At 46.1% G+C, this 45,504-nt stretch carries 38 protein-coding genes and 1 pseudogene; 18 read left to right on the top strand and 21 right to left on the bottom strand.

Features of this window, described 5'->3' with window-relative positions:
- Window positions 1–143: 143 nt before the first annotated feature.
- Together QUB33_RS12325 and QUB33_RS12320 are read right to left on the bottom strand one after the other, a co-directional pair.
- A complete protein-coding gene (locus tag QUB33_RS12325) occupies window positions 144–1,226 on the bottom strand; it encodes a DUF262 domain-containing protein (protein WP_333350737.1) in 1,083 nt (360 codons plus the stop codon).
- A gap of 160 nt (window positions 1,227–1,386) precedes the next feature.
- On the bottom strand, window positions 1,387–1,620 hold the full coding sequence (locus QUB33_RS12320) for a hypothetical protein (protein ID WP_333350735.1): 234 nt from the start codon (window positions 1,618–1,620) through the stop codon (window positions 1,387–1,389).
- 203 nt (window positions 1,621–1,823) lie between these two features.
- On the opposite strand from QUB33_RS12320, the gene QUB33_RS12315 reads away from it, so the two are divergent.
- Both QUB33_RS12315 and QUB33_RS12310 read left to right on the top strand, forming a co-directional pair.
- A complete protein-coding gene (locus QUB33_RS12315) occupies window positions 1,824–2,000 on the top strand; it encodes a ribbon-helix-helix domain-containing protein (RefSeq protein ID WP_190662896.1) in 177 nt (58 codons plus the stop codon).
- A gap of 53 nt (window positions 2,001–2,053) precedes the next feature.
- Window positions 2,054–2,230 (top strand): ribbon-helix-helix domain-containing protein, encoded by a 177-nt coding sequence (locus QUB33_RS12310; protein ID WP_096829277.1) that lies wholly within the window; start codon window positions 2,054–2,056, stop codon window positions 2,228–2,230.
- 117 nt (window positions 2,231–2,347) lie between these two features.
- Here QUB33_RS12310 and clpB read toward each other — a convergent pair whose 3' ends face one another.
- Both clpB and QUB33_RS12300 read right to left on the bottom strand, forming a co-directional pair.
- Window positions 2,348–4,963: an ATP-dependent chaperone ClpB gene (clpB, locus tag QUB33_RS12305; protein WP_333350732.1), complete on the bottom strand. Its 2,616-nt coding sequence runs from the start codon at window positions 4,961–4,963 to the stop codon at window positions 2,348–2,350.
- 5 nt (window positions 4,964–4,968) lie between these two features.
- Window positions 4,969–5,169 (bottom strand): hypothetical protein, encoded by a 201-nt coding sequence (locus QUB33_RS12300; protein ID WP_333350730.1) that lies wholly within the window; start codon window positions 5,167–5,169, stop codon window positions 4,969–4,971.
- A gap of 201 nt (window positions 5,170–5,370) precedes the next feature.
- Between QUB33_RS12300 and QUB33_RS12295 the strand changes: the two genes are divergently transcribed.
- Window positions 5,371–6,063: a DUF2259 domain-containing protein gene (locus tag QUB33_RS12295; RefSeq protein ID WP_333350728.1), complete on the top strand. Its 693-nt coding sequence runs from the start codon at window positions 5,371–5,373 to the stop codon at window positions 6,061–6,063.
- Window positions 6,064–6,180: 117 nt separating this feature from the next.
- Here the strand turns inward: QUB33_RS12295 and QUB33_RS12290 are convergent, their stop codons facing one another.
- The 6 genes from QUB33_RS12290 to polA all read right to left on the bottom strand — a co-directional run bounded on the left by QUB33_RS12290 (window position 6,181) and on the right by polA (window position 16,643).
- The gene (locus QUB33_RS12290) at window positions 6,181–8,115 is read right to left on the bottom strand and encodes a calcium-binding protein (RefSeq protein WP_333350726.1); all 1,935 of its coding nucleotides are present in this window, start codon (window positions 8,113–8,115) and stop codon (window positions 6,181–6,183) included.
- Window positions 8,116–8,294: 179 nt separating this feature from the next.
- Window positions 8,295–10,010, bottom strand: a complete 1,716-nt coding sequence (locus tag QUB33_RS12285; RefSeq protein WP_333350724.1) for an ATP-binding protein — start codon at window positions 10,008–10,010, stop codon at window positions 8,295–8,297.
- Window positions 10,011–10,431: 421 nt separating this feature from the next.
- Complete coding sequence (locus QUB33_RS12280; RefSeq protein ID WP_333350721.1) at window positions 10,432–10,953, bottom strand: hypothetical protein; 522 nt, start codon at window positions 10,951–10,953, stop codon at window positions 10,432–10,434.
- Window positions 10,954–11,197: 244 nt separating this feature from the next.
- Window positions 11,198–12,421 carry a transposase gene (locus tag QUB33_RS12275; protein ID WP_333350719.1) on the bottom strand — a complete coding sequence of 408 codons (1,224 nt, stop codon included), beginning with the start codon at window positions 12,419–12,421 and terminating at the stop codon, window positions 11,198–11,200.
- A 596-nt stretch (window positions 12,422–13,017) separates the two neighbouring features.
- Window positions 13,018–13,590: a thermonuclease family protein gene (locus QUB33_RS12270; protein WP_333350717.1), complete on the bottom strand. Its 573-nt coding sequence runs from the start codon at window positions 13,588–13,590 to the stop codon at window positions 13,018–13,020.
- Between the two features lie 11 nt (window positions 13,591–13,601).
- Window positions 13,602–16,643: a DNA polymerase I gene (gene polA / locus QUB33_RS12265; RefSeq protein WP_333350715.1), complete on the bottom strand. Its 3,042-nt coding sequence runs from the start codon at window positions 16,641–16,643 to the stop codon at window positions 13,602–13,604.
- Between the two features lie 203 nt (window positions 16,644–16,846).
- On the opposite strand from polA, the gene QUB33_RS12260 reads away from it, so the two are divergent.
- Window positions 16,847–18,187 (top strand): J domain-containing protein, encoded by a 1,341-nt coding sequence (locus QUB33_RS12260; protein WP_333350713.1) that lies wholly within the window; start codon window positions 16,847–16,849, stop codon window positions 18,185–18,187.
- A 48-nt stretch (window positions 18,188–18,235) separates the two neighbouring features.
- On the opposite strand, the gene QUB33_RS12255 is transcribed toward QUB33_RS12260, so the two are convergent.
- The 3 genes from QUB33_RS12255 to QUB33_RS12245 all read right to left on the bottom strand — a co-directional run bounded on the left by QUB33_RS12255 (window position 18,236) and on the right by QUB33_RS12245 (window position 24,067).
- Window positions 18,236–19,987 (bottom strand): EAL domain-containing protein, encoded by a 1,752-nt coding sequence (locus QUB33_RS12255; RefSeq protein WP_333350711.1) that lies wholly within the window; start codon window positions 19,985–19,987, stop codon window positions 18,236–18,238.
- Window positions 19,980–22,358 carry a PAS domain S-box protein gene (locus QUB33_RS12250; RefSeq protein ID WP_333350709.1) on the bottom strand — a complete coding sequence of 793 codons (2,379 nt, stop codon included), beginning with the start codon at window positions 22,356–22,358 and terminating at the stop codon, window positions 19,980–19,982. The genes QUB33_RS12255 and QUB33_RS12250 overlap by 8 nt, the downstream gene beginning before the upstream one ends.
- A 518-nt stretch (window positions 22,359–22,876) precedes the next feature.
- The gene (locus QUB33_RS12245) at window positions 22,877–24,067 is read right to left on the bottom strand and encodes a WD40 repeat domain-containing protein (protein WP_333350707.1); all 1,191 of its coding nucleotides are present in this window, start codon (window positions 24,065–24,067) and stop codon (window positions 22,877–22,879) included.
- 259 nt (window positions 24,068–24,326) lie between these two features.
- On the opposite strand from QUB33_RS12245, the gene QUB33_RS12240 reads away from it, so the two are divergent.
- From QUB33_RS12240 to QUB33_RS12220, 5 genes are all read left to right on the top strand, one after another.
- On the top strand, window positions 24,327–24,701 hold the full coding sequence (locus QUB33_RS12240) for a DUF1257 domain-containing protein (RefSeq protein WP_333350705.1): 375 nt from the start codon (window positions 24,327–24,329) through the stop codon (window positions 24,699–24,701).
- A 46-nt stretch (window positions 24,702–24,747) separates the two neighbouring features.
- Window positions 24,748–25,206 carry a DUF6544 family protein gene (locus tag QUB33_RS12235; RefSeq protein WP_333350702.1) on the top strand — a complete coding sequence of 153 codons (459 nt, stop codon included), beginning with the start codon at window positions 24,748–24,750 and terminating at the stop codon, window positions 25,204–25,206.
- A 166-nt stretch (window positions 25,207–25,372) separates the two neighbouring features.
- Entirely contained in the window at window positions 25,373–25,528 is a 156-nt protein-coding gene (locus QUB33_RS12230; protein WP_333350700.1) for a hypothetical protein, read from the top strand.
- Between the two features lie 114 nt (window positions 25,529–25,642).
- Window positions 25,643–25,978, top strand: coding sequence for a DUF433 domain-containing protein (locus tag QUB33_RS12225; protein ID WP_333350698.1), 336 nt, complete (start codon window positions 25,643–25,645; stop codon window positions 25,976–25,978).
- Window positions 25,975–26,322, top strand: a complete 348-nt coding sequence (locus tag QUB33_RS12220) for a DUF5615 family PIN-like protein (protein WP_333350696.1) — start codon at window positions 25,975–25,977, stop codon at window positions 26,320–26,322. The genes QUB33_RS12225 and QUB33_RS12220 overlap by 4 nt, the downstream gene beginning before the upstream one ends.
- Window positions 26,323–26,410: 88 nt before the next feature.
- On the opposite strand, the gene ilvA is transcribed toward QUB33_RS12220, so the two are convergent.
- Window positions 26,411–27,943 carry a threonine ammonia-lyase, biosynthetic gene (gene ilvA / locus QUB33_RS12215; protein WP_333350741.1) on the bottom strand — a complete coding sequence of 511 codons (1,533 nt, stop codon included), beginning with the start codon at window positions 27,941–27,943 and terminating at the stop codon, window positions 26,411–26,413.
- A 206-nt stretch (window positions 27,944–28,149) separates the two neighbouring features.
- Here ilvA and QUB33_RS12210 point away from each other — a divergent pair, with 206 nt between their 5' ends.
- Window positions 28,150–28,704: a GNAT family N-acetyltransferase gene (locus QUB33_RS12210; protein ID WP_333350694.1), complete on the top strand. Its 555-nt coding sequence runs from the start codon at window positions 28,150–28,152 to the stop codon at window positions 28,702–28,704.
- A gap of 91 nt (window positions 28,705–28,795) precedes the next feature.
- Here the strand turns inward: QUB33_RS12210 and QUB33_RS12205 are convergent, their stop codons facing one another.
- The 5 genes from QUB33_RS12205 to QUB33_RS12185 form a co-directional block, all read right to left on the bottom strand.
- Window positions 28,796–29,365 (bottom strand): hypothetical protein, encoded by a 570-nt coding sequence (locus QUB33_RS12205; RefSeq protein ID WP_333350692.1) that lies wholly within the window; start codon window positions 29,363–29,365, stop codon window positions 28,796–28,798.
- A gap of 188 nt (window positions 29,366–29,553) precedes the next feature.
- Window positions 29,554–30,411, bottom strand: coding sequence for a bifunctional class I SAM-dependent methyltransferase/HIT family protein (locus QUB33_RS12200; protein WP_333350690.1), 858 nt, complete (start codon window positions 30,409–30,411; stop codon window positions 29,554–29,556).
- Window positions 30,412–30,520: 109 nt separating this feature from the next.
- A complete protein-coding gene (locus tag QUB33_RS12195) occupies window positions 30,521–32,152 on the bottom strand; it encodes an Hsp70 family protein (protein WP_333350688.1) in 1,632 nt (543 codons plus the stop codon).
- Between the two features lie 20 nt (window positions 32,153–32,172).
- Entirely contained in the window at window positions 32,173–32,955 is a 783-nt protein-coding gene (locus QUB33_RS12190; RefSeq protein WP_333350686.1) for an XRE family transcriptional regulator, read from the bottom strand.
- A gap of 11 nt (window positions 32,956–32,966) precedes the next feature.
- Window positions 32,967–33,179 (bottom strand): DUF2997 domain-containing protein, encoded by a 213-nt coding sequence (locus QUB33_RS12185; RefSeq protein ID WP_190662874.1) that lies wholly within the window; start codon window positions 33,177–33,179, stop codon window positions 32,967–32,969.
- 82 nt (window positions 33,180–33,261) lie between these two features.
- Between QUB33_RS12185 and QUB33_RS12180 the strand changes: the two genes are divergently transcribed.
- Window positions 33,262–34,314 (top strand): beta-eliminating lyase-related protein, encoded by a 1,053-nt coding sequence (locus QUB33_RS12180; RefSeq protein ID WP_333350684.1) that lies wholly within the window; start codon window positions 33,262–33,264, stop codon window positions 34,312–34,314.
- A gap of 168 nt (window positions 34,315–34,482) precedes the next feature.
- On the opposite strand, the gene QUB33_RS12175 is transcribed toward QUB33_RS12180, so the two are convergent.
- Window positions 34,483–34,881 carry a DUF4112 domain-containing protein gene (locus QUB33_RS12175; RefSeq protein WP_172187875.1) on the bottom strand — a complete coding sequence of 133 codons (399 nt, stop codon included), beginning with the start codon at window positions 34,879–34,881 and terminating at the stop codon, window positions 34,483–34,485.
- Window positions 34,882–34,951: 70 nt separating this feature from the next.
- Entirely contained in the window at window positions 34,952–35,290 is a 339-nt protein-coding gene (locus QUB33_RS12170) for a winged helix-turn-helix transcriptional regulator (protein ID WP_190737105.1), read from the bottom strand.
- 116 nt (window positions 35,291–35,406) lie between these two features.
- On the opposite strand from QUB33_RS12170, the gene QUB33_RS12165 reads away from it, so the two are divergent.
- From QUB33_RS12165 to QUB33_RS12135, 7 genes and pseudogenes are all read left to right on the top strand, one after another.
- Window positions 35,407–36,105 carry a pirin family protein gene (locus tag QUB33_RS12165; RefSeq protein ID WP_333350680.1) on the top strand — a complete coding sequence of 233 codons (699 nt, stop codon included), beginning with the start codon at window positions 35,407–35,409 and terminating at the stop codon, window positions 36,103–36,105.
- 168 nt (window positions 36,106–36,273) lie between these two features.
- On the top strand, window positions 36,274–36,480 hold the full coding sequence (locus QUB33_RS12160) for a hypothetical protein (protein ID WP_333065928.1): 207 nt from the start codon (window positions 36,274–36,276) through the stop codon (window positions 36,478–36,480).
- Between the two features lie 164 nt (window positions 36,481–36,644).
- Window positions 36,645–38,288, top strand: a complete 1,644-nt coding sequence (locus QUB33_RS12155) for a WD40 domain-containing protein (protein ID WP_333350678.1) — start codon at window positions 36,645–36,647, stop codon at window positions 38,286–38,288.
- 413 nt (window positions 38,289–38,701) lie between these two features.
- Window positions 38,702–39,757: pseudogene (locus QUB33_RS12150) on the top strand (ABC transporter ATP-binding protein); the annotation flags it as partial.
- A 2,338-nt stretch (window positions 39,758–42,095) separates the two neighbouring features.
- A complete protein-coding gene (locus tag QUB33_RS12145; RefSeq protein WP_333350675.1) occupies window positions 42,096–42,887 on the top strand; it encodes an ABC transporter permease in 792 nt (263 codons plus the stop codon).
- A 165-nt stretch (window positions 42,888–43,052) separates the two neighbouring features.
- Window positions 43,053–43,955, top strand: a complete 903-nt coding sequence (locus QUB33_RS12140) for an Rpn family recombination-promoting nuclease/putative transposase (protein ID WP_333350674.1) — start codon at window positions 43,053–43,055, stop codon at window positions 43,953–43,955.
- Window positions 43,956–43,999: 44 nt separating this feature from the next.
- On the top strand, window positions 44,000–45,504 hold a 1,505-nt coding region (locus QUB33_RS12135), incomplete at its 3' end, for a Gldg family protein (RefSeq protein WP_333350672.1).

Below are 45,504 nucleotides of genomic sequence, written 5' to 3'. Positions count from 1 at the left end.
CGTGATGCTATATCTGCCCATTCTTGTGGCTTTTTCATGCCTTCTCTTGTTCCCCAATCAAAGACCTGAATCCTTACAAAAGATGAAGTAATCATCTACCTCTTGAGCGCGTGTATTGAAATCTAAGAGTACAGTATTCATCTTTAGCCTAGCAGTCGATCGCGGACATAATCAATGCGTGAAACTACTTTATTTTTAGAACTGCTAGCATCAGATTTTGTGAGCTCCTTAAATTGTTGTGAATTGAGCAAGTCTGTTGACTTTGGCTCAAGATTGCTGTTCTTTCTCAAAGCAAGAGCAACACCGACAGCCAGAGACTCGAATTTAATCCGAGTTGTTGTTCTTGCGCCATTTTTACCTTGGCGAAATCCTTGAGGAAAATATTTTTCTACAAAATTTAGCATTGACTCGAATTCTGCCCGCATTTTTTCGCGATCGAATTTCGGATCTTTATTTACTTGCTTCAGATACTCATCAAGGAATATGTTTATCTTACTATTAAAATTCTTATAGTTATTTAAAAATGCAAAAAAACGCAACACAAATTCTTGCGGTTCGCGACTGCGAATAGCAGACTCAGAAAAAGCGCATAATTTGCGGAAGTTGTCATGTTTCGATAGTTCCTCAATCAGTTCGAGAAACTGGCCGGGCAGTATGCCTCTGCGCTTTTCCATCTCGTTTAGATCGACGCTACCTGTATTAATGCGTTCAAATAAATCTCTTCGCACTTCCTCATTTGCACTTTCAGTTAGTTGAATCATCCGAAGTGTAGTGCGGTTGAAGCGCCTCTGACGGGCTAGGGGCAAATCAGCAAACTTAAATCCATTTAAACTCTGTATTTTCTTTAAATCTGTCAAGGTTAATTCGTTATTTATAAATCTAGTTAGAGTCCGAATGCGTTGTGTACCATCTATTATTTCTAAACGGGCTTCATCGTTTTCGTCCTCATGGATGTCAGCAACAAAAATATAAGGTATTGGCAGACCCAAAATTATAGACTCAATAAACTTTGACTGCCTTGCGTCATCCCAAGCCATTTCACGTTGGTAGTCGGGGATGAACAACTCATTGGTATCATCATCCTTTCCTTCCATATATTTTTGAACGAGTATTTCGACTGGATACTCTTTGGTATCGTAATTAACTAGCTGCTGCTTGTCGCGGATTTCGGCTTCAGCAGCATCAACCTTTTTGTGTTGCTCGGTAATTTCTAGTTTCGATCGCATATTCTTAAATAATAATCGGAAATTGCGGAGTGAATAGACTTATCGGTACTATGATTTTACCATAAAAATTTGGGACTTACTTCGTAAAAGCGATCGCACTTATCAAAAAAAGTGCGATCGCCAATGTTTAGTTAACTGAAACCGCCGCGAAAATTACCATTTATAACGCGCTGGTGAAGGAAATGGAAGGGCTGCCCAACGCGGATAAACGGTGACTTTCCCCACTGCGATCGAACACAACCTCAAACTTAACGTGAGGTATAGTTTGTCGCAAAAACTGAAAATGCCCGTCTGCATCTGAACGACTGCGGAAGCGGGCAACAATAATCCATTGCTGAGTGGGTAACAGACGGGCGATCGCCCAACAACACAAGCGTTGTTTGTATGTCATCATAAAATTCGTCTCCATTGAATGTTGGAGCCAGAGCCAGCCCGGAACCTTCCACAGTAAGGGGCTGGCTTTTGACTTGTTAGGGCTTGAGCCTTATATACACTAAGTGCATAAGTTGATGTCATTGACATCAAATGACACAAAAAGAGATCAAAGGGTGTTGGAGTGTAAGATTGAAGACAATTGAAGTAAAACCATGCCTGCCAATGCCTTCACGAATGCGAGTCACAGTTACACTGCCAGAAGACGTTCATCAAGCCTTGTCCGAATGGGCCGAAGAAGAAGATAGAACGCTCGCAAACCTGCTTTCCCATGTGGCAGCTAAAGCAGTCAGAGAACGCCAAGAGCAGAAAAAAGATAAATCAGAAGGCGATCGCCCTTAAGCGATGACCACGGCGTAAGATGGAGTTTGTTGAAATGTTTTGCAGTACAACGAATGGCTTCACGGGGACGAGTTACCGCATACTTGCCAGAAGAGATTCAAAAAGCTCTCGAAGAATGGGCAGAAGAAGACAGCAGATCCGTTAGCAGTTTGGCAACGTACCTGCTAACTAAATCTGTTCGAGAGCGTCAAGAACAGAAAAAAGATAAATCAGAAAGCGATCGCCCTTAAGAACGATCGCCCGCAATCCCATCCGCGTCCATCCGCGTCCATCCGCCTACATCTGCGGTAAAAAAAAGAACCACCGCCTCAAAAAAATAAGGTGGGCCGCAGCCCACCCTACCCAAATTATTTCGCAGTCACCAACTGCGCCGGCAGCCGCTTAAAGGCCAACCTTTCATTCTCGATATCCACAAAAATGGTATCGCCATCAGCAAAATCTCCCCGCAAAATACCCTTCGCCATTTGCGTTTCCAACTCGCGCTGAATTCCGCGCTTCAAAGGCCGCGCACCGTAAACCGGATCGTAACCAATTTCTGCTAAGAAGTCGATCGCAGATTCCGACAATTTGAGAGACATTTTGCGATCGGCTAACCGTTTTTCCAAGCGCTTAACTTGCAACAGCACAATCTGCCGCAGTTCTGTCTTACTCAAACCGTGGAAGATAATCATCTCATCAATCCGGTTTAAGAATTCCGGGCGGAAAGTTCCCCGCATCGCTTCCATCACCCGACTCCGCATTTGTTCGTTATCTCCGGCCACATCTAAGATGTATTGAGAACCCACATTCGATGTCATAATAATCACAGAATTCTTAAAGTCTACCGTGTGACCTTGAGCATCGGTAACGCGGCCGTCATCCAGAATTTGCAGCATGATGTTGAATACATCCGGGTGCGCTTTCTCGATTTCATCGAATAGAATCACGGAGTAAGGACGGCGGCGCACAGCCTCCGTTAATTGTCCACCTTCATCGTAGCCGACGTATCCCGGAGGCGCACCAATTAACCGCGAAACCGCGTGTTTTTCCATGTATTCCGACATATCAATTCGCACGATCGCTTCTTCCGTGTCGAACAGATAAGAAGCTAATGCTTTGGCTAATTCGGTTTTACCAACACCCGTGGGGCCGAGGAAGATAAAACTCGCAACCGGACGATTGGGATCGGCTAAACCTGCGCGCGATCGCTGAATTGCATCTGCAACCGCCGTCACCGCTTCATCCTGTCCGATTACCCGCTTGTGCAGTTCATCTTCCAACTGCAGAAGTTTCTGCATTTCCGATTCAACCAACTTGCTGATCGGAATTCCCGTCCACTTAGAAATAATCTCGGCAATGTCGGATTCGGTGACTTCTTCCCGCAGTAGAGTTTGACCTGTGGTTTGAGTTGCTGTCAGTTGAGTTTCCGCTTCTTGCAGTTGCTTTTGCAACTGAGTTAACGTGCCGTATTTCAACTCCGCAGCGCGGTTCAGGTCATATTTTAACTCAGCTTGTTGAATTTCAATATTGACCTTATCAATCTGTTCTTTAATCTTTTGAATGCTGCCGATGACACCTTTTTCCGATTGCCACTGGGCATTCAAAGCGTTTTGCTGTTCCTTGAAGTTGGCTAAGTCTTTTTCCAGTCTTTCCAAGCGTTCTATCGAAGCAGAGTTACTTTCTTTTTGCAGCGACAGTCTCTCCATTTCTAGCTGCAAAATCCTGCGGTCGATTTCGTCGAGTTCTTCCGGCTTGGAGGTAATCTCCATTTTGAGTTTAGCGGCTGCTTCGTCCACTAAGTCAATGGCTTTGTCTGGAAGAAAGCGATCGCTAATATATCGAGTAGACAAAGTAGCCGCCGCCACTAGGGCGCTGTCAGAAATTTTAACGCCGTGGTGAACTTCGTACCGTTCTTTCAAGCCCCGCAAAATCGAGACAGTATCTTCAACTGTCGGTTGGTCAACATAAACTTGTTGAAAACGGCGTTCTAGTGCCGCATCTTTTTCGAGGTACTTGCGGTATTCGTCGAGAGTTGTAGCACCGATACAGCGCAATTCTCCCCTCGCTAACATGGGTTTAAGTAAGTTGCCGGCATCCATCGATCCTTGAGTTGCACCGGCACCGACAACGGTGTGAATTTCATCGATAAATAAGATGACTTTGCCGTTGCTGTCCATCACTTCTTTGAGCACCGCTTTCAAGCGTTCTTCAAATTCTCCCCGGAATTTTGCCCCGGCAATTAACGCGCCCATATCTAGGCTAATTAATTGTCTGTCTTTGAGAGATTGCGGCACATCTCCGGTGATAATTCGCTGGGCGAGTCCTTCGGCGATCGCAGTTTTGCCGACTCCCGGTTCCCCAATCAATACCGGATTATTTTTGGTGCGACGGCTCAAAATTTGAATCGTGCGGCGGATTTCGTCATCCCGTCCGATTACCGGATCGAGTTTGCCTTGACGCGCGGCTTCAGTCAAATCTCGGCCGTATTTTTCCAGCGCTTCGTATTTGCCTTCTGGATTTTGATCGGTCACTTTGTTCTTCCCCCGGACTTGGGTAATAATATCTTTGAGCTTGCCTTCATCTAGTTTAAATTCTTGTAGTAGATTTTTGCCAAAACGATCGTCCTTAACGTAACCTAGTATCAAATGCTCGATCGAAATAAATTCATCGCCGTAGTCTTTGCGATAAGTTTCGGCGCGATCGAGCAAAGTGTCGAGAGAACGACCTAGATAAACGTTGCCGCCGCTTCCTGAGATTTTCGGCTGACGACTGATAAACTCATCAGTGCGATCGCGCAACTTTGCTACAGAAACTCCCGCTTTGTTAAATAAGCTGCTAGCGAGCCCCGATTCTTGTTCCAGCAAAGCTTTCATCAAGTGTTCGCTTTCTAGCTGCTGCTGCTGGGCTGCTTTGACGATTTCGGGGGTGCGGGCGAGGGCTTCCCAGGCTTTTTCGGTAAATTGGTTTGGATTATTTGGTTGCATAAATTTTAATTCCCTGCATTAAAAATGATGGCTGCTGTAGGGGCAATTGCTCGATCGCCCGTACAATTGTCATTGTAGGGAGTTGCCGAGGGCGATCGGATCGGTGTTCCCCTATCTGTAGATAGGTATTTCCGTCCTTTATCGCAGTCTCTGGCCGCCAAAAGCAAACTGCGGCCCCTAAAAGTTGCACTCTTGGATAAAAGCAACTCTCACATTAAAAATGCTTTCTAATGCCACTTGAAAAAACTCCACATTCTTAAACAGTCTCCTGCGGAAAATGGAGAAACACTCATGTAAATGGGAGAGAGGACTTGACAATCGTCACAGTCCTATAGCTAAACCGAAAGCGTTATTGTTTTACGCATCAATAACAGCCGCTATAACTCTCAGAACAGGACTATATAGCTATGAAAATTTTACCTTTAATTTCGTTAGGTATTATAGCAAGTGCCGCGATCGCACTAGCCCCTGAAGCTTTGGCAAATACCTGGCGTGCCGCACACCGGATGTCTGGTTTTTCCGCCGACAGCAATTACTACTTGTATCTAGAAAGTTCCAGAGATACAGGAGCGGGAATTCCCAAAGCAAAATTGCAAATTGTCCAAGTTGCTGCAAATTCCTGCATCAAAAATGGGTGTATCCAAACTAAATATGGCGAACCCGACTCCAATAAAAGCACTAAAATGGCAGAAGATGACTTGCTTAAAAAAAGTTGGAATAGCAGGGAAACTTTGAAGTTAACTCCTCCTCAAGCTGGAACTAAACTGAACATTATTTCTCGTACTCCCGGAGCCAATGGAAGCGAGACAGTCGCCGTCAAAGTCAATACAGTAAAGCCTTTACAAATTCGCCTGGAACAGCGGCAAAAAAATGCTTCTGCTGGCAAAGAAAGCGCGGCCATGCGTCTTGTAATTAATCATAACGGTCGGCAGCGTGTCCTCGGATCGCTGAACAATTTTCAAGATTGGGTGTTCTCTTATTCAATCCGAGAAGTTCGTTTGTCTCCGAACGGGCGCAATGTCGTTGTCCTGGTGGACAAGACAGAACGTACTTTTGAAGGAGTCTTGAAAACTACTGTTGTACAAGGCTTTGTTCTTTAGGCTTGCTATATTCCCAGGTTTTGACCTGGGAATTATCAAAACTTACAAGGATTGTTTGCCAATTTTAATCATGTTCCCTGAGCAAAAGTGATTTCACAAATGACCACTTTACTATCTCTAGACCGAGATGAAATCTTCCGAACCGATGAGATTGGGAGCAACACCTATCAAAGAAGCTAAAACTTCACCGCTGCTAGCTACTGTAATTAATGTGCCGTCAGTTCCCGGCGAAATTGATAGCTGTCCGAAGGTCAAGCCCTTGATTAATTGCAGGGTATCTTGAGAGTTGGCGAAATCAGCGATGGTATCAACTCCCAACCCGGCACCTAAAACAAAGACATCGTTGCCCCCGCCGCCGATTAAAATATCGTTTCCCAAACCGCCGTTGAGGGTGTCAAAACCTTTGGCGCCATTCAGGATATCGCTGCCGTCGCCCCCGACAAGGATATCGTTGCCTCGCAAACCGGTAAGTACGTCGTTCCCTTCCACACCGTTGATAATATCGTTGCCGCTGGTGCCAGTCAGGTTGTCGTTGCCGGGAGTGCCGTTGATGTTGTTATCAGGAGGGTTATTGCCTGGAGTGTTGCCGGTGTCAGAAACAAAGACATCGCGGGTATTTTTAGTATCCCCCGGCACGAGGTTGGAGGCATCTGAATTAAACGCTACTCTCCGCCCATCTGCTGAGATGGAGGGGTAGAAGGAGCCATTGTTTCCCTGATTGCCTGCTGCATCTACTGACACACGGGTGGTGGTATTGGTGAGCGTGTGTCGCACGAAGATGTCGGAGGCATTGTTAGTATCCCCCGGCACAAGGTTGCTGGCACCTGAATAAAAGGCCACAAAGCGCCCGTTGGCCGAAATGGACGCGTTGGAAGAGTCGCCGTTCGCCTGATTGCCTGCTGAATCTACTGATACGCGGGTGGTGGTATTGGTGAGCGTGTCCCGCACGAAGATGTCGTAGGTTTCGTTAGTATCCCCCGGCACGAGGTTGGAGGCATCAGATCTAAACGCTACAAACCGCCCGTCGGCTGAAATAGAGGGATTGTAGGACTCCCCGTTCCCCTGATTGCCTGCTGAGTCTACTGATACGCGGGTGGTGGTATTGGTAAGCGTGTCCCGCACAAAGATGTCAGGGTTATAGTTAGTATCCCCCGGCACAAGGTTGGAGGAATATGATTGAAACGCCACAAACCTCCCGTCGGCTGAGATGGAGGAGTTTTTAGATCCGCTGCGTCTAAAGTCGTCGTAGCGTGTTAATGGGTCTACGGAGGTATTGTTCCCCTGATTTCCTGCTGAGTCTACAGAGACGCGGGTGGTGGTATTGGTGAGCGTGTCCCGCACGAAGATGTCGTAGGTTTCGTTAGTATCCCCCGGCACGAGATTGGAGTCCTTTGACTCAAATGCCACAAACCGTCCGTCGGCTGAGATGGAAGGGTTGATGGAGCCATAGTACGTCTGATCGTCCGCCTGATTGCCTTCTGAGTCTACAGAGACGCGGGTGGTCGTATTGGTAAGCGTGTCCCGCACGAAGATGTCAGGGTTATCGTTAGTATCCCCCGGCACGAGGTTGGTGGCATCTGAATGAAACGCCACAAACCTCCCGTCGGTTGAGATGGAGGGGCTGAAGGAGTCTGCATTCGCCTGATTGCCTGCTGAGTCTACAGAGACGCGGGTGATGGTATTGGTGAGCGTGTCCCGCACGAAGATGTCCCGGCTACGGTTAGTATCCCCCGGCACGAGATTGGTGGAATAAGACTCAAATGCCACAAACCGCCCGTCGGGCGAAATGGAAGGATAGGAGAAGGAGAATGGGCTTTGATTGCCCTGATTGCCTGCTGAGTCAACTGAGACGCGAGTAATATTCATAAGCCCTGAATATTTCAATAGTCTGGATGTTTTTATTTCGTAGTCTGAAACCCTCGATTTTCCCTTGCTAGCTCGATCGCCTTGAAGCCTTGAAACCCTTATTCTACGGTTGGTAATCAAAAATTGTCCGAAGTATTGATATTGAAGAGTACAACTTTGGAGATGGGTTTTGCGATCGCACGGCAATGGGGGCTATTTACACTTGATGCCCTAACCGCCTTGGCGGTTGCTATATCAATAGATTTTAAAATTTCCCTCTTCCTTCCTGGCTCTTTCTTTGTCCTTTAACGTCTGCCTCCTGACTATTGACTAATGCTCAATAATTAATCCGTGTATCCGTGTCAAAATCCATATTTTGCCTGACTTCATGCCTGCATTACCACCCGTTCCGGGAGACTGACAATAAAAGTTGAACCTTTACCGTCTTCGCTTTCAACGCTAATTTCGCCGCCGAGAATTTGACACAAACGCTGGCTAATTGTCAATCCCAAACCCGTGCCTCCGTACTTGCGGGTAGTCGAGGCATCAGCTTGAATAAAAGGTTTAAATATCTGCTCTAATTGCTCGTTGGTCATCCCAATGCCGGTGTCGCTGACTCTAAAAATTAACACTTGAGAACTGTAGTTTGAACCTGAGTAAAAATCATTATTTTTATTTTGTTTCGCAGGTCGGGATTTTTCAATTATAATTCTTTCGACGCCGATAGTAATGACGCCTTTTTCGGTAAATTTGGCAGCATTGCTGAGCAAATTGAGAAGAATTTGCCGCACTTTCGGTTGGTCGGCGTACATTGTGCCGAGTTCACCTTTGGTTTTCAGGGCTAAAGCATTGCCTTTTTTCTCTACTAGCGGTTGAGCCGTAGTCATCACTTCTTCAATCATGGTCGCCACGTCGAAGTTTTCTAAATAAAGGGTGACGTGACCTGCTTCTATTTTAGAAATGTCGAGGATGTCGCTAATCATATCCAGCAGGTGTTTGCCTGCGGTTTGAATTTTTTCTAAGTCGGGGAGAAAATCTTCGGAACCGGAATCTTGAGCATCTTCTTGCAGCATTTCGCTGTAGTTGATGATGGCATTGAGGGGAGTGCGGAGTTCGTGGCTCATGTTGGCGAGAAATGCACTTTTCGAGCGGTTGGCAGCTTCGGCTGCTACTTTTGCTTCGTGCAAGTCTTCTGTATATTCTGCTACCCGCTGAATGAGTTCGTTGAGAGACACTGCCAGCATTCCCACCTCGTCGGAAGTAGTGACGGGTACTTGCAAATCAAAGTTTGATTCTTCGGTAACTCGCTGGGCGATGAGGGTGGTGGCTTCTAAGGGGCGGGCGATCGCCCGGCTAGTGTATGCTGCAAGTAGGGCTGCGATACCGGCGGATACAGCTAGAGAGCAAACCAGAATCAGAGTTCCAAGTTTTTCTGCTTCCTGGTAGGTTCTAAATGCCTCATCTGCTTTCTCGCGAAAGTTGCCGGCCAGTTTGGCTGAATCCTCGGAAAACTCTTTGAGTTTCAAAGCAGTTTCGCCCGCCACAAAATTGTTCAAGTTCTGCCCCAATGCCTGCTGCTGCTTCGGATTCAAAGCAGATAATTTCGCAGTAGCCAACAATTTTTGTACTTGTTGAAAGTATGATTCTACGGTTTTGCCGTTGACTTGAGCGAACTGTTGAAGCTGTTGGTAGTCTTTGGCAATCTCGGGATTCTTCGTCTGCGACGGGGTTTGCAGTTGTTCGAGGATGCCGCTCATCTGAGCAACGCGAGTCAGGAATTCCGAGCGTTGGCGATCGAAAATTTGCGGTTTGGCCGTCAGACTCGCCAGCTCTTGCTGCTGAATTCTGACTTCCTGCACCGTGTTATTGAGGTTTGTCAGGATTTCCGCTTTATCTCGGTCGATCGCTAGTTTTTCTCTAACTTGCTGTTTGTGATAGGATTCTACTCCCCGTCCCGCCACAGCACCCAAAACGGCAATACCAAGGACCAAGGCGTATCCGCAGCCGATTTTCTGCCTGATACCTAAGCGGCCCAACAGACTTTTGACGCCTATTTGAGGACGGTTCTGCAGTTGATTTTTCAAAGCTAAGGTTAAAGACATGGGCAATGTACTCGTCACCTTTGAGAGGCACCATCTATATTCTAATTGATGCCTGCCTGAGGGTAAATAAAGTTCTGGCTTCAAGTCAGGTTTCGGCAGTTGTGGGGTCTTTGCAGGGTTCCACAGCTCGATCGGCTTGACACTTTGGAGGAGTTATGCGTAACAAGTTATAGCAGAAAAAATAAGGCTCTTCGACGGCCTTCGGCTCCCTTCCCTTCGGCGATACGAGCGGGCAAGTCGCTCCAAGTAAAAAAAGCAAGAAGGAAGAAGCAGTCAAAGACATGGTTTCAGTCATTAAGAACGTACTCACCGTCGGGCGTGGTTGCGATATAAGTCGCGAGTTATAAGTTGCAAGTTATGAGTTAGATTTCTGATTGAAAACTCTACTCTACTCGCAACCCACAACTCTCTCGCTGTTCCCCTACTGGCAAAGTCGAAATTGTGCTATTTCCGCAGGAATTCTTGAAGCATTAGGTACGTTGGCCGAGGCAGGAACGAAGATTCCTAGGCCGTAACTGCAACCCTCTGCAGTCGTGCATTCGCCAGGTTTAGCACTGATTTGATATTCGCCTTGGGATGGGGGAGTAAAAGAGATTGACGCCAGTTCGCCTGTTTTTTGACTGACAGCGATTTCCTGACCGCTTGCATCTTTGAGAGCTAGGTTTAAATCCTGGCAATTTCCGTCGCAAGTGCCAACAAAAACATACTCCACATTAGGATGCAACGTCGCTCTAAAAGGAGATGAAACTTGCTTGCGAACCTGGCCCAGCAACGGCACAAATACTAATTTTTGACCGTTGCCTTTCCGCTGGTCAACTTCTGTTTTCAAGCGACAAATAACCGTTTTTTGGTTGTCGGTCAGTTCTTGAGCAATCGCATTTCCTACAATTGCAGTACCGAGGATCAGCGCAAGACCGGAAATAACCAGATGTTTGAAATTCATTGATGTCCCTTAAAGTTAATTTTGGGTGATTGCAATAGACCGCTTTTGTCAGCAATCTATTAGTTTATCTGGAGCCTATCACATTTGTTGACTTTTCCGAAAAAACAGGTCGGAGAAAAGTGCGATCGAACTCATGTCTGGTTTGAGATGAATCTGGCGTCAGCTATCGCCGAAACTCCACAGATTGCACACCGTAGGAGCAGAACCTCGTCCTGATTGTATTGTAGTGACATACTCCCGACGCCTATCTGAGTACAGATAAGGCACGGGCTTCGCAACCAATCCGGCTATTGCTTAGGAGGCGTTGCGCTTTAAGGACTGGATGACCCTCAGCCCTGCTTCTGATGTTGATTGCTGCATTATGGTCGCGGTCGAGACTGCACCCACAGTGAGGACAGTCATGCCAACGAATATGCAGTTTTTTAGGTACTTTCTCACCACAGGTGGAGCAATCTTGTGAGGTGTTATGGGCACTTACTGGAACTACTAGCAAACCAGCATTTACGGCTTTGTTTGTCAGTATCAACAGGAAGCTTGACCACCCAGCATCCAACACAGATTTAGCCAACCTTGTACGAGCAAGTCCTTTTACGTTTAAATCTTCATGAGCCATTACGTCATATTTCGACAGCAAATGATTAGCGGTATTGAAATGGAAATCTTTTCGCTTGTCTGCAACTTTCTTGTGTTGCTTCCCAAGTTGTTTGACGGCTTTCTGTCTACGGTTGCGTCCCTTTTTACGACGCGATACTCGTTTTTGAAGAACCCGCAAGCGCTTTTGAGATTTCCGGTAGTGCTGAGGAATAGAAACCGTCTCACCGTCGGAAGTTGTCAAGAACTCATTTAAACCAACATCAATTCCGGTGATTTTATCCGGATTAAAGTCTGGTTTAATTTCAGGAACGGTTTTGTCTTCTAAGGAAATAGTCAAATAGTAACCATCAGCTTTCTTAGTGACAGATGCAGTTTTAATTTTGAATCCGCCAGGAATAGGACGATGCAAGACAACCTTAACTTTTCCGAACATCGGCAAGGCAATGTGATTACCTTGCAAACATCCTTCTTTTATCTGAGGATAGGTGAAAGTGCGATAACGATTACGCGCTTTAAACCGAGGCTTACCACTTCGTTTCCCGTTGCTATCACCCTTGAGAAATCTGTCAAACGTTACTTTGACTCGCTTGACTACATCTTGGAGGACTTGAGAATAAATCTCGCTGTACCAAGGATGGGTTTTTTTTAGGTGTGGTAGCGTCTTTTTTTGAGAGTAATAGTCTGGGTTTTCGCGCAGTTCTGGTAGATGGCAAACCAAAGGGCAAGCGTTAACAGGAGAACGGTTTTGCTCAAACCAATTACCTCTATCAGCCAACAAGTAATTGTACTGAGCGCACAACATTGACAACCACTTGTCAATTTCAATGACTTGCTGTTTTGTTGGACGTAATCGGTATTGGTAAGCGGTTCTCATGGTTGCCCTCCTTGAGTCCTATGTTAGCATTATTGTGTTCGCATTGACAACACAACATGAAAAACAAAAACCTTCATATTCCACAATCGGAGAAAAGGATTAATAAACTTATGGCTGTAGCTAGCGCTAGAGAAAAAACTATCACTCAGATGGTAGAAGAGTGGAGTGATCGTCTATCCAATACATCTATTGATTGACTTCGTACCTAGGTCAATCCGCCTATTTATCCCGACGCCAATTTGAGTACAAATATAGCGAGGGGCTTCCGGCGAAGAAAGCTAAATTAGGACGATCGCCATCAGTATCTAGAAACCCAGTTTCTGGGCGGATGCCTCGCAGCTCAACCTACGATTTATAGTAGAGACCGGGTTTAACAAGACCTGAATCTGTCCAAGACTGTAAATCTCTGATACAGGTTCCCAGATTCTCTGTCAACAACATAATACAAATTTAAAAAAGTCTTGCTACCATCCTCAATCTTATACCAATTATTAAAAGTCAAAGCTAACCGTAAGGACACGGCAATGCCGTGTCGCTACTCAAAATCCCTCCGTTAAATCCCTTCTACAATCCATTGCCTAACTTCCTTATTCCGATCATTTATCACTCTTCCGAAATTTCCACGCAGGAACAAACTTGGAATCTCCCCAAACGCCGCGGCGATTTTTCTTAGCTTCGGCTTCCGCTTGTTCCAGAACACTAGCACTGGGACAGTTTTTCAAGTAAGGACGGTAAACCATTGCTAATCCTTCGCGGGTCAAAACTTCTTGGGCAAATGTGCCGTTTGGCAAACGAACTTCGCTAACTTTGCGGCCGTAGCGGTCAGTATCGGTGACGGTCAAAACAACGCGACCGCCCCCTTTTTTGACTAGCTGCTGCATTCTTTGGTGCGCTAAATTGCCCCACTTAAATTGATTTTTTAGTGCTGATGCTTTGCTATTTTTCTCAGCATTTGTGTGCGCGACTTCCGGTGCATCTACACAGGCAAAACGCACTTTTATATCTTTCCCGGCGGCATCACTGGCGACAAGGGTGTCGCCGTCGCTGACTCGCTTGACAGCATAGTTGTTGGGCGCTAACTTTTGGGGGCACCCAAATAGTAGCAATAGCAGAGCAACTGCACTTAAGGTTTTTATTTTTGGGAAAAAGGGGATTTTTGTTTTGGTCATATTTCTCTGTTTTATTTAGTTTCCATCCAATTTTGCCCAGCGTGGATGTCAACTATCAGCGGTACGCTAAGTGGCAGAGCATTTTCCATCGCAGTTCTAATTTTCGGTTGCAATTCTTCCCATTCATCGGGAGGTACTTCAAAGATTAATTCATCGTGAACTTGCAGCAGCAGCCGCGCCTGATAGTTTTGCAAAATTTTGTGTACCTCAATCATGGCAAGTTTAATGATATCAGCACTAGAGCCTTGAATGGGAGCGTTGGCTGCGGCCCGCAAAGATTGGGCGTCATCTCTGCTGACAGATTTAAGTCTATCGGAGTGAATGTCTTGGGGATTGCGGCCTTTTAAGTCGAGGAGGCTTTCGCTCTCGAATTTTAAATAGCGGCGGCGGCCTAGAATTGTGGTAACGTATCCGAGGGCGATCGCCTCTTTTTTTACTTTCTCCAAATATTCAAAAACTTTACTGTAACGCTGGTTAAATCGTTCAATAAATTTTTTACCGTCTGCTGAAGTTTTGCCCATCGAACGACCAAACTTAATCGCCCCCATACCGTAAATTACCCCAAAATTAATCGTTTTGCCAAACCGTCTTTCGTCTGGGGTTACTTCCTCTTTTTCAAACAGCAGTTGAGCCGTTACGGTATGCACATCTCGGTTATTTTGATAAGCTTCAATTAACACAGGTTCTTGACTCAAGTGAGCCAAAATTCGCAGTTCAATTTGAGAATAGTCAGCCGACACCATCAGCCAACCTTCTTCTGGTAAAAAAGCTTTGCGAATTTGCCGTGAGAACTCGGTACGGATGGGAATATTTTGTAAATTTGGATTGGAAGAAGAAAGCCTTCCCGTACCAGTTGCAGTTTGGTTGAAATCTGTATGCACTCGCCCGGTTTCTGCACGCACTAACTGCGGCAAAGCATCGACATAAGTTGATTTCAACTTGGATAATGTTCGGTGTTCTAATAAATCGTCTACAATCGGGTGATCTCCTTGCAATTTATCCAAAACAGCGGCGTCTGTAGAGTATCCAGTCTTAGTTTTGCGAGACTTTTTCTGAAACTCATCCGGGATTTTTTCTAACAATATCTCGCTGAGTTGTTTTGGGGAACCTAAATTAAACTTTCTCCCCGCTGCTTGATAAGTCTTTTCTTCAATTTCTTTTAAGCTCTTTTCTAGCTGTTGCGATAGTTCTTGCAGGTAAGCTGAATCAATGCGAATTCCGCAGAATTCCATTTCAGCTAAAACTGGTTCTAGGGGCTGTTCTACTTCCAGCAGCAACTTGTGCAAAGATTTATCGGGAAAGTTATGTTCGTCAGCTTTATCTAATTCAGTTCTCAGTTTACCTACTAACTGAAATGTGGTGTGAACATCCATGCCGCAGTAGTCTGCTACTTCTCGAATGCTAATGTCAGCAATTGTTTTGTTTTTCGGCACTAATTCATTGTAACTTTTGGCAACAATTTTTAAGTAGTGCCTTGACAATTCGCTGAGGCTGTGGCTGGTTTCGGGATTGAGTACGTAACTGGCTAGCATGGTGTCGAAGACGACTCCGGCTAGTTTGATTCCCTGACAGCGCAGGATCGATCGATCGAACTTAGCATTTTGCAGCGCCTTGGGATAATTCTCGCTTTCCAAAATCGGACGCAAAGCATTTAAAACTGTGGCTTTATCCAAGTTTTTGCCCGTTTTATGTCCCGTGGGAATGTAAGCAACATCCTCTTCGCCTGTTCCCCAACAGCAGCCAATTCCGACTAATTCGGCGTCTCGCGGTTCGATGGCGGTGGTTTCGGTATCCCACGCCACGGGTGAGGCTTTGTCGGTGAAGGTTTGCAGCAGTTGGACTAATTCGTTTAACTGTTCGGTTGTTTGAATAATTCTGGGTTTAATTGGCAGTTTGTTTTCCTGCTGGGCGGCTAGAGTTTCTGCGGGACTAAAAAACCACAACGCATCGTCTTCTGAACTTTCAGAAGTTGCAGGTGACTTATCTATTGGGGGGTGGGCATCGGGTTCGCCCGCAGAAACAGGCAAGATGCCTGTTCCACTGTCCATTGAATTGATTGTGGGATGGGCATCGGGTTCGCCTTTTGCCAATGGTTCTTCTACACCACCAAAACGCTTTTGAATTTGTTTAACTTTGCTTAAAAATGTCTTAAATTCTAATTTTTCTAGCATCGGGATCAAGGCTGCTTCATCAAAACCTTTGAGCTGGCAATTTTCTAAGTCTACTTCCAAGGGCACGTCTTGGATTATTGTCGCCATGCGTTGAGAATGATAAGCAGCTTCTTTGCCTTCTTCTAGCTTTTTCTTAGTTGCTCCTTTAATCTCGTCGATGGCTGCATAAATGCCGTCGAGGGAATTGTAAGCTTCCAGCAATTGCAGGGCGGTTTTGTCGCCGATGCCCTTGACTCCGGGGATGTTGTCGGATTTGTCGCCGCACAAAGCTTTGTAATCTATTACTTGTTGGGGCAAAATACCGAGTTTGGCTTTGACTTCTTCCGGGCCGTATTCTTGGGATTTACCTTTGCCCGATCGCCTGAGCTCATCGGTACTCAAATATAATACGCTGATTTGTTTTTCGGTTTCTACTAATTGAAACAAATCTCGATCGCCCGTGAGGATTTTGACCTGATAACCCGCCGCGCTGGCTTTGTTTGCCAAAGTTCCCAAAACATCGTCCGCCTCGTAGCCCGGAGCAGTTATTGCAGGTAAATTCAAATAGGTGAGCAATTCTTGCAGGTTTTTGATATCCGGCTTAAAATCTTCCGGTGTTTCTGCTCGACCCGCTTTGTACGTGTCGTCTGCTTCGTGGCGAAATGTGGGTGTGGCGAGGTCAAAGGCGATCGCCATGTACTGGGGGTCGTGGGCCGCCATTACTTCCAGCAGCGACTTGAGAAAGCCAAAACAGACGCTGGTGGGAATGCCCGTCGTAGTTCGCAAACCCCCATCTCGACTTTTGGCAAAGGCGAAGTAGGAGCGAAAGGCCAGGGAGTGACCGTCAACTAAGATGAAGATGGGAGCTTGATTTGCCGACACAGACACAGTTACCGATCGCACGAAAGGATTTTCTCATTGTACTCAGTTGTCAGTCGGCATTGATCGACCGGAAGGATGGCCGAGAGACTTGAGAACGGTTGACAGTTGAGGGGGTCTCGGCTTACTGTGCAGCTTGGCTGAGAATAGTAGAAGATGTTAAGTGGGATTCCCTACCGGATAGCTTCGCTTCACGCGAATTTACAAACACCTGCAGATCGAAGCCTATGGCTGACATTAATCGATGCTACGAAATCCTCGAAATTGAGCCTGGAGCTTCCTTAGAAGAAATTAAGCGCGCTTACAGGGATTTAGCGTTTGTGTGGCATCCCGATCGGTTTGCCAACAATGAGCGCCTGCAACAAAAAGCTCACCAAAGATTAACAGAAATTAATGAAGCTTACCAGCAGTTGGTGTTGTTTCTGAGTCAGCCTGAATCATCGGGGTCGATCGAAAAACAGTTTCCGCAGCCACCGCCGCCTGCGCCGGAAAAGCCGCTGAGAAGGCCTTCTCGAAAATCAGCCGCTAGGCCTGGTTCCCAGCGCAGTCAAACCCGCCCAAAAACCGCCTCCAAAAAATTTCAAACTCAAAAGAACTCTTCAAGCAAGAAACGATTTACCACTTACAACCGTCAAGCGTGGCGGGGCAGAAAGCAACCAGGGCGAAGCGTTACGAGGGAAGCACGGCCATCTCAACACTATCGAAAGCTTACCTCGAAAAGGAAAAAAGAATTTTCAACTCAATACTCAAAACCGCGAAGCGCGCCGAGGGAAGTGCGGCCATCTCAACACTATTCAAGCTTCCCTTGGTGGCCGCTGGCAATCGCCGTGGCGAGTTACGCTTTGACCGGTTGGATTTTGACGGAATCAAGGGAATCAGTCGCCCGGCCGTGGATGTGGGCTTTAATTTGTGGTGCCGATTGGCTGTGGGCCGCGATTTTGCTGGCGGAGGGTTCGGCAACGCCTAGAGTGTGGCTGGCAGCGTTAGTTTTAGGTGGGGCGGTGGGGGGGTCGATCGCCGGTTTTCAGGCGGGAGGAATGGAAACAGGGGCTGCTTGGGGCGCCGTTGGGGCTGGTTTGGGAGCGATCGCCAGTTCCGAGGCCGAGTCGCGGGCTGTGGCTGCTGTTTTGGGTGTAGGGGGAGTGGTGACAGTGGTGGGATTGATGGCGGGAACAGATTCTGGGAATTGGGTTAAGGTGCTGGCGGCGGCCGTGTGTTGGGCGATTGTCGGCTTGACGTGCGGGCTGGCGGCGGAAGTAGGTGGGAATTCTGGCGGTCCCGTCGGGCTCGGAGGTGCGATCGGGCTGGGGATTGGGGCGTGGGCTGGGGTGTGGGCTGGGGCGGGTTCGGGGGTGATCGTCCAAGCTTTCGCTATCGCCGGGTCTAAGACTGTTTATGGGGCTTGGGCTGCGATCGGCATTATTGCTGGAGTTGTGGCGCGGATGGTCGCTGCAGAAAGGTTGAGCAACAACGGCAGCGGGCTTTATACGTTTATCCTGTTGGTGGCTACTTCCGGTTTCGGGCTGTGGCTGGGACGGTTGGTTGGGCGAGCAGATCTTTTGAATTAATCATTAGTCATCAGTAATTAGGGAAAATTACCCATTACCCATTACCCATTATCCTATTTTATAGCAACTGCCAAGACGATTAGGAGTTTCTTGTTTGCTGAAACCTGAGTTTAAAGTTGCTGCTTCCTTCTTCCTGCAGCATAACTCCCAGCACTTATCGCTTTTCAGCAGCGCTTCAAACTCAGCCCTTGGCAAAGGCTGGCTGAAAAAATAACCTTGAATTTCGTCGCACTCGCGATCGCACAAAAAATCTAGTTCCTGCTCATTTTCTACCCCCTCAGCAACCACCCTCATGTTCATGGAGTGTGCCATTTGAATAATAGCTACTGTAATCGCTGCATTTTGGCGATCGTCTGCAATATCCCGAATAAAACTCTTGTCAATTTTTATCGCATCAAATGGAAAGCGTTTTGGATAACTCAAAGAAGAATATCCCGTCCCAAAATCATCAATTGCTATCCTAATCCCCAGATCCCTCCACACCGTAAAAGCTTTAGCTGCTGCAATTTCGTCTTGCAAAACCAGACTTTCCGTCAGTTCTAATTCCAAATACTTGGGATCGAGACCAGTTTCTGTTAATATCTCCCTGACTCTTTCCGTGAAATTTTGGCGCTCGAATTGACGGGCTGACACGTTAACTGCCACTCGCAGGGGCGGCAAACCTGCTCTTTGCCATGTTTGAGCTTGCCTGCAAGCAGTCTCTAATACCCATTCGCCCAACGGTGCAATCAAGCCCATTTCTTCAGCCATTGGAATAAATTCCCCCGGGGAAACTCGCCCCCGTTTTGGATGATTCCACCGCACCAAAGCTTCAGCACCAATCATTTTACCTGTTTTAATTTCAATTTGCGGCTGATAGTATACTTCAAATTCTGAACTTTTTAAAGCATGGCGCAGGGAAGTTTCTTGAAGAAGTGTATTGATGAAATAACTTGCATTTTTTTCCGTGTAAAAATGATAATTATTACCGCCTTCTAGCTGAGATTGATACATTGCTATATAAGCATTTTTCAGCATTTCATCTCCGTCGATGCCGTCCCCTGGATACAAGCAGATCCCCATACTAGCAGTGACATACACTTCGCAATTTTTGACAATCATGCCTTGGGATACAATATCTAAAATGTTTTGAGCAATGTTAGCCACATCCTGTTTTTCTTCAACTGGTTTGAGAATCAGCGCAAATTCGGCTGCTTCCAAGCGAGCAACAATATCAATGTTTTCCATGCAGTTACTTAGCCGCTGGGCGATGGTACAAAGCACAGAGTCGCCGATATCGTGCCCCAAGGTACTGTTAATGCGGTTGATTTTATCTAAGCTAACCGTGACAAGCGGAACGACTCCTAAAAATTCTTTTTGACCATCTAATATTCGGCTTAACTTTTCTCGCAACAATGAACGATTCGGCAGATTGGTCAAGCTGTCATACTGATGTCGGTAGAGTGCTAGTTGAATAGTGGTGTGCAAGTTTTTTTCTTCAAATGGCTTGACAATATAGCCGAAGGGTTTTGTACTATTGACTCGTCGCAAAGTATTTTCATCGGCATAAGCTGTCAGATAAACTACTGGAATTTGAAATCGCGAACGAATTTCTTCTGCTGCCGTAATACCGTCTATTTCTCCTTGCAAGTTAACATCCATCAAAACTAAATCTGGTCGGAATTTGGCTGCCGATTCAATCGCTTCTTCTCCCGAATAGACCATACCAGTTATTCTATATCCTAGAGAGATTAAGCTGTCGGAAATGTCTTCCGCAACGATGCTCTCGTCTTCAACTATCAGAATTTTTTTGTTAGACACTAAATTCTCTCCTATGAGTGTATTTGGGTTGGGGAAAGGTTATTTTAAAAGTCGTACCAGCAGTGTCTAACAGTTCTATTTTGCCCCGGATCTGCTTGACTAAAGACCCGACCAGTCGCAAACCCAAAGTTCGGGCTTTTCGATAATCTAAGTCTTGAGGGAAACCAATTCCGCTGTCGCTCACGCTTAGGACGCAAAATCGGTTTTTATTTAAAGAAAAATCTATGTTGATTTTACCTTTTATTTGTCCTTTAAAAGCATATTTAAGGGCATTTGTCACGAGTTCGTTAATAATTAAGCCGCAAGGAACTGCCGTATCAATATTGAGAAAACACGGCATAATATTTGTTTCTAAATTAACGCATTCTGCATGAATTTCATAAGCTTGGAATAAATTGTTTGCGAGATTTTGGATATATTCAGCAAAGTCAATTTTTGACAAGTCTTTGGATTGATACAATTGTTCGTGAACCAGAGCCATTGAGCTGACTCGGTTTTGGCTTTCTTTTAACATTTCGCTAACGCGGCTGTCTTGGATGTAGCGGGACTGAAGTTTGAGCAAACTGGAAATAACTTGGAGGTTGTTTTTGACGCGGTGGTGAATTTCTTTGAGTAGAACTTCTTTTTCTGCAAGGGATGCTTTGATGCCATCCTCGTCGCGCTTGCGATCTGTAATGTCCCGCACTACTGCTTGAATTACTTTTTTCCCGTTAATTTCCATTGCATTTAACAGCACCTCAGCGGGAAATTCTGAACCGTCTAACCGTTTGTGTAACCAGTCAAAGCGACAGCTACCTGTTTTCATTGCTGTCGATATTCTCTGTGCTACTAGACTGGATGAGTCTTGTCCACTCGGCTGAAATTGCGGCGAAAATTGGCTTAATTTTTTACCGTAAAACTGTTCTTTATTACTGCACCCAAATAGGGTTAGGGTGGCGTGGTTGCAGTCAAAAACTTCGTCTTCTTCCAGTAGCATTACTGCGTCGCTGGTGGCTTCGTAAAGGCTGCGAAATTTGCGTTCCGACTCTTGCAAAGAAGCGATTAATTGGGTTTTTTGAGCTTCGGCGCGTTTGCGGTCGGTAATGTCTATCCCTACTGAAACTGCTGCATTTCCCTGATGATATTTCTGAGCTACTATCAAATAGTTGCGGACGTAACCGTTAATTTCTATTTCTATTTCTTGCCAGGTTTGCTGAGATGAACTGTTAAAAAAAATTCGGATCAGTTCTCCAAAAGTCGAACCTTTGTCGAGAAAGTTAATTTCTTGACCTACAAAGGTTTCAGGAGACAGGTTGAACGAGGTTGCTAAGTGCTGGTTGACTCCAATATACCGCAAATCTGAACTGATCCAAGAAATCAGTCCGGGCACGGCATCCAACACGGCCCGAAGTTGGTCTGTAGCTTCTTGGAGTGCTTCTTCCGATCGCTTGCGATCGCTAATATCTGTTGCCGTTCCGCACAAGCCTAAAATAGCGCCGTTTTCCGCTTGGTTGACGATGCTGTTGACGCGCAGGTGGACGGGAGTACCATCTTTGCGAATGTGTACTGTTTCGTAAGGAGAATTAGCGATTTGTGACTGAATTTTAGTTCTCGCTAAAAGTTGTGCACATATTTCTATTGGTCTAGTTTTTTGGTCGGGAACTAAAAAATCGGTGAAGCTGCGTCCGATCATTTCTGGCGGTTCGTAACCGTAGATGCGTTTGGCGGCGGAATTGACAAAAGTCAAGAAACCTTCAATATCGATCGACCAAATCAATTCTTCGGAAGTTTCGAGGAGGTTGCGGTACTTTTTTTCGCTTTCGGCAAGTGCTGCGTTGAAGACTGCCGTCTGCTGCTGAAGTCTCTCTTCTAATTCTTGATTTGCCGTTTCCAGAGTTGCGATCGACTGCTCGCGCTCGGTAATTTCTGTAGAAACACCCACTGCCCCAACCACTTCGCCGTTTCCATCTCGCAGCGCTGCCGATCGAATTTCGTGGATAAAATGCCTCTCTCGGACGTTCCAAGTACGATCGTTTCCTGCTAATACCTCGGCAATCTTTTCTAAGATATCTGGCTGGCTGCTGTAAACTTCAAAAATCGATAGCCCGACAGTTGCACCTGGTTTGAGTCCCAAATTTTCTAATCCTTTCCCTGTTGCAAGGGTTAACTTGCCTTCTCTGTCGGTTGCCCACAGGAAAATTGGGGCACAACTGACAGCGGCGTGAAGGGTTTCGTTGGCTTGTTTGAGCCGATCGATTTCTGCGTGAAGCAGATCCTGGGTGGTGTTTAATTCTACCGTTAGTCGATCGGCTTTTTGCTGCCAACTGGCAGCAGTATCGCACATTTCTGCGAGATTGCGGGAACGACAGATAGATTGGTTGCAGTGTGACATGGTTACTCTAGGGCGCACTGTATATTTAACCCCAGCCTATCTTTTAAGCATAAACTTTTTAAGTCAAATATTACAATTAGCAGGAATACTCATCCGACCAAGATGCCATATATTAAAGCTACTTTAAAGGATTCCGAAATAGCCCCTTGCTCAGGCTTTCTGACCACAGTTCACAAATTGATAATAACCTGAATAATGCCTGCCCGTCGGTATTTTTACGGTAACTATTTGTAGTATTGCAAAAAGAAGTTCCGCAATCTTCGGCTTGCACAAGAACTGAGATTGTAAATTTATTATATGGTTTTGCGTAGATTCACGCACCGAGGAAGAGGGAATCGGGAAAATTGAAATATAGGCAGCGCCTGAATGGTTAGGAGGTACTTAATTGGTGAAAATCATGAGGTCGATTCCCTCTTCTTTCTGCCTTCCGCCTTCTGCCCTATTCCCTATTCCCTATTCTCTATTCCCTATTTCTTCCATCCGCTACATCCGTTACAGAATCCGTTGCCGAACTTCCTTCAATTAACTCCCCAAGTTTTGACAGTTTTGTCTATACTGCCACTGATAATAGTTTCACCATCGCTGCTAAAAGTAAGACAAGTAACAGAGCTTTGATGTCCGCTGAGAGTGTAAAAATTTTCGCCCGTACTGGCATTCCAAAATTTGATATTACCATCGGCACTAGCACTGACAACAGTCAGTCCGTCGGGACTAAAGGCGATCGCATTTATCGAGTTAAAATGCCCTGCCAAAGTGATTGAACTATCTGGATTCGATAGCTGCCGCAGTTGAATGTTTCTGTCCCAGCCGCCAGTAGCCAAAGTCTGGCCGTCTGGACTCATAGCCAGACAATTCGCATAACCTTTAATTGTTTGAGAGCACTCTCTGCTGCGGAGATTCCACAGTTTAATTGTACCGTCAGAACTGCTGCTAGCGAGAGTTTGTGCGATCGGGCTAAAAGCCAGACTAACAATTCCTGCTTTATGAGCTCCCCAAGTTAAAAGACTACCAAAAGTACACATTAACTTTCCAGTCTCTAAATTCCATATTTTGATAGTCGTATCTGCCGAACCGCTGGCGATAACTTGACTGTCGGGACTGATGACAATTGCGGTAATTTCCCCTTCATGTCCGAGAGAAGTATGCCGCAATTCTCCTTCATGCCAAATTTCGATCGCACGATGTTTCGGAGTATTTCTGCTCCTCACAAACACTTCACTTTCTTGGCAAAGGACAAAAGTTTCTTGAGCGCGGGGATACTTCTCAAGAGTATAGAGTATTTCTCCTGTATCTACATCGCAAATTCTAATTATTTTGCCGTGTAAACTCGCCGTGCGATCACCTCCGGGACTAATCGCAACATTTGTCCCAGTTTTGACCGTGCGAATGCAGTCAAAAAGCTTGTAAGGCACGAAGTCTTTTAAAGCTTGGCGCACTAGAGGTTCTGTCCTCGATCGCAAAATTAAATAAGCAACTCGCTGCACTTCTGCTGCGGGGTCAAGCAGCGCCTCAATTGCTAAATTTAAACCAGCGCCTCCGTATTTAGGAGCATCTTTAACAGCGGCAATCCGAGCCTCGATACTAGGACTGTTGAAGCGCTGCTTGACCCCGGCAATGCCTCCCAAAACAGCGCCGGCGATCGGGATTTGACTATGACCGCCGAGGACGGCATCATATTCTCTGGGTTGGTTAGAATTGTCGGCCATCATACGATTTTAGATTCTAGATTTTAGATTTTAGATTTGAAGAATTGGAGGATTGAAGAAAGCGAACTCACGGATGAATCTGGGGAATTGTTATCGGCTACTATGTTTTTAATTTCTGCACAGATGAATCCGGGGGCTTGTAACCTGGCTGCTTTCGGGGGCGCTAAAACCGGGTTTAAGATCACAATTCCTAACTTATTGACTGTTGCTGTTTATGCTATTATAATCAAATCAGCGTTTTACACAAAAATCCGAAAGTGATATGTCACACTTCACAACTATCAAGGTTCAGATCAAGAACGGCGAACTGCTGCATCAAGTGTTGGAAGAGTTGGGTTATCAAGTAGAGTCCAATGTGCAGGTACGGGGTTATCAGGGTGACAAAACTAATGCGGAGTACGTGATTCGGCAATCCAATGGTTACGATTTGGGTTTTCGCCGCAACGGAGAGGATTACGAATTGGTAGCGGATTTTTGGGGCGCTCGAATTAATCAGAAGGATCTTGTCAATTCAATTAGTCAAAAATACGCGCGGAAAACTTTGATGGCGGCGGTGCAGTCAGAGGGTTTTCATGTTGAAGAAGAGGAAACTTTGGCAGATGGAACGCTGAGAGTTGTAGTGGGTAGATGGGTTTAAGATTCGCGCTTGATTAACTCGTTTTTAGGTATCAAGAGGAATCACCATGTGGCGATCGGCGATCGTACTAATTATCCTCGCGCTTGTAGTTGGCATTGTTAGCGCGATCGCCCTTGGAGCATACCGCTGGGATCTGGGTACCCAGGAACTGCGAGCAAATCTGGAAGCTGCACACTTACCCATTAAACCTCTCACATTTGATGCGCGGGAAATTGCCGATTTACCCCAGCCAGTGCAGCGCTACTTTCGCGCGGTGCTGAAGGATGGACAACCGCTAATTGTAGCAGCGCGGGCTTCCCACGAAGGCACGTTTAACATGAGCGAAACGGCAAAAAAGCGGATCTCCGCAGCACTCCAGAAGCTGCACAAGAGCAATTCCTCCAAACTAAGCTACAAACTGACCAATAGCGATCGGCTCAAGAAGTGCTGGAAGTTCCTTTGCGATTGTTGGATGAATACGATAAGGGCGATCGCGAGAGGAGCGATTTTGTACGAGTTAAGATAGATGCTGCTGTTGCTGTTTCCGAACATACTTCACCGATTGACGGCAAAACTTTTATCCCCGAGATTTTGGAGAATCCAAGTCCACCTGCTTAACCTGCTCTAAAGGTATATCTAGCGCTTCTGCAATTCGTTTTTCGCTCAAACCAAACTGCCGTAATTTATCAATTATGATTGAATTGCTCGATCGCGCGATCGCCCAATTGAAAACTTTATCAGCAGACGAACAAGATGCGATCGCGGTTCGCCTCCTTACCGAATTAGAAGATGAACGAGCATGGAAAGCTGAATTTGAAGCTACACAGATGCTCAGTGGGATAGTCTAGCGAGATGGTACGTCAAGAAATCGCTGCTGGCGATATTACCCCTCTAACTGACATTTTCCCTGAAAGTCATATCGCCTTTCTGATATAATTCAGACAGTAAGCGTTAAGGTTGCCATGACATTAGCAGTTGTAGCTGAACCAGCCCCCCTAAAGACCAATGCTGACGGTGTAGTGCGAGTCGGTAACACTCGCGTGACTTTAGATACCGTGATTGCAGTGTTTAAGCAGGGAACAACCGCAGAGGAAATCGTTTATCGTTATCCGTCGTTGAGATTAGCTGACGTGTATGCCACCATCGGTTTTTACCTCAATCATCAGCAGGAAGTCGAAACGTATTTGCAGCAAAGACAGCAACAAGCACAAGAGATTCGCAAAATGAATGAGGCAAGGTTTGATCCGCAGGGATTGCGTGACAGATTGCTGGCCCGCAAGGCAGAGAAATCAGCATGAAGTTTTTGGCTGACGAAAACTTTGATAATACCATTGTTAGAGGTTTGATACGTCGGAAACCTGACATAGATATTATTCGCGTCCAAGACGTTGGCTTATCCGGTGAAGGCGATCCAATAGTTCTGGAATGGGCTGCCGAAGAAGATCGGATATTACTAACCCATGATGTTGCTACGATTACCCGCTATGCCTATGAACGTATGGCGGCAGGTAAGTCAATGCCAGGAGTTTTTGAAATTACCTTCGATGCACCCATTGGTCGAGTTATTGAGGATATTCTAATCCTTCTGGAGTGCAGTCTTGAGGGAGAATTGGCAGGACAAATTCAGTATCTCCCTTTATGATGAGTTGCAACCGTTTAATTTAGCTTGGCCGCACTAAAAGCCCGATCGCCCTTTCCCCAAAAACCCACCCCAAAACCTACCCCAAAACCTACCTCAAAAACAACTTATACGCCGGATTCTGACTCTCATCTCCATACTGATAGCCCAGCGTATCCAAAAAAGCCTGCCACTCTTTCATCTCATCCGGCGGTACCTGAATTCCCACCACAATTCGCCCGTAATCTGCGCCGTTATTCCGATAGTGAAAAACGCTGATATTCCAGTTAGGACTCATCGAACTCACAAACTTCATCAACGCACCCGGACGTTCGGGAAATTCAAAGCGATAAAACAATTCGTGATGTGCCAGCATTGAACGCCCGCCCACCATATGCCGCACGTGCAATTTCGTTAATTCATCATCAGTTAAATCCAAAGTGTTGAAGCCACAATCTTCAAAACTTGCAGCTATCTTCACCGCATCGGCACGGTTTTGAATTTGTACACCGATAAAAATATGTGCCTCTTTCTCATCCGCAATTCGATAGCTAAATTCAGTTAAATTGCGTTTGCCCAGACATTCGCAAAACCTGCGGAGACTTCCCGGTTGTTCGGGAATGGTGACTGCAAAAATGGCTTCGCGGCGTTCACCAAACTCGGCTCTTTCTGCTACAAAACGCAGCCGATCGAAATTCATGTTCGCGCCGCAAGCTACAGCAATTAATGTTTCTCCTGCGATTTGTTCCCGTTCCACGTAAGCTTTCGCACCTGCGATCGCCAAAGCGCCAGCAGGTTCTAAGATCGATCGCGTATCTTCAAAAACATCCTTAATCGCCGCGCAAACATCATCCGTATCCACCAAAATAATCTCATCCACATACTCCTGACACAGCCGAAAAGTTTCCTCCCCCACTTCCCGCACAGCAACGCCGTCAGCAAATAAACCCACCTGCGACAAACGCACCCGTTTACCCGCTTTCAGCGATTGATTCATTGCATCGGAATCGATGGGTTCGACGCCAATAATCTTAATTTCCGGCCGCAACCGCTTGACATAGGCCGCAATTCCCGAAATCAATCCGCCGCCGCCAATTGCCACAAAAATCGCGTGAATTGGTTTTTGATGTTGCCGCAGAATTTCCATGCCGATCGTACCCTGTCCAGCAATTACGTAGGGGTCATCAAAAGGGTGAATAAAAGTCATACCTTTTTCCGCCTCTAATTGACGCGCAAAAGCGTAAGCATCATCGTAAGCATCCCCATGCAAAACTACCTCTCCACCACGGGCTATCACCGCATTTACCTTCACCTGCGGCGTCGTTACGGGCATGACTATGATCGCGCGAGTTCCCAGGTGGCGGGCGGCGAGGGCAACTCCTTGGGCGTGGTTGCCGGCGGAAGCTGCAATCACACCTTGTGCTAGCAAATCCGGCGACAGTTGCGCCATTTTGTTGTACGCACCCCGCAGCTTGAAGGAAAACACCGACTGCATATCCTCTCGCTTCAGCAAAAGTTTATTGTTGAGCCGTGCTGATAGATTCGGGGCTACTTCTAGGGCTGTTTCTTGAGCAACATCGTAGACGCGGGCGGTGAGGATTTGTACCAGGTAATCGCAAAGCATGGGGTTAGCAGGTTGGTTGATGCCAGATGGTGGGATAATTGTAGGGCACTTGTGTTAGTATTTTGCGGGGAATTGGCGATCGCAACTTTCCAATAATAACTTTTCCCTTTGGGAACATAAGGAGCCTGAAGACTATTAATAATATTTAGTTTTTGCCGTTTACCCCGGTTATAAAATCCGGTGTGTGAGCGTATTAGTCCGTAATCCTTGATTTAGTCTGTAAATTCATGAACGTACAAATTACAGATTTGCGTGCTGGCGACGAGCCAAAAATTCAACAGGTAGCTAGATTAATAGTTGAAGGTTTTAAAGAGCATTGGCCCGATGCTTGGCCCGATCTAAAATCTGCTTTGCAAGAAGTGCAAGAATCTTTCGGAGCCGATCGCATCAGTCGAATTGCTGTCGGCGACAGCAATCAAGTTTTGGGATGGATTGGCGGGATTAAACAGTATGACGGTAATGTTTGGGAACTTCACCCGCTGGTAGTGGGAACAGAATTTCGCGGACAAGGAATTGGTCGATCGCTCGTAGCTGATTTAGCAACCGAAGCTAAAAACCGGGGAGGGCTCGTGCTGTGGGTGGGCACCGACGACGAAGACAATCAAACAACTCTTTCAGGCATCGATCTTTATCCTAACGTTTGGGAACACGTCGCCAAAATTAGAAACTTGCGCGGTCATCCCTACGAATTTTATCAAAAAATGGGTTTTGCGATCGTGGGAGTGATGCCCGACGCGAACGGAATTGGCAAGCCAGATATTTACATGGCAAAGCGGTTGTAAAGTTTAATGTAGGTTCTAAATTTACTGACCGATGGCTTGCGAATCCAACACTTAGCAAAATTAGTTGTTGAAAGTTTCCCAGAAAATCGGTCTAGTCTGGACGTGCGAACCCCGTTCGAGGGTCGCTAATAAACAAACCCAGAACTAACGAATCCATCACCGTATCCCAGACAGGAGTCAAACGCTCTGCATCGTCAACCCAGTAATCAAAAGTAATCAAACACTGAACATTAGAACCCAATCCAATACAGATTCGCGAATAAGCTTCCCGCTGCTCTGGAGGGTCGATAAACTTAAATTCAGTCCAAACAACGCGGGCAGTTTGCCGCTTCAATTGGATAATTTCCCCAAAAGCGATCGGATTTCGCGTATCATCTTCAACTACCTTCTGTAATAGCGGCACCAACGGAAAATCTCCCCAGTTACCAGGTGGTAGCAAATTAAACGAAACCTCCAAACGACAATCATCATCCGGCGGCTTTTTATCCGTAAACCGGAACGAATTAGTATCCGGTTCAAAATGCCAATCTTCCGGGACATCAAAGCGGACTGCACCTCTTCCTGCTACAAAAATTCGATTTCCAGGCTTTGACTTCCAATTGTGGTCTTCTTTGAGCTCTAGAGTTTCCTTAAGCCATTCTTGCTTTTTGCGCTTAGACATAAACAGAACACCAAATTGCTGCTAATGTGTAGTTTTAGACCTTGCAAACACATTTTAACTCTATTTTGCTCGCCCTTTGCTCAAGTATAACAATCCTTACAAAAATTATGAATTCCTCTCTTCTCTATTCCTCTGTGTTCTCTGCGCCTCTGCGGTAAAAAAGAATTCTTTTCACAATAGGCTAACTTTTATTTTTCACTCTTCGGAATCACATACCTAATTCCGCCTTTATTCCCAGCCGCATCGCCCTTGTAACGGGGGATAACATGAATAGCCGCGTGACTGCGACTTTGACCAGCCTGTTTATTAATATTGATTCCCACATTAAAACCGTCTGGCTGAAACTCTTTACTTAACATTTCTTGCACCTTATTAGCCATAAACCAGCAAGCCGATTGCTCCCGAAACGGCAGTTCAAAATAATTGGCGACGTGACGCTTGGGGATGATTAAAACATGACCTTTGCTGGCGGGATAACCGTCAAACATCGCATAAGCGGTTGCTGATTCAGTTAGCAAAATTAGGTTTTTATACGGATTGCAGAATATGCAGTTATTAGTAGAATTTCTTTGATGGTTGTAATGCACGTATTTGTAAATTTCGCAATACTCATCTAGGTGAACTGGCTTAAATGGAAGTTGGACAATGCACTGATATGTAGGCTTTTTGTGGACATAATGTTCTCGAAAGCCTTCTTTTTTGATATCCCTTCTCACCGCAAAATACGCATTTCCTCCCGGTTTCAACAGGTGCGACACTTCCATCAGGACATTAGCTTGTTCTTCAGGAAACAAAACATTCAAAACATAAAAACAAATGATTGTGTCGAATTTATCTTCGGGAAATTGTGGGAAATAATAAGGGTCATAACCCGCAATATCTAAGCCTTTTTGCTGCAACAATCTAACATCGCTGCCGAAGCCGCACCCAAAATCTAAAACTTTGCCTTGCAGCAAGTTTTTATCTAATAAAAATCTTGCCGGAAATGACAAAGAAATTCTTTCGATGGCCGTCAGGTGGCTGAATTTATTTTGTTGCTTTTTCATGGCGGCATAAATTTGATTTAAATAAATATTCTTCCGTCCGCGCACCATTCGGACGAGAGTTTGTGTAGTATCTATGTCAATATCCGAATGTTATCTAAAAATTTTACCATTATTGCAGTTTGGCGATCGCCCCTTTTTCCACCAACACCTTACCAGTCACCAAATCCCGCACCGTCGCCAACAAAACCCGCCTCTCATCCACCTCAAAACTCACCGAAACCCTGTCAATTCCCAATACCCCGGGCGGATTCAAATGCGCTACGCAAACCTGCTGGTGATGGCTTTCCAGAGACCGAAAATCCGTTTTTTTGTTGAGCAAGCTGCTCGTCATTTGCCCTTTTTCGTTAAAAATAACCTCTGCTTGCGATACCTCCGCAACTTCCCCAATATCTAACCGAATTTCCCTTTGCCCTTCAATTGCCACTTGCAGCGTCAACTCTTCGGAACTTTGACAGGGATACTTCATTTCCTTGCTAAATATCGGCGAATAAGCATAAGCTTTAGCATAAGGTTCCCAGAGGCGAATTGCATAGCTGTGGCGCAAATAATCGTCAACACTCGCTAATTGTGTCAACGCTAAAGCACCGTGTGCCACCGCTTCAAACGGCTTGTCTCTTTGGACTTTTTGCCGCCCAAAATACGAAACCACTAAATTAGATACAGCCGGAATTAGAGAAGTTCCTCCTACCAGCAAAACCTCTTCTATATCTGCTTTGCCGATACCTTTTCCCAGTGCAATACTCAGCACTTCATCTAAACTTTCCCGCAACTGTTCTAACAACTGCCTAGATTCCAGAATTTCCTCAAGCTTGTCTCGGTTTAGCTGCAACTCGTAAGACATAAAATTTTCATCGTCAAACCAACTTTCCTTAGCCTCATTAACTTGAGAAAGTTGAATTTTTAATTTTTCCGCTATTTCTAATAAATTTTGCCAGCCAACTGGGCCGACTTCTGCCCGCGACGAACCAATTTGCCGCAAATAATCTTCGACAATCCAGATGTCAATATCTTCGCCGCCTACATAAGCATCAGATTTTGCCAACACTTCGGCACGGACTCCCCCCAGCTCCCCCTTGTCAAGGGGGGGAGGGAGATTTCTCCCGCCCTTGGTAAGGGGGGGTAAGGGGGAGGTTACAGCAGTACGAACTAAACTTAAATCTAAAGTTCCGCCGCCAAAATCAACTACTAAAACTAGAGATCCGGGGCGTTTTACTGCATATCCCAGGGCGGCGGCTGTGGATTCATCTATTACCTGAATTTCCGCAACTCCCAAACTTTCTCCTAAGTCGCGAAACCAATCTAGATATCGCTCAAATGCTCCAACGGGTACTGTAAAAATTATTTTTTCTGGCTGTATATTTTCTAAATATAATTGTTTCCAAATAGTTTTGATAAACTTTTCTGCTACTGCTTCGGCTGTGTAGGTTTCGCCCTCGATATTGCGGGGTGGCGGTTGAAAGTCAGCAGCTAAATTGCGTTTAAAAGCTTTGAAAAAACGGTCGGGCTGGGATTGTCCCAAACGCTGTGATCGCACTTTTTCTCCCAACACCAACTCTCCCGCCTTGTTCACAAAAACTAAAGTCGGCACTACAGATATTTCTCGAACATCTCCGCTCAAATCCTTCGTTTTAAAAATGCGGGACATCTCGCCCAATCTCAAAGTTTCTGGTGTTTGCGTATCCGGGTTTAGAATGCAGACAACCGTGTTGCTGGTGCCGAAGTCAATGGCAACTATAGTCATGTTGATTTAAAATTTAAAATTTAATTTTTCATTCCCGCTGGAAGGGTGCGACTAACTTTAGCAGGAGTAAGAATTCGCTCTCCCTCCCGATAGCCTACAAATCGAATATAAACTAATTCTCCTTCTCTTATATCCTCAACATCCGGCTGGTGCAACTGCGGATTGTAAGCAGTTTGTTCCCACGCAGAACCGATTGTTTGAAAATCCCAGCTTGATAACAGGTTTTCTAAGGGAGTAAACAAAGCTGAGAGATTTTTGGCGGGCATATCCGGCTTAGCTTCTGCCATTTTGCGGGCGGCGGGATAGTTGGTTAACAAAGTTTGCAACTGTTCAAAGGTAGCGCGGCGAAAATCGGCAGTTAATTGAGCTTTTTGCTGCTGTAATTCTGATCGCAGCCGGAAACACTGCTGCCTCAATTCTTCTATTTCGCTGGGATTAGTTGTGATTGTAGCCGATGTGGGCAGCGCGCTCAAAGTGCGATCGAACTCTTGAAAATTCAAATTCAGCACTGTTGCCAGCCGCCTCAGTTGGTTTACCGTGAGTTTTCCCACGTCTCCCTGCCGCACTAAACGCACCCCGTAGCGACTTAAGCCTGCTTTTTCGCCTAAATCTTGCCAATCGAGAATGTCTAGCTGATTCATGCGTTCCCGCAGAATTGTATCGTACTTAAACTCGATCGCATCTCCCGCCTCAGATGCAGCATAAAGGTAGACTAAAATTAGAAAAATGCCCCCGATAGCTAGCGCGAAGCTGAAGGCAGGCACTGTTGTTACATCAACTGTTGCACCGAGGATCTCAAACATCTTTAACTCTTCTAAACTTGTTTTAAAGTCTGCGTTTGTTCAACGGTCAAGTTTTCTTCGCCTTGATAGTATTCTGGCAGCAAGTCTTGAGATTCTACTTTTCCGAGGGCTTTTTCAATTCCGGCGGTGGTTTCGGTGCAACTAGAACCGGTGGCGTTGAGGACGGTTTCGGTAATTTTGCCGTCTTTGCCGATGCGGTATTCTATTTGGCGGTATTCTGCCATAATTCTTCCTCTTGGTTTAATGCTTGAGTGTTGACGGTTGAGTGTTGAGTTATATTATAGATTCTATTTACCAATTATTCTAATGAATTTTTGTAGCGACAATGCAACCGGGGTTTCGCCGGAGATTATGGCGGCGATTGTAGCGGCTAATTGCGGTGCTGTGATGTCTTACGGAGAGGATGAATATACACAGCGTTTGCAAGTTAAATTTTCGGATTTGTTCGAGACATCGGTGACTGTTTTTCCTGTAGCAACTGGTTCGGCTGCTAATGCTCTTGCCCTTGCGGTTGTTACTCCTCCTTACGGCGCTGTTTACTGTCACGCGGAATCTCATATTAATCTGGACGAATGCGGCGCGCCGGAGTTTTTTACAGGCGGTGCCAAGTTAGTTACAGTAACAGGAAATCATGGTAAAATAGAGGCAGAGACTTTAGGAAAAATACTCGATCGCGCTGGTGCAGGTGTCGTCCATCACGTACAGCCCGCAGCCGTCAGCATCACTCAAGCAACGGAAGCTGGCACAGTCTACAATCCAGCAGAAATTTCCCACATTTCGGAAGTAGTTCGCGCTCACAATTTGCACCTGCACATGGATGGAGCTCGCTTTGCCAATTCTGTCGCCAGTCTAGGCTGTTCTCCTGCGGATATCACTTGGCGCGCCGGTGTAGATATTCTCTCGTTTGGAGCGACAAAAAACGGGGCGATGGCTGCGGAAGCTGTGGTTTTTTTTAATCAAGAATTAGGAAATAGTTTCCCCTTTTACCGCAAGCGCAGCGGGCATCTTTTCTCGAAAATGCGGTTTTTGTCGGCGCAGTTGGAAGCGTATATAACGGATGATTTGTGGCTGAAGAATGCGGCTCATGCAAATAATATGGCAGCCCAATTAGCCAAAGGTTTGGCGGGAGTTGAGGGAGGGAAGTTTTGCCATCGAGTTGAAGCAAACGAGATTTTTATTCAACTTCCCGAATCGATAATTACAGCGGTTTTAGCTGAGGGCTTTCTGTTTTATCGGTGGGATGAATGTACTATTAGACTGGTAACGGCTTTTAATACTCTGGAAGCCGATGTTGTTGCTTTGGTGGAAGCAGTTAAACGACATCAGCGATTATTTCGTAAGGGCGTGTTGGACGAATAATATCTGACGAGTACCAACAATCTAGATAAACCCGCCACCACAACAGATAACCCACATCAACATTAAATTTGGCTCGAATGCGGAAAATCTACATTCGGATTTTTCGTTTGATGGGGCGGGCTTGAGAGATTGCTGGTTATTTACAATTATTGTTTGTGAAACCCGTACCTACAATTTAATAGATTGAGGAACAGGTTCGGCAACTGCGGCTAGTTCGGGTTCAACTTCTTCGAGATGTGCTTCTAAAAGCGCCAGATTTCTCATGTTTGATTTATAAAAAGCATCGAAGATATCTCCGACTAACGGTACTGAACCCACCACGGCTTCTAGACCGATGTTGTAAACCATTTTCCCTAGAGTTTTTTGGGGAATGTTGAATCGAGTTGCTAAATAAATTAGGTAGGCGGAAAACGCGGTATCTACGATATCCCCAGCACCCGGAACTAAACCGATAATGGGGTCTAAACCAATGCGAAATTTAGTGCCGGGGATGCCAATGGCGGTATCCATCAGGCGGCTGAGTTTGCGGATGCGGTTGAGGGTGGCGAGACGCTCTATGTTGTTCATATTATTATTGTTGAACTAGGTTGAAAATTTGAAATCTGTCGGAAGACGGAAAAAAACATCTAGAAACCCGTCATTCTCGATCTTCGCTAATATGCTGAATTCCCCATTCGTGCATGGCATTAATAATCGGTTTGAGACTTTCGCCCAAAGGGGTTAGGGAATATTCAACTTTTGGCGGCACTTGCAGGTAAATTTCCCGGTGCACGATCGCATCTGATTCCATTTCCCGCAGTTGCTGCGTCAGCATCTTCTGAGTAATGCCGTTGACAGCTCGTTGCAGCTCGTTAAAACGCTTCACTCCTTGAAACAACTCCCGCAGAATCAAGACTTTCCAGCGCCCGCCAATCACCTCTAGAGTTCGTTCTACCGGGCAATTTGCTCGATCGACTTTTACTTCTTGCACTTGCATAGTATCTTTTTGGTAAGTACCGCACTTTTAAGTGCGTACTATCCATAATAGCTTGACTCGGTTTAAAATAAAAACATCAAAGAAACACCCGATAAATTTCACTGAGGATTTAGAAAATGATTACCGTCAGAAAAAGTGAAGCAAGAGGACACGCAAATCACGGTTGGCTGGACAGTTACCACACATTTTCTTTTGCCGGCTATTACGATCCAAATTATATGAATTTTCGATCTTTGCGCGTAATTAATGAGGATTTCGTTAGCCCCGGCAAAGGTTTCGGCACTCACGGGCACAGTGACATGGAAATCATTACTTATGTATTAGAAGGATCATTAGAACACAAGGACAGTTTGGGTACCGGTGCAGTGATTAAACCCGGTGAAGTACAGCGGATGAGTGCAGGTACGGGAATCAAGCACAGTGAGTTCAATAGCTCGCAAACAGACCCGGTTCATTTGCTGCAAATCTGGCTGTTACCCGATACACAGGGTTTGCCTCCGAGTTACGAACAGCGGGAGTTTCCCCTAGCAGAAAGGCACGGAAAACTGCGTTTAGTGGCGGCACGAGATGCGAGAGATGGTGCTGTGAAAGTGCATCAAGATGTGGATTTGTATGCGGCTGTTTTGGATAAAGACTCGCGGGTTTCTCATGCTTTGCAGCCGAATCGCCACGCTTGGGTGCAAGTTGCTCGCGGCTCGCTTTTGGTCAACGGTTTGCCTTTGAAAAATGGCGACGCTGCGGCGGTTAGCGGCGAGTCTGAATTGGCGATTGAAGCTACAGCAGATGCTGAATTTTTGCTGTTTGATTTGGCATAGAATTACACAAGAAATCCCCGGCTTCTCCCAGAAGTCGGGGATTTTAGATCGTTCGGCGATTGAAATCGCTATAATGGGTTACTACTTAGGAAATAAGTAAATAGGAGGAAGAAACTAACTTTTATTTGTGGTATTTCTGGTAACGGTAAATGTTTAGGATAAATTTTTATGGAACAACAGCCGATCGCCAGAAAGCATCTTATTTGGAGCCTCATCACTGGTTTAGCAGTTGGCGCGATCGCAGGCGCACCCCTCGGCTGGATGGCTAATGGGTATTATTCCGAGCAGCGTTTGGCTCAAATTCTGATTTGCCGAGAAAAGAATAGAGATCAGCCAGTGGCTATTGTTGAGGCTAGGTGCGGTTCCCGATTCTAAATTTTTCTGCTAGCCAGAGGGCAGTGTCAAATATTTTTAGGCTTGTGCAAATGTCGAAAGTTCGATCGTCGCGCAGGTATATTGGCGTTCTCAACCGTCAATATGCCACAAACCGGAAAAGTTATCCGTCAGTTGATATGTGGGTATGTTAAATTGACACAATAATGAATTACAGCAGAACTATTCCGGCTATTTTGAGTGCTACGATCGCCCTGAGTTCGATCGCCCTCATCCCACTGACATCACCTCAAATTGCCCTCGCATTAACCGCCGACAAAGTTAAAACCGTCGCCCAACAAATTACTGTTCGCATCCAGGGGCCAAAAGGCGGTTCGGGAGTAATTTTAGAGAAACAAGACAGCACATACTATATTCTCACAAACTGGCACGTTATCGATAAAGCCGGCGATTACGAGGTTGTAACTCCTGACGGCAAAGCTCACTCTGTATACTATAGCCTCGTGCGGCGAGTGCCAGGAATGGATTTAGCCGTCGTGCCGTTCAGCAGCACTCAAAGCTACCCCCTGGCTCAATTAGCCAATTCCGCAGCAACTAAGGGAAACAAGGCTTATGTGGCCGGCTGGCCGATATCCGGCGGTTCTCTGAGACAGCCGATTTTCATCGCTACCGAAGGTCAGCTTACCGGCCGCCAAACTCCTTGGAACGGTTATACTTTGGTATACAATAACTTAGTGAGAGCGGGAATGAGCGGCGGGCCGGTACTCGATGACGCAGGCCGAGTTGTCGCAATTAACGGCATTGTCAGGTTAGAGGAAAACTCCGATAAAATCGTGGCTGCGGGAATAGAAATCAATACTTTCATGAAATGGCGATCGACTGTTTCGCTGCCAGTCGTTCCCCAATCTCCTACTGCCGGAAACCAGAAAACTCCGGCGAATAATGCGCCCCGCACGCCCGCAAGTGCGATCGCCTTTGCTGCTACAAATACCCTCAAAGGGCCTTCCGAAGTTGTCAGTTCCCTTGCCCTAGCTTCAGCTTATTTTACCACAGGAAATAGCAACGGCACTATCTCAGTTTGGAATTTTCCCAGCGGGCAATTAAAAACTACCCTGCAAGGACACACGGAAGCCGTAAACGCATTGGCATCGAGTGCGGATGGCAAGGTTTTAGCTAGCGGCAGCGACGACAAAACTGTGAAAATTTGGAATTTAGAAACTGGCGCGGTTGTACGCACTTTGAGCGGGCATTCCAATGCAGTTTCAAGCGTTGCCGTTAGTCCTGACGGTCAATTTGTAGCCAGCGGCAGTTGGGACAAAACGATTAAGATTTGGAACCCGAAAACAGGAGAGTTGCTGCGGACTTTGACCGGGCATTCTGGGTTGGTGAATGCTGTTGCAGTTAGTCCCGACAACAAAACTTTAGCTAGCGGCAGCAAAGACGGTTCAATTAGGTTGTGGAATTTAGCTAGCGGTCAAGCAATTCGCACGATTAGCGGCAAAAACTTGTCTGTTTTGTCGCTAGCTTTTACTCCCGACGGCAAAAGTTTAGCTGCGGGAAACAGCAATGGCACTGTTGGGTTGTGGAATGCCGGAAACGGGCAGTTAATTCGGCGTTTGAGCGGGCATACTGACGGGGTTTGGTCGGTGGCATTCAGTCGGGATGGCACTACGCTGGTTACTGGGAGTTGGGATAAGAGTGTGAGACTTTGGGATGTGCGATCGGGCGAATTGAGAGGTAATTTGAGCGGTCATGCTGGCTACGTTAGCGCTGTGGCGATTAGCAGCGACGGTAAGACTATTGTTAGTGCGGGTTGGTTGGGGGAAATTAAGATTTGGAAAAGGAGTTGAGATTTTTTTGAACGAACCGCCAAGGCGCGTTAGGCGGAGGGGCGGGTCAGCGCTACTCAACCTAGAAACAGCCCCGCCTCTGTAGCGAAGCCAGCTACTTGAGGGTTGGGGTAGGCACGGACTCTACTGGTAGGGTGCGTCAGTTCGTAGCGATTCGATGCACATGGGCTCATCATTTCCGGACTCCGCACCATACTACCTAGCATTTTGCTTCAAAGTACGCTCGACCCTTATGATAGATTTGGTTCTTGCCAGACTACACTGGAAGACAAAATCAAATTAAAAATTTCGCCATAAATTTCGATCGACCCGCCGATCGGGCGGGACTCTCAACTTGGTGGAACAGGCGTCCCGCCTGTGGTTGGCAAAGTAAATCTAAAATCTAAAATCTAAAATCGCGTGACTTCTGACAAATGATTGAAGTAGAACACTTAAGCAAAACTTACGGTTCGACCGCAGCGATCGCGGACGTGTCTTTTTCGGTCGAATCAGGAGAAATTCTCGGTTTTTTGGGGCCAAACGGCGCGGGCAAAACCACAACGATGCGGATTTTGTCGGGATATTTGCCGGCATCCAGCGGTACGGCCCGCATCGCAGGCATGGATGTTCACGAAGACTCGATGGCCGTCAGACAGCGCATCGGCTATCTGCCAGAAAACCCGCCACTGTATCCAGAAATGACTGTGGAAGGGTTTCTGTTTTTTGTCGCCCGGATTAAGCAAGTACCTGCGGGCGATCGCGCGCGACGAGTTACCTCCGCGATCGAACGCTGCGGCCTGGTTGATAAACGCAAAGTTTTAATCCGCAAGCTTTCTAAAGGATTTCGGCAGCGCGTCGGTATCGCGCAGGCGATCGTCCACGACCCCCCGGTCATTATCTTAGACGAACCAACCGTCGGCCTCGACCCCCGACAAATCATCGAAGTCCGCAATTTAATCAAAAGTCTGGGTGGCCAGCACACAATCATTCTTTCCACGCACATTCTGCCGGAAGTCAGCATGACTTGCAACCGCGTCACCATCATCAATCGCGGTAAAATCGTCGCTGCGGGTACTCCCGAAAATTTGATGGGAGAGTTGGCTGTCGGAGAGGGTTACGAACTCGAAGTTGAAGGCGAGGGGGATTTGGTAAACAATCTGCTGTTGCCTTCTTTGGAAAATTTGCCAGGAGTTCGATCAATCGAATTAATTCCCAACCAGCAATTTTTAGCGAGTCGTTACCGCCTGCGGGCCTTGTGCGAACCGGACATAGAACCCGGACGAGAAATTGCAGCAGCTATCCTCGCCTCTGGATTCGGACTGTGCGAAATGCGCCGCTCTCGCGCTACTCTCGAAGATGTGTTTTTAAGGCTGACAGCGGCTGAAAAGAAACCGGAAGAAAATCTGGTTCACAGCGAACCCGAAGTCGATCGAAATCTGCAAGAAGCTGCAGCAACTCAAGACTCGATCGCGGATGCTCATCAATCGGAATCACAACTGACGATCGCGAATTCTCATCAATCGGAATCACAACCGACGATCGCGGACAATCTGCCAGTTTTAGATAAACCAGAGTCTCTCTATGATTCTCATTCAGCATCGGAACCAGTTGCAGAAACCGTAGAGTTGATAGAACATCCTCGACCAGAATTAGAATCAGTTGCAGAAACCGTAGAGTTGAGTGAACATCCTCAACCAGAATTAGAACCAGTTGCAGAAAACGTAGAGTTGAGTGAACATCCTCAACCAGAATCAGAACCAGTTGCAGACCCCGTAGAGTTGAGTGAACATCCTCAACCAGAATCAGAACCAGTTGCAGACCCCGTAGAGTTGAGTGCACATCCTCAACCAGAATCAGAACCAGTTGCAGAAACCGTAGATTTGAGTGAAGGGAAGCATCTCAGTTTGGGTGTCACAGGAACCCGAGCCTCTTACTCGCTACAGATATCTCAACAAGCAAGCAGGATGCTCACTTTTGTAAAAAATGTTTTTTATAAAAGGGAGATACTCCCGATAGAACCTTCTCCACCCGAACCGATTGTTGAAAATGTAGAAGTTTCAGAAACCGTAGAGTCGATCGAGCATCGTGAACCAGAATCCGAACCAGTTGTCGAAAGACAAGAGTCGATCGAGCATCGTGAACCAGAACCGATTGTTGAAAATCTAGAAATTTCAGAAACCGTAGAGTCGATCGAGCATCGTGAACCAGAACCGATTGTTGAAAATCTAGAAATTTCAGAAACCGTAGAGTCGATCGAGCATCCTGAACCAGAACCGATTGTTGAAAATCTAGAAATTTCAGAAACCGTAGAGTCGATTGAACATCCTCAACCAGAACCGATTGTTGAAAATCTAGAAGTTTCACAAACCGTAGAGTCGATTGAACATCCTCAACCAGAACCGATTGTTGAAAGGCAAGAGTCGATCGACTATTCTCAACCAGAAGCCGAACCAATTACAGAAACACCAGAGGAAATAAGCGATTTAGAACCTGAAATGCAACCAGTGGCAGATTTTCTGGAAATTGTAGAAAGACAAGAGTCGATCGAGCATTCTCAGCCCGAACAGGTTGTCGAAAATCTAGAAGTTTCAGAAACGGTAGAGTCGATCGAGCATTCTCAGCCAGAACAGGTTGTCGAAAATTTGCTCATTGTAGAAACAGTAGAGTCGATCGAGCATTCTCAACCAGAACAGGTTGTCGAAAATCTAGAAGTTTCAGAAACGGTAGAGTCGATCGAACATTCTCAACTAGAACCGATTGTCGAAACAGTAGAGTCGATCGAGCATTCTCAACCAGAACAGATTGTCGAAAATCAGCCGGTTGTTTCAGAAAGGGTAGAATCGATCGAGCATTCTCAACCAGAACCGATAGTCGAAAATCAGCCGGTTGTTTCAAAAACGGTAGAGTCGATCGAACATCCTCAACTAGAACCGGTTGTCGAAAATCTGCTCATTGTTCAAATGGTAGAGCCGCTAGAACTTTCTCAACCAGAATCAGAACCGATTTTAGATGCGCCAAAGTCGATCGAACTTTCTCAACCAGAATCCGAATTGATTTTAGATTCACCAAAGTCGATCGAACATTCTCCACCAGAATCTGAACTGATTTTAGATGCGCCCAAGTCGATCGAGCATTCTCCACCAGAACCAGATCCCATTGTGGAAAATTTGCTCATTGTAGAAACAGTAGAATCGATCGAGCATTCTCCACTAGAACCAGAACCGATTGTAGATTCACCAAAGTCGATCGAGCATTCTCAGCCAGAACCGATAGTCGAAAATCTAGAAGTTTCAGAAACAGTAGAGTCGCTAGAATATCCTCAACCAGAACAGGTTGTCGAAAATCGACCCGTTGTTTCAGAAACAGTAGAGTCGCTAGAACATCCTCAACCAGAACCGGTGGTCGAAAATCTGCCCGTTGTTTTAGAAACGGTAGAGTCGCTAGAACATCCTCAACCAGAACCGATTTTAGATTCACCAAAGTCGATCGAGCATTCTCAGCCAGAACCGATTGTCGAAAATCTACAAGTTCCAGAAAAGGTAGAGTCGAGCGAGCGTTCTCAACCAGAATCCGAAGCGATTTTAGATACACCAAAGTCGATCGAACGTTCTCAACCAGAATCCGAACCAGTTGTAAAAAAACGGCCACTTAAAAAAAAGCCACAACCAACTAGCGATTCTCGACCAGAACAGCCACCTCTTACCAAAAAGCGACAAATAGAAAGAAAGCAACAGGATAGCGACGACAGCGAAAAACCACCCGCAGGCGACTCAGAATGAACCAATTACCAATGGCCAATTACCGATTCCCAATTCCTAAAGGTTAGTAATGATTAGTAATATTATCGCAATTTACCGCAAAGAACTACAAAGCTATTTTGCCTCGCCATTAGCCTATGCCATCGCAGCAGTCTTTTGGCTAATCACCGGCTACTTTTTAATAGCCATCCTCCTCGCCCCCGACGGGTTAATTCCCCAAATCGGCCAGCGAGACCAAATGGGAATTACCGAACCTCCCATCGACGTAGCCTACGAATTCCTGCAACTCTTCCTGCGAATAATGGGTTCCCTTTCCTTGTTCGTACTACCCGCACTCTCGATGGGACTTTACGCAGAAGAACGCAAACGCGGCACCTTAGAACTATTAGCCACATCGCCCTTAACAAACTGGGCAGTTGCTACCGGCAAACTCCTGGGGGTTTTAACATTTTATACCACAATGTTGCTGCCCCTGCTGTTCTGCGAGGCGATCGTCCTAAGTTCCTCAACCCCACCCGTACCCCCCGGAGTTCTTCTGCTAGGACACGGCGGCTTAATCTTACTAGCAGCAGGAGTATTGTCCCTCGGAATGTTTATTTCCTCCCTCACAGACAGCACAATTTTATCAGCCATCCTCACCTTCGCTCTAGTATTATTTCTGTGGGTGATCGATGCAGCCGCCGTCGCTATCGGTGGCCCTTTCGGAACAGCATTAGGACATTTGTCCCTCCTAACAAATTACACCAATCTTGTCAAGGGAGTTTTCGATACCAGCAGTTTAATTATGTTTGCCAGTTACATCATTTTAGGAGTATTTCTGACCGCCCAATCCATCGATGCGCTGCGATATCAGCGTTCCTAAAAGCATCAGGGAAGGCTTCGGGGAATAAAGAGGAAAGAGTGGGAAATTAGGAGATTTGAAGAGTTACACATTAAAGTAAACACCACCAATTCCCAATTCGCAATGCCCAATTCCCAATTCCCAATTCTCAATTAATGTTACTTATTCCACTAATTGCTTGAAATAATGAGATTTATCAATCCAAAAATCGACTTTGCGTTCAAAAAAATATTCGGTTCCAGCGACAGCAAAGACATCCTGATTAATTTTTTAAACGCCATCCTTTATGAAGCACAGCCGGTCATCGAAGACTTAGAAATAATCGACTCCCAACCAGAACCTCAAACTCTCCCAACCCAAGACACACACCTAGATGTCAAAGCCACAATTAACGGCGGCAGAATTGCCCTAGTTGAAATTCAACTGATCAACGTGCCTTCCTTTGGGAACAGAGTTTTGTACAACGCTGCCAAAAGCTACAGCCAGCAATTAACAGGAAAAGAACGCTACGAAACACTAAAAACCGTAATTTCTTTAAAAATTGCCGACTTTGAAATGTTTGAAAATCAGCCCGAATTTATGTCTAGGTTTGTTTTTCAAGAAAAAGAGCAACAGTTTGAGAGTCCAGATACTGAAATAGAATTAGTATTTATCGAACTGCCAAAATTTAGCAAGGAATTAGCAGAACTAGAAACAACCGCAGATCAATGGATTTACTTTCTCGAAAATACCAGCACTCTGGAGACAATACCAGAAACACTCAGTGCAGTTCCCGAAATTCAGAAAGCTTTTAGGATTGCCAGCGAGGAAAACTTCACTCAGCAAGAATTAAATGAATTGCACAAGCAAGAACTGTGGATTGAAGACCAGCAGATTGCCATAGAGATAGCAAGAGAACAGGTGACAAAAACCGCTCAACTCTCGTTAATATTGCGTCAGCTAGTGCGGCGTTTAGGCACAATACAACCGGAAACAGAAAACTGCATCCGTGAATTAGGCGTAGAGCAATTAGAAGAACTAGGAGATGCCGTGCTTGACTTCAACCATCAGTCAGATTTAACAGCATGGTTGCAGGCTAATGCGATATAGAATAACATCCTCGAAACGGAATTTTCTCACTCAATATTTACCTTATGAAAATTAGCAAAAAAAATTGGAAATATGTTTTTTTGCTGGGCCCCCTCCTCATCGCAGCGGGGGTAACAGCAGCACTTGTATCGGGAGTATGGGACCCCCTGACAGTCGGTTTAGTTATTGCCGGAGCAGTGACGATCGCACTTTGGCTGCTATATTTGAGTTACGAACAAAGCTTTTGGGGGCAGCGTTCCACTCAAGCCAGCACTAACGCCCTGATTGCTACCCTCGCCGTCTTTGTGATTCTCGGAGTAATTAACTTCATAGCCGTTCGCTATCCCGTCCGCATCGACTTAACCGAAAGCCAACAATTTACCCTCGCCCCGCAGACTCAACAAATACTGCGAAATTTGCAACAAACAGTCAAAGTTTGGGTGTTTGACCCCACCCAAAATCCCCAAATTAAAGAATTGCTGCAAAGCTACAAACGCGAGGGAGGCGAAAAGTTCCAATTTGAGTTTGTTGACCCGCTAGCCCAACCAGGAAAAGCGCGGGAATTTAGCATTACCAGCGTCGGAGAAGTTTACCTGCAATCCGGTGACAAAAAACAGGTACTGCAAAAAGGCGGCACTGCTTTTGGTAGCGACCCGAATCAAGGGCTTTCAGAGATAAAACTTACCAATGGCTTAGAAGAAATCCTCAGCACTCGCGTTGCTACAGTTTACTTTTTGCAAGGCAAAGGAGCCCGCCCGATAAAGGAAGGTCAAGGCGGAATTCAGCAAGCTGAAAAAGCTCTGAAAGATAAATACTACAACGCCCAAACGCTGAATTTGACGGAACGCAAAGAAGTGCCAGAAGATGCAGATGCTTTAATCGTTCCGGGGCAGGACAAACCTTTTTCCGATACAGAAATTAAAGCACTAACAGCTTATCTCGATCGCGGCGGCAGTTTATTGTTAATGGTAGACCCGGCAACTGATACGGGATTGGACAAGTTGCTGCAAGAATGGGGCGTAAAACTAGACACCCGCTTGGCCATCGATGCTTCGGGCACTGGTCAAAGATTTGGCCTGGGCCCCACGGTTCCCACAGTCAGGCGCTACGGCGAACATCCGATTACTCAAAGTTTTGGCACCGGCATTTCTTTCTATCCGTTTGCGCGTGCTTTGGAAACCTCGCCAGTAGAAGGGATAGAGGAAAAACCGCTGATTTGGACGAGTCAAGAAAGTTGGGCGGAAAGCGATTTGACGACGAGGAAATTGGAGTTCGATCAAAAGACCGATCGACAAGGCCCGCTACTATTAGGTGTAGCTTTAGTTCGATCGTCCACTGACAGCACTCCCTTAAAGCCCTCACCTTCACCAACACCAACTTCGCCCTCGCCTTTACCCCAAGCATCGCCGACAACTTCCCCATCTCCGACAGATTCACCGTCACCTACAACATCACCATCGCCGACAGATTCACCATCGCCGACAACATCACCATCACCTACAACATCACCATCGCCGACAGATTCACCATCGCCGACAACATCACCATCACCTACAACATCACCATCGCC

Origin of the sequence: Microcoleus sp. B3-A4 (genome assembly GCF_036705385.1) — a bacterium.
In the GTDB taxonomy this organism is placed as follows: Bacteria; Cyanobacteriota; Cyanobacteriia; order Cyanobacteriales; family Microcoleaceae; genus Microcoleus.
The sequence above is the reverse complement of the archived record's forward strand: the minus strand, read 5'-3'. Positions and strand labels throughout refer to the sequence as shown.

Excerpts from the sequence above, each read along its gene's own strand:
- QUB33_RS12325 (WP_333350737.1), bottom strand. The coding sequence starts at position 1,226 with ATGCGATCGAAACTAGAAATTACCGAGCAACACAAAAAGGTTGATGCT.
- QUB33_RS12320 (WP_333350735.1), bottom strand. The coding sequence starts at position 1,620 with ATGATGACATACAAACAACGCTTGTGTTGTTGGGCGATCGCCCGTCTG.
- QUB33_RS12315 (WP_190662896.1), top strand. The coding sequence starts at position 1,824 with ATGCCTTCACGAATGCGAGTCACAGTTACACTGCCAGAAGACGTTCAT.
- QUB33_RS12310 (WP_096829277.1), top strand. The coding sequence starts at position 2,054 with ATGGCTTCACGGGGACGAGTTACCGCATACTTGCCAGAAGAGATTCAA.
- clpB (WP_333350732.1), bottom strand. The coding sequence starts at position 4,963 with ATGCAACCAAATAATCCAAACCAATTTACCGAAAAAGCCTGGGAAGCC.
- QUB33_RS12295 (WP_333350728.1), top strand. The coding sequence starts at position 5,371 with ATGAAAATTTTACCTTTAATTTCGTTAGGTATTATAGCAAGTGCCGCG.
- QUB33_RS12285 (WP_333350724.1), bottom strand. The coding sequence starts at position 10,010 with ATGTCTTTAACCTTAGCTTTGAAAAATCAACTGCAGAACCGTCCTCAA.
- QUB33_RS12280 (WP_333350721.1), bottom strand. The coding sequence starts at position 10,953 with ATGAATTTCAAACATCTGGTTATTTCCGGTCTTGCGCTGATCCTCGGT.
- QUB33_RS12275 (WP_333350719.1), bottom strand. The coding sequence starts at position 12,421 with ATGAGAACCGCTTACCAATACCGATTACGTCCAACAAAACAGCAAGTC.
- QUB33_RS12270 (WP_333350717.1), bottom strand. The coding sequence starts at position 13,590 with ATGACCAAAACAAAAATCCCCTTTTTCCCAAAAATAAAAACCTTAAGT.
- QUB33_RS12260 (WP_333350713.1), top strand. The coding sequence starts at position 16,847 with ATGGCTGACATTAATCGATGCTACGAAATCCTCGAAATTGAGCCTGGA.
- QUB33_RS12250 (WP_333350709.1), bottom strand. The coding sequence starts at position 22,358 with ATGTCACACTGCAACCAATCTATCTGTCGTTCCCGCAATCTCGCAGAA.
- QUB33_RS12245 (WP_333350707.1), bottom strand. The coding sequence starts at position 24,067 with ATGATGGCCGACAATTCTAACCAACCCAGAGAATATGATGCCGTCCTC.
- QUB33_RS12240 (WP_333350705.1), top strand. The coding sequence starts at position 24,327 with ATGTCACACTTCACAACTATCAAGGTTCAGATCAAGAACGGCGAACTG.
- QUB33_RS12235 (WP_333350702.1), top strand. The coding sequence starts at position 24,748 with ATGTGGCGATCGGCGATCGTACTAATTATCCTCGCGCTTGTAGTTGGC.
- QUB33_RS12230 (WP_333350700.1), top strand. The coding sequence starts at position 25,373 with ATGATTGAATTGCTCGATCGCGCGATCGCCCAATTGAAAACTTTATCA.
- QUB33_RS12225 (WP_333350698.1), top strand. The coding sequence starts at position 25,643 with ATGACATTAGCAGTTGTAGCTGAACCAGCCCCCCTAAAGACCAATGCT.
- QUB33_RS12220 (WP_333350696.1), top strand. The coding sequence starts at position 25,975 with ATGAAGTTTTTGGCTGACGAAAACTTTGATAATACCATTGTTAGAGGT.
- QUB33_RS12210 (WP_333350694.1), top strand. The coding sequence starts at position 28,150 with ATGAACGTACAAATTACAGATTTGCGTGCTGGCGACGAGCCAAAAATT.
- QUB33_RS12205 (WP_333350692.1), bottom strand. The coding sequence starts at position 29,365 with ATGTCTAAGCGCAAAAAGCAAGAATGGCTTAAGGAAACTCTAGAGCTC.
- QUB33_RS12200 (WP_333350690.1), bottom strand. The coding sequence starts at position 30,411 with ATGAAAAAGCAACAAAATAAATTCAGCCACCTGACGGCCATCGAAAGA.
- QUB33_RS12195 (WP_333350688.1), bottom strand. The coding sequence starts at position 32,152 with ATGACTATAGTTGCCATTGACTTCGGCACCAGCAACACGGTTGTCTGC.
- QUB33_RS12190 (WP_333350686.1), bottom strand. The coding sequence starts at position 32,955 with ATGTTTGAGATCCTCGGTGCAACAGTTGATGTAACAACAGTGCCTGCC.
- QUB33_RS12185 (WP_190662874.1), bottom strand. The coding sequence starts at position 33,179 with ATGGCAGAATACCGCCAAATAGAATACCGCATCGGCAAAGACGGCAAA.
- QUB33_RS12180 (WP_333350684.1), top strand. The coding sequence starts at position 33,262 with ATGAATTTTTGTAGCGACAATGCAACCGGGGTTTCGCCGGAGATTATG.
- QUB33_RS12175 (WP_172187875.1), bottom strand. The coding sequence starts at position 34,881 with ATGAACAACATAGAGCGTCTCGCCACCCTCAACCGCATCCGCAAACTC.
- QUB33_RS12170 (WP_190737105.1), bottom strand. The coding sequence starts at position 35,290 with ATGCAAGTGCAAGAAGTAAAAGTCGATCGAGCAAATTGCCCGGTAGAA.
- QUB33_RS12165 (WP_333350680.1), top strand. The coding sequence starts at position 35,407 with ATGATTACCGTCAGAAAAAGTGAAGCAAGAGGACACGCAAATCACGGT.
- QUB33_RS12160 (WP_333065928.1), top strand. The coding sequence starts at position 36,274 with ATGGAACAACAGCCGATCGCCAGAAAGCATCTTATTTGGAGCCTCATC.
- QUB33_RS12155 (WP_333350678.1), top strand. The coding sequence starts at position 36,645 with ATGAATTACAGCAGAACTATTCCGGCTATTTTGAGTGCTACGATCGCC.
- QUB33_RS12145 (WP_333350675.1), top strand. The coding sequence starts at position 42,096 with ATGATTAGTAATATTATCGCAATTTACCGCAAAGAACTACAAAGCTAT.
- QUB33_RS12140 (WP_333350674.1), top strand. The coding sequence starts at position 43,053 with ATGAGATTTATCAATCCAAAAATCGACTTTGCGTTCAAAAAAATATTC.